This window comes from Shewanella sp. Isolate13, from assembly GCF_022398325.1.
Classification (GTDB): Bacteria; Pseudomonadota; Gammaproteobacteria; order Enterobacterales; family Shewanellaceae; genus Shewanella.
The window spans coordinates 230,686-278,902 of record NZ_JAKEVD010000002.1 but is presented as its reverse complement, the minus strand read 5'-3'; the positions used below and the strand labels follow the sequence as shown (position 1 = coordinate 278,902).

Genomic DNA, 48,217 nt, shown 5'->3' with positions numbered 1-48,217 from the left:
CAGGGCGGGATCATACTTTGTTAATAGTAGGGAACTTCTTCGTATCTGCATGATCTGATCGGGCATGTTATTCTACTGAGCCTAATCCATGTCCTTATTTGAACACTTGAAACTCATCGAAGACCCTCGCTCTCACATCAACCTAAACCATGATTTAGTTGATATTATTTTTCTCGTTTTAGCCGCTATCGCTTCAGGTTGTGATGGCTGGCAAGCTATCGAAGAATTCGGCCAAGAGAACCTATCTTGGCTGCGTAAACATCGAGATTTTGATAACGGAATCCCTACTCGACATTCCATTGCTCGGATCATTAAAGTGATCGATACCGAAATACTGGTTATGACACTCTTTAGTTGGGCAAATCGCTTAAGAGAAGCCTCAACCAAGCCATTGATCGCTATTGACGGCAAAACCTTGCGTGGAGCTGTTAATCAACATGGCGCTAACAATGCGCTTCACTTAGTTTCGGCCTTTGATACTGAACAAGGAATTGTGCTGTATCAGCAAGATACACAGACTAAAGGCAATGAAATCGCAACGGTTCAGGCGTTATTGCACATGTTAGACATTAAAGACGCTGTTGTAACCTTTGATGCACTTCACTGCCAGCGGGAAACGCTTCAACAAATCATCAAAGCTAAAGGCGACTATGTTGTTCAGGTAAAAGGCAATCAACCGCTACTGAGGCAGGCCATAGAGATGGARTTTCAACCTCACTGGGATAACGACGGCGTCGACATCTTGAGTATCGAAGAGGATGATAAGGGGCATGGCCGTAAAGAGCGTCGCACGACATTTCAAATTTCAGCAAAGCTGCCGCAGACGCTCGCGAAAAAGTGGCCGTCAGCAAAGTCGCTCATTGCCGTTGAACGTCAACGAACATGCAAAGGCATTACCACCATAAGTACGGATTATTACTTAAGTTCTTTGCCTCCAGACATCGAACTTGCAGCCAAAGCGGTGCGTCAGCATTGGCACATCGAGAACCAGCAACACTGGGTGCTTGACGTCACCTTTAGGGAAGACTGTTCAAGGATTGGTGACCATGAAAACGCGAAGAAGATRGCGCTATTTCGGCGTATCGTGCTGAACCTTTTAGAGCAGCATCCGCTAAAAGCCAGTAAACCAACCAAGATAAGAAAAGCAGCATGGAATGGCGATTTTAGAAGCGAGATTTTCTTTGGTTAAATGATTTAACAAAGTTTAATCCCGCCCTGNGCATTGGCACATCGAGAACCAGCAACACTGGGTGCTTGACGTCACCTTTAGGGAAGACTGTTCAAGGATTGGTGACCATGAAAACGCGAAGAAGATGGCGCTATTTCGGCGTATCGTGCTGAACCTTTTAGAGCAGCATCCGCTAAAAGCCAGTAAACCAACCAAGATAAGAAAAGCAGCATGGAATGGCGATTTTAGAAGCGAGATTTTCTTTGGTTAAATGATTTAACAAAGTTTAATCCCGCCCTGCTCCCTCTCCAAATCCCTCGCCCACATATCCCCCCATCAAGTTCACAGCTTTCATCAACAGAACTGACGCATCAAAGATTAATGGCTAGTATTTACCGCCACAGAATATTCGCCTAGGGAGTTAAGTAACATAATGACAGAGTCTTCTTTCGAGCGGGCAAAACGCGCCTTTACCAACGCTATCTGGGCCACGTTCGCGAGCATGTCTCTTGGGCTAGCATTTAAGATCTGGTTAGCCCAATGGGTCGAAAAAAGTGACTTAGCCCTCTACCACACTGTTGTCGACATCGTCTCCATGTCACTTATCTTGTTAAGTGGCTTTCGCGCTTCTATGGTAGTGAGCTTTTCACAAACCAAAAACGATCGTGACATCACCAATATCTTCCGCTACTCACTGATTATTATGGTGCTATTTACTTGGGGGCTAGTTCTGCCCTATATCAAGCACCAACTCAATATTGATGTTGAGTATATTCAGTTAGTGGGAATTATCCTTGGTATGGGCTTTAAGGTGTACTTTACTAATCAAATTGGTATGTACCGCCTCTACGACATCGCCAATAGGACCACTTGGATTGAACCTCTAGTGCAGATAATTCTGTTTTTGGTCTGTTACTACCTCCTAGCGCAAACACCTACGGCCTCACTGTTTTTTAGCTTAATGTTATCCAACTTGGCGGCTGCCATATATATGTTTATACGGCGTAGAAAACTCATTGCCACCACGCCATTAGCCCCAGTTCAGCTCAACCCAGATATGAAAAACTTCGTCAAAAAGAGTGTGATGTCATCACTGGAGGTGGGAGCTGGTATTTTAATGATTTACATCACTGTACTACTGACTATTGGCTACTTCACCATCGACGAGCTAGGCGACTTCCAAGTGGTTGTTCGGCCTATGATAGCCTACTTAACCATGCTGTTTATTTTCCCGGTTTATCGCTATATTTTGCCTGAACTCGCCCAATGCCTGCGAAATAAGGCGCATCAAGAGATCGCCCTCATTCGCAACTGGTTTTTTAAACTAAGTCTTGGAATAACAACATCGCTACTGGCTGGGTTACTGCTATTTAGTGACGAGTTAGTCGCTCTTGTGTTCCCAGATACATACGCAAAGGCAGCGCCCATCTTGATGCACTTTGCACTCTTTTTTGGCTTTATGATGCTTAATGCCTATCAGATCGCCTATATCAAATCCCATGGGTTATTTTTGCAAAGTTTGCTGATCCGCCTGTTAGGTGTGGCGACACTGTTAATGATGTTTTACCTGCTCAGGCTATTTACCGATAACGTTGTCGCGGTGATCTTAGCGCTAGGTTGTGGCTATTTAACTATGTTTATCGCCTCGAGTATTATCGAACGCAAGCTACTTAAACAGCATGCTCTCAATGCTGCCGAATTGATTAATCCATCGTAAAAACAAAAAGAGCCGTAACTCAGAGGTTGTTACGGCTTTGAAGGCTTAACTCAATCTAGGGGGAGTCTCTCCCCCTCCTGCATAGATTGAGGTTAGGCAGGGTGCTTATATTTATCTAAGCTGCTTTATAATAATGAAAGAGTACTCATAACGCCGAGTATTACTCTTCGGCGGCAATAAGCTCTATCTCATTGCTAGCCTGCGCGCCATGGATTTGAATAGCCACTTTATATAAAGCAACCGCCCCAGCTGCAGCCTTACCTTCTAGATCGAGATCGATTGCATCAAAGGTGTATTGCCCCTTAGTCGCCGTCTCAGTCAAAATCCCAACACACTCTTCATCTGTGCTAGTGTCACACTTATAGCCTTGGGTCACATGCCAGCGTTTCCAAGCCTTTGCCTTAGTCGAAGGTGAAGCGGGGTCAGGATAACCAAAATAGAAGATATCGTAATCGGTTGCCTTGGTAATGGCTTTATTATCACCATCTTTAAGACTGAAAGTTAACGCTCCTGTAGCGGCATCGACACTATCTAGATTCATCACAATGCTGGTTGCTTCATCAATATCGATTGCATCTTCTACCGGTGGCGGCACGACCACAGGTGGCTCAGTTACATCATCATTGTCACTTCCACAGCCAAGTAGGAGCATAGAGCTTGCCAACATGGCGCTCAGTAATTTGACCTTCATAGCTTACTCCTTAGTTAAAGTGACCTGTATGACAAGTAGTACACTCCATATCTGTCTTCACGCTAGCAGCAGGTCCCATAGTCTCACTGACGCCGTGACAAGACTGACAGGCCTGCGCTTCTGCTGAAGGCTTAGCCTCAGGTAGAAGAGAAATATCCTCACCACCGTGTGCACGGTTAAGTAACTCTACGATGTGATAGGCCAAACTGGCAGACAGACGCTTACAGCGCTCACCTTTTTCAGCAAACGGCTTGCCCGAAGCGGCAGACCAGTTACTGATTGAAGAGTGACAAAGCGGGCTATTGGCAATAGATGTAGCGCCCACTTCAAGGCTCTTTTCAGCAGTAGAGCCGATGCCAGCGACAAATTCATCAGATGAAAGTGGTAAGTCTTCAGTTTCGTAATAACGGAATGATGCGCTAATAACTGCACTATTTTGGCCGTTAATGTCATCTAAGATATTGATCAACATACCCGCCGCATTCAGGTTACCGCAGATGGTGCCCTGGCCAACGATACCTGCCCAGCCATAGCCCGCAAGTGCCGTTGGAATAGTGGCAAACTTTGCGGCATCGACACTAGTTGATTGCGCTAGCATAGTCACAATCGAGTGGAATACTTGGTGCATACAACCACCACCCGTTTCATAGGCAAGCTTGGCCGTTGCCATTGCATCAAGCGGCACATACTTAAGCTTCTCTCCCATCTCTAAACGGTAGTTGCCGTCTGCATCTGTAGCAGCAAAGGCAGAGGTTCCCACCAAAGCGGCACCCGCAGCGGCTGTGCTTAATCCGATAATTTTAGTTAACGCCTGACGTCTATCAATACTCATAATAATCACCCTATATCCATCATTATTTTATTTTGGTCATAAGCCTTATGGCCTATTACGGTTAGTAAACGAGTTCAAATTTTGGATAACGACTCGATGGGTTAACTTTAAGAAGTGTGGAAAATAAAAGTGTGATTTAAAGCAGATGAAGCTGGAGTGTAAAACAACATATATTTGAGTTAGTAAGCACTTGAATTCCCGCCTTTACAGCTTATAAAACCCACACATTCATGAACAAGGTCACATTATTAATGGACATTTGCAGTAATATTTATGTTTCAGCAGGTTGATTAATTGTATGAATCAATGTGACTAACCTCTCATTTAGCCATACTAACCCCTGCATAACACTCAATTTTGTTATGGCAGCAGAACTTAAGCATCAGGATCACAGACTTCATTAGTTTAAGTTCATAGACTCATCTTATAGAAGATTCTAATGGGGCGACGAAGATGCAATTGGGACATTGCAGATTTGATATTGAAAAAGAAGAGCTGACAAACCTAGACAGTGGTGATGTTTGGCACCTGCCTAGAGCTGAGCTGCAAGTTTTAACCCTTTTAATTGAGTATCAGGGCCAGATCGTCGCCAAGCCGTTACTAAAAAAAGGCAATGGTGAGCAGCCACCACTAAGTGACTCCTCGGTCACACGCGCTGTATTCACGCTACGCTCATTTCTAGGGCCACAATATGAATCGCTTATCGAGACAGTAAAGGGACAAGGTTACCTGCTGCGCCATCATCGCAGCCGTAGGAATGACCGAGTTCACTCAAGTAAAAAACGATTTTCAATTAAAGTCGCGGCAATATCAGCCTGTTGCATCGCTATAATTTTAGGTTTTGGCTGGCTATTTCTTGGCTCACAGAGCTTATCACCAGCGATACCTAAGCCTCTTCAGGTTCGCAGTGTCGATACACTCTCGGGGCAAACTGTCAATGTTATCCTGTATTCCCATTCTAAAACCAACAATGGCTTGTTAACCGAGCTTGGTAAGACGATGCAGCAAAGCTTCACCCAGTGTCGGCTCACTAGCTGGAAGAATGCCTACCTGTCTTTGTCTCACGATAAGCAAGTACTCAATATCACTTTGCGCGGTGAACAGTTTGGTCAGTCTATTATTCGTAACTTAAAAATTAGCGACCTACGTCAGCCCAAGCAATTTATTAATCAACAATGGCTGCAGGCTGTAGACATTTGTGACTAACAGATACGACGCTCTGAATCACAGAGCTAGAATTACAACGCAGTACTCAAGGATCAGATAATGAGTCGAACATGGCGCTGGGCTATTAACCTCACTATTTTACTCATCTTACTCGTTTGTGTAGGGGTGATATATAAACTGACCGCAAAGCAGCCAGGCTTTATGCTCAGCTGCAGTTCTGAGCTGTTTAATCGACAGCAAACACAGCAAGATAGTAAACACTACTTGTTGGTCGACCTATTCTCTAAAGATGGACAGGCGCAAATAAACTATCGCTACTTCGACCTTGAGGGTAATTCGGCAGGCTCTGTTTCTATGCAGGGGCAAGTCAATAAAGTCGATCTCGATAGCATGCTTTACGACATTTCAGTCAAAACTAAGCAGGAGTATCCTCACTCCGACCTAAAGCAAGCCCCAGAGCACTATAAGTACCTCTCCTATGTGAGTAACTTAAACCTCAATAGAGATGGGATGCATAACCTGAGTGTTCAAGTATTGGAGCGTGATGAAAACAAAGACTTTGCCGTTGTGCTATTTCAACCTAGCAATACCGTCTGCGGTTGTCGCCTAGTTAACTAAGGCTCAATCTTCACTTACATAGCCGGGGCAACTTTAGTAAGCCCCCGGCCATTTAGCTTACCTATTGTATTTACTCAATAACCCAAAAAACATTGCTACTTTTTTGATCTGATAAGTTTCGGCTACGTAGTGATTGTCGAAACCAAACATCAAGGAATAAGGCAATGAAACTTTTAACCCCTTTCTTACGCTCTTTCTCCATTGTAACCCTATCTGTTTTGGGTTTAGCTGCGTGTAGTAGTGACGATGACAATAACACCATCACTCCCCCCACTCTGGTTGAAATCTCTGAATCAGAAATTAGGGTGATCCACGCAGGTAGTGATGCTCCGTTAGTCGACATCATGGCCAATGGAGCCAGTTTTGTTGATGATGTCGATTATGCCATGTCCAGTGGTTTAGCTACGGTACCCAGTGGCAGCTATGCTGTTGCTGTTGATGCCCAACTTCCAGACGGTATGACAACAACCGTGCTTACTGCAGATTTAGAAGCTGAAGCAGACGTCGAATACACAGCAGTGGCATTAGGTAGCGTAGCAGATGAATCTCTTATGCTTAAACTAATCGCTAACCCAGAGCAAGAAATTGCAGCAAACTATGCCCGTGTACAAGTACTGCACGCCTCCCCAGCAGTAGGCCTTGTCGATGTCTATGTGACCGAGCCAGATGCCGATATCAGCATGATGCAACCAACGTTATCGGCTAACTACATGGATGTAAGTCCACAACTTGAATTACCAGTATCAGATTACCAAATACGCATTACCGTATCGGGTGACAAGGAGGTGGTGTATGACTCTGGTAGCGTACCGTTAACAGATGAAAGTGATTACTTTATCTCAGCGATCCCAAATACCTGGTCAGGCATGTCTCCCGTTGCGTTACTTGTTGCGTTACCAGAGGAACAAGTGTTACTCAATGATAAATCTAGTGGTAGCAATATTCGTGTCGTTCATGCCGTAGCCGATGCACCTGCAGTGGACGTGTTTCTAGATGGAAATTCAGCGGCCGCAATCACTGATTTGAAGTTCAAAGGCATTGCAGGATATATCAATATCCCAGAAGGAGAACATACAACAACGGTTGCTGCGACAGCGGATAATAGCGTAGTGGTAATCGATAAAGCACCTTTCGAGCTGGAGCTCGGTGATAGCTATTCTATTTTTGCAGTTGGCTCTTTAACCGATAACGACATTGAACCTTGGATCATCATGGAGAACACCCGAAAAGTCGCTACCGAAGCTAAGTTAACAGTTTCACATACCGCTTACTCGGCACCCAACGTCGACATCTATTTAACCGAAACCGACGATATATCTAATGCCACACCAGTACTGAGTGACGTACCTTTTAAAGCATCTTCTGGTAGCTTAAGCGTTGCAGCGGGAGACTATGTAGTTAGCGTCACGGTAGCCGGAACCAAAACAGTTGCCATTGGCCCACTGCCAATCACACTCGAAAACGGCGGTGTCTATGGTGTTGCGGCAGTAGATAGTACTACCAGTGGGGCATTCGATGTCATTTTATTAGATGACTTCGTCGACGAACAATGAAGGTAACGACCTGTACGACAAGGAAGAACCATTTCCCTCAGTCATAATGAGTCACACTAATTTTTTATCTGCGATCGGCATTATAACCTGATCGCTTTGCCGCTTCCGTAGCAAGCCTGTTTTAGTTTGCCTTAATAAAAACTAAAACAGGCTGTTAGCAGCAAATTTTCGAGGTAATAAAGTGGCAATAAAATCGAGCCTGCATAGTTTTATTGTCAGCTTATTTTTATAAGACTAGAGTCTCAAAAGGATTAGCCCCAAGGCATATCGATATAGACTCTAACTAGGGTGTCTCTATCCCAGGGCAGAATCGGCAAATAGTCTGGTGAGCTCTTATCCCTATTATCATAGGGGTCGAGATTATATTCGCTATGCTCCACACTTAGCTTAACCTCACTGTCTTCAACCAAGCTATCAGAATGGTAGCTCAGAACGCCTGAAACCTTATTTTCCAACCAATCGCTACCATCATTCCAAGTTTGTGCCTTAGCATAAAGATCAAAAGTATTACCAAGGGGTAAGCGAGTATCTAAAGCGACTGAATAGGCTCCTGTTTTATTTTGAAAGTCTTCGCGATCATAGCCTCGCTCTCTTGGCACATCATCGTCAATCTCCAACATGTAATAGCCAGCTGCAAGCTCAAATCCCGCATAAACACGCTCATTATCGTATCTAGCCACGATTCCGGGGAAGAGTTTAGCCTGCTTCTCTATAGAGCTAACCGTATTACGCTTGCCCTCTAGCGTCACTTGCCACTGCAAGTTCATCACCTCAGAAAAACGATACAAGTTACCATCGACCGAAAAAGCGCTTTGAAACCAAATTGGGATATGGTCGGGATCCAGCTTGTCTGTATCATGATCGATAAAGATATCTATCTCGCCCTGCCAAAGTAGATCAGATTGCGCCTTATGAGCCATATAAAAGCCAGCATGGGCACCAAATGTGTGAGAATCCGCCTGATCGACTATGGTATCGTGAATACCAAGTGCAATACGCCAATCTGCAGCTTGCGCATTTATAGCTAAGCTTGAGCCGACGATCCCTAATGCGGCAATGAATAGTTGCGATTGATTGTTCAAGTCCTTTCCCCCTAAGACCTAACCTAGCTCTAAATAGAACTTATTGATTCATAAAATAAAGCTGTACATTCAGTAAAACTAACAGAAATAGCGTCCATATTCTGCTTAAGCTTAGTCAGGTTATCAGTGATGCGCTTAATAATTAGCGCACGATACATATTACGAACTCGCTAGTCAGTATTCTGCAGCTTAAGAATTGCAATAAGTTCCCCAAATACACGGCTTTTTTAAAAAATTTCACTCAGATTGTGAAGCTTGGCAAAAATTAAAATGAAAACCTCCGCTTCCGCTTAAAATCAATATATGGGTCACACTCTAGAGCATGTATTAGTAGGCAAATTCAGTCATAATTAAGCATCTAGTTTTATTCTTAACAACAATATAATTTGCTGTAACGGATGAATAATATTTGTATTATTCGTTATCGCTCGACTACTTAGACTGACGTCACCTAGAGGACACTAGCTTGATTAAACATATTGCTTTAGCGTTAACACTTGCCGTTGCTCCAATGAGCAGCTTTGCCGCACAATTTATCGAAGGTAAGCACTTTACAGTTGTTTCAGATAAAGCCCCAAGCAGTGAGCCAAAGCTTACTGAGTTCTACTCGTTTTATTGCGGTAACTGCTTCAACATGGAAAAGATGTACTTAGCTGACATCAAAGCTAACCTAAACAAGCAGATCACCTTTGATAGCAAACACGTTGATTTCGCCAACACTGAAATTAATACAGAAGTGATGCGCTCTCTTGCTGTGATCCAAACTTTAGATGACAAGCAGCCATTAACTGATGCTATGTTTAAAGTTATCCAAGGCGATAATGGTGAGAAACACGATCACAGCGCACCAGGCCATAAGCATGAAGAGCCACTAAAGAGCCGTGATGACATCAAGGCAGTATTTGCTAAGTTTGGCGTTGACTCTGCCCAGTATGACAAAATTGCTGATAGCAAAGAAACCAATGAGAAATTGGCGCTATGGCGCAAGCAGCAACGTGAATTTAGAGTTCAAAGCGTACCTGCATTCATCGTTAACGATAAATACGCAATTAACATGGGTTCTATCCGTACACTAGGCGAGCTAATCGACCTTATGAACTACCTAGCGATTGAACATAAGTAATCTCAATTGGGATTGAAACACTAAAAAAGGCGCTATTTAGCGCCTTTTTTGATCTTCAAACATCGTGGATGCCCTAGGCTCAAGCGCCTCTCCCAATACCCGTTGCCAGTTATTTAGCATCGACTCCCATCCTTGCTCACAGGACTCACGCTGTTGCTTGTTAACCTTAATTAACTCATCATTTTGCGCATCAATCAACACTTGGCTCAACGCCTGCTCAATGCCATCAACAGACAGCTCATCAATAACATAATACCCCTCTCCCTGCTCTTGCAGCTGTGAAAGCTGATCTTCTAATCCGTCTAAAGCGGTTAAGACAACGGGTTTACCCGCCGCAATCGCCTCTAGGCAAGTCAGTCCAAAGGGCTCCCAACGGGAGGGGATAACCACCACATCAATGGTATCGAGCAATCGGGGCACATCTTGCACCTCGCCGATTAAACGAACATGGGGTATAGACGCAGCCAATTTAGACAGCAGAGATTCATCCTCGCCCACTCCCGCCAAGGTTAGGCTCACGCTATCGCTAGCTAGCTTCGCCATCGCCTGTATTAATAGGTCAAAGCCTTTCTGTTGACTGAGACGCCCATATGCCAGCAGCTTAAGGGGCAAGACTGTGGGCCTGCTAGGTAGGGCTATAAATCGGCTGAGCTCCTTTGCTTGGCCTACCAGTACCATTTTCTCTTTTGCGAGTATGCCTCTCTCCTCAAGCCAACTTGCCTGTGCCGTAGAAACCAATAGCACCCTGTCCATTAAGCTATAGCCAAATTTAAGCATGCTATAGAAGCGTTTAGGATGAGCGACCCTGTGGGCCACAAACTCGCGGCTATAATGATGTTCTTGATAGAGTATGGGCGTGTTTAAATTTGCCAGCTTAAGTGCTAACAAGGCAGGAATTTTTCGCCAGCTTAATGCGCCGTGCACCACAATAACATCAGCAGCATAACGCTTGAATGAAGGCAGATATAAACGTCTATGTATGAGCTTGAAGTGATAGCTTTGATTCAGCCTTGAGGCAGCCAGACTCTCTAACGCCAGATTGACGCCACCAAGCTTGATATCATCGATAAGATGCATGACAGTCGGCCGCAAAGTGAATCCTCACATAAAGCAAAAAGTTAAACCTTCCTTTTTACTTAAGTTAGAGAAATCGCTGCGAATTGAAAAGCTTTGTTTGAGATAATCGTAAAATTAACTGGGTACAGGCCAATTAATATCTAAGGCGACTAATTTATAGGGTAATTAGTTTCTAAAAAAGTCCAACAGATGCAGACAGGCAGAAATAGCGTGTACCACAATGAAGCCTATCAAGGCCTGAGCAAGGTGAATATGATAATCGCGCCACATCAAGGCATCACTACTGCCTTGTGTCGCGAACCAGCCGATCCCCGTGAGTCCGACAGCTAAAAACAACAACATGCCAATGCCTTCGACGACGCTAAACAATCCACGCCCACCAGCGATGGGGATCTTGCCCTTAAAAAAGCCTAGGATGTCAGTTTTAAGCTGCGAAAAATCGCCGATTAACCAAGGAAAATACTGGCGCCACTTGCCTTTAAGGCTGGTAGTAATGAGGAAGGTTATTGATAAAAACGCGCCGATGAGCCCGAGGTAGACATGGCTCTGATCCCAGAAACTCGCATTGGTACGTAGACTACGACCAATGAATATCGAGCCACTGGTAAAAATGAGGTAGGCGCAGATAAGAATGATGAGCACATGCTGCAGATCAATATACTTTCTCGCTAAGCGTTTAAACATAGACTGCGCCATATATCTTCCTCAGCTTAAGCCGTTACCACCAACTGATGAATCGAGTCGGCGTAGGCATCAACCTTATTCCAGTCGGTATACTCAATATTGGTATCTGCTGCGGTCGGGCCTTTAGTGATCCACATGATAAAGCGGATGATGTTCCTATCCATCGCGCCGTAACTAGGGTAGTTCAAATTACCACCGAATACTTCCGCAAGATCTGGAACCCAAGGCGACTTCTCAAAGAAAGCCCGCATATATGGATTAGTCGCAGCCGTATTTTTTAATGGTTTACGAGCCACTAAATTAACTGAAAAAAAGCTACTCGGCTTCTGCTCTAATTCTGCCTTATGAGCATCGATAAAATCGTAAACTGCAGGGTTATGTTTACCGTGACGGATACTCGCCCCGATAATGATTTTGTCAAACTCACCTAAGTCGACCTTTTCTGCAATATTCACCGCAGTGACACTGTTGCCAACCGCTTTCAATTTATCTTCCAGATAACCGCAAATCTTACGAGTCTGGCCATGCACACTAGAGTAAACGATAAGAATTTTGCTCACCAGACATCCTCCTAAGGATCGAAATTGAAAGTGAATGAAATCTATATAAATCATAGGGTATTTAACTAGAAGATTACATGAAACAGATCACGAGGCGCGGTGCAATAAATCGAATAAGCTTTACCTATCTCACAAAATCAACAGCGGAGCATTCTCAAAGAGAAAACTCCGCTTTTATTGACACAATTGTAAAAAGCTATTGAACAAATAGCGATTTGGTTATAGGGACATCAAAAAATCAATAACTTGTGCTCGTTCCTTCGCCGTCAACGCCATAAAGTCTTGCTGACTTTTTTCTGCTTCTCCCCCATGCCATAAAATGGCTTCCTCTATGGTCGCTGCACGGCCGTCGTGCAAGAACCCTGCCTGAGGGTTAACAGTTTGCGTCAGACCGATCCCCCATAATGGACGGGTTCGCCATTCATTGCCATCAGCTAAGAAATCGGGCCGCCCATCGGCTAGCTCATCCCCCATATCGTGCAATAGCAGATCTGTGAACGGGTAGATGGTTTGACTCTTGTGACCAGCACTCATTTCACGCCCGCCAATCTTTCCCGATGCCTTTGTCACAAAGCTAGGTGTATGACAACCGCTGCAGTTAAGCTGCTCGAACAACCTAGCCCCCTCTCGCACATTCACATCATCAATATTACGCCTTGCTGGGACTGCTAAGGTCTCGGCATAGAAGACTACCGAATCACTAAACTCGGCGCTAGCTTCAGGCTCACCATCTACGCCTGCTCCCGTGTCGACAAAACCGGTACGGGCTAAGTAGGAATCATGTAGCGCAGTGCCTGCTACGCTCTCATCTGGAAATAACGGGTTAGTGATCCCCATATCGCCACGCAGTGCCCCTAGAGATTGTACCCGCACACTTGGAGTGTTGGCCTTCCAGCCAAAGCGACCCAAAGAAACCGGGTTGCTATCCCCCGCCTTCGCCTTAATCGCATCAAACACATAGTTAGCTCGACCTGAAATGCCATCGTTATCGCTATCAGTTGCATCAACATTAGCTAGTATGTCCGCTTCAGAGATAACCTCTAGCAAGCCTAAGCCAAACACAGGCATGCCATTACGCCAGCCCATTAACACGTCATCTTGTAGCAAGTTAGAAGTCAGGTTACTGCTCGCTTTAGTCTCGCCCGGTGCATCATAGGGGTTTTCCACCTCAAACAGGGGTTTCTTAAGGGTGACACTGGTGCCGTCGCTATAGGTAACAACTTTAGTTTGGTAGGAGAGGTAAACATCCGCCTGACCGACAAACTGATTTTGCTGCCAGTCATCGCGAGCTTGTAATACGCCTCGGTGAAACAGCTGCCCGCCAAAATCAGGGACAGGAATGGGGGCGCAGTAATCGTTTGCCGCTGTGCCTATGGTGCATGGCTCATTTGGTGCCTGACTAATTCTTAAGAATATTCCCGCATCCGAACCAAGCTTTATCCGAGTTTGCCCCGCCGGAACAATAGGGGTCGAGTTACGACCATCACGCTGATGACATGAATTACAGTCTGCGTTATTAAATACCGGCCCTAAACCATCGAGTTCAGGATGAGCACTGTTTGGCGCGGTGGTAAAGGCGGTTTCAAAGCTTAAGTCGCCCTCAAGGTGCAACGCTAGCTCTTCGGCGCTTAAGTTAGGCGCAGGCGTTGAGAAGCCATGCCCCGACTCCGATGCATCGAAGGTGGTGCTATCACCGCCGCTTGCCTTCATATCGGTATAAGCTGGATAGGTTTTTTCCTCAGGCTTTGGCGCTTCATCACCGCTGCCACCACAGGCACTTAAGCCTGCAACGCTCAGTAAGACTAAGCTGCTCACTAAGCTTTTTCGAAAGCCTAGTAGACGACTGTTTAGCTGGGCTCTGCTTTGTTGCGTTTTGAGTTGTTGCGTTTTGATCTGTTGAAAGTATTTTTCTGTCATCTACTGCTCCACACAGTTTGAAATCCTTAGCCCTGCTCACTTAGGCTCTGGTGTTAAATCACAACAAAACCAAGCATTAACCACCTAAAAAGCAAGGGAATTACCCGATTAAAAAGGAGGCCATCCGGCCTCCTCAAATACTCACACTTTAGATGTTCCACTCTTTTAGCAGTGGCAGCACCTCAGACTCTAAACTCGCTTGTAGCTTAGTCAGTGCATCGACAGCAGTTTGAATACGTACGCGTCCCTCGATATCTGAAATCGCTTGGCGGAACGGCATATTGTTATCACCCGCTATGGCTTCAATTTTGCTGATAGCATCGTCAATCTCGGTCTTAACACGGGTCGCCAATGCTGGATTGGCCGCATCGACGAAATCGATAATCCCCTGCTTGTCAGTATTACCTTCTAGCTCACCGAGATAAACGTTACGTACACCAATGATGTTATCGCTAAAATCTCTCAGTGAGTTCCAAGAGTACTGCGACTCAACCTTTGAGGTATCGGCCTTATCGAGTGACTCACCGAATGGATCGGCAATCTTACCGTTCCCCACCTCATCGACGATGCCGATCATGCCGTTCACTAGCTCTTCTACCACGCCCACTTCTGAGCTGTAGAAGGTATTGCCATCGACGCCAGGCTTCTTAAGCAGTTCAGCATAAGCCTTCCCCGATTGACCATCGTGACTCACCTGCCATGCATCATCGAGCGTCTTGGTATAGTCTCGGAACACTTCGGCGAGTCCCATCAGGTAATCACGCTCATTTACCGTTAGCTCGCTAATGGTCTTAGTGTTATCGGCGACACCGTCACCAAACAAAAGGTACTCCATGGTATGGAAGCCCTGTACATCATCGTTCCAACCCTTAATGGTTTCGGCATCAAAGCCTGTGTTATTGGCCAGCACAGTGGTTAGATCTGTGGTGTTCAGCGGCCAGCTATCAAGATGTGGATCGATACCCAGTGAATCGACTGGGCCGAAGATATGCGACTCTCCCTGCTCCCAAGGCTGACGCGCCGCTTTCCACGCCGCTTGTGCCGCCTCCAAGTTCGCCTGAGTCGGTGTGTTGACCAGTGTTTGGGTCGCTAACAACATAGCTTCGCCGCTCGCAGCAAGATTTGAGTAACCTGCCACAATTACATCATCGGTTAGGTTCGTTACCATCTCAGTAGCCGAAAAAGTAAAACCAGTTTCAGGCACAACCAAAGGTGTAGAGTCATCTGAGCCTGAACCACCACATGCAGTCAGAGCAGAAATAAGGGCGATGGTAAGTGCCGAATGGGTAAAATGTTTCATTGAAAACTCCATGTAATAAGTCATTAAATTAAAGTGAGAATTGGTAACCGACGCCTAAAGCGAAAAAGTTGGTATCAGGAATTGAAGCGACTGCCACCTGCTGTACCCCTGCTTCGGCTTTAATCACAATTTCAGGAATGGGGAAGTAGTTAACACCCGCGCTGATCCAGGTGTTTTCATAGCGTTTTGTCGCAATACCGGTTTCCACCTCTTTGAGTGGGTTGGAGTAATCGATATTGGCAAAGACAGTGACAGGTACCGATGTGAAATGGCTAAGGTCGACACCCGCCTCGACGAAGAAGGCTTCAGATTTAGAGCCTAGCTGAGCAAAGTTACCCGGCTTGAGTCCCGGAGTGGTTTTATTCGCTTGAGTGATGGCATCGCTGTCACTGAGCGCTCCGTAAAGGTATTGGCCACGTAGGATCCACGGCCCTTCGACAAAGGCTCCCGCGACCGACAAGATCTCAACCGTGCCGTCTGCACTTAGCTTGTTTGTCTTATGACGATTGCCGCTGGTATTGCCATAGTAATAGGACGCGCCAATGGCTGAGCCAGTTTTAAAGTTGCCGTAATCGAGTCGAACCACATAGGCGAGGTCATCGGCATTAACGTGCTCAAAGCGCTTTTGATGGCCTGAGGCGACCCAATCATAGGTACGGAAATATTCCGAGTTTAAACCGCTAACCACTTGGGCTTGATAATGAAAATTGGCGACTTCACCAAAGATGCCAATACCGTTCTCGTTCCATACCGCAGGCAGCATCGCCGCTTCACTCTTATGGCGCTGCACTGTTAGGTACTGGCTAGGTTTGTGCAGTGTACTGCTTAGACCTACGGGTAGGTGGATATTACCGAATTTCACCCCGAAGGCGTCGCTTGGACGGTAGCGAATTTGTGCCTTCTCGATCATCACCTCACCACCGGCTTCCACTTCGGCCTCAAACTCACCGAACTCATCGAAGCCGTCATATTCTAGCGCGGTGCCGGTGCCACCATGTTCGTATTCAATCTCAACCTCCATGTCCCACTGGTCGTTAAACTGGTAGCCAAACTCGGTAACGATCCGCTCAAGATCGAAGCGGTTTCGACGCTCAGGAGAGGTGTCCTGTACATTGTCGTAATACTCGTCACTGGTATAAATAACGCTGCCATATGACTTAAATGAAAACTTATCCCAAGCACTCGATACCGATTTAGTTTGATTAGCCATATTAAGTGCTTGCTGATATTCGGCCTCTTGCTGCTGCGATACCGCCTGCTGCTTCTCTTGTTGCTTAGCCAGCTGTTGTAGCTCGCTCTTTAATGCCTTCAGCTCAGCTTCTTGCTTAGCAATCGCTGCGGCTAATGCCTCAGGCTCGGTCGCTGATATCGCATTACTACTGAACATAGTGGCGATAGTTATCGCCACTATGCTGAGCTTTGTTTGCCTTGGAATAAGTTTCATAGATGGTTCTCATTTTGATTCTGCGCTGGCAAGCAATTGATATGTACCAGCTCCCCTTAAATTCGCAGACAAACTAACCTAAATGAGAATGATTTTCATCAATCTTTACGATACCCTTTACACACTGCTTACACTAGACACCGATAGGCAACAAACAATACAGGCTATGAATCGGTAGGATAGAAACGCCTTTCCTCGTGCGTTAAATTGAATTGAAGCTGATATAGACTCTGAAACGGTGAAGAGGTCGCACACTTTGATAAACTAGTGCAAACTAGGGTAAAACTTATAAATTAGTCGATTATCAAATAGATAGTCATGGACATAAATAACCGCCCAGATGACAGCGAGCACGGCTCGTTGATGGTGAATAACAGATCATGGTTGAGACAGTAACAGACGCTGCCAAAGTCGCAGCTAAACCAACGGCAAAAGAGAGCAGCAAGGCCACAGGGGTTTCTGCCCGCAAGAAAGCACTGCTGCTAGGGCGTATGCTGGGGTTAGCCAGCGAGGATGACTACCGTGCCAGCAGCGCATCAATTGGTGAACGCGCCGCCTTTAGGGCGCAGAAGCTGGCGTGTCAGTATCAAGAGAACCTTGAAACCATCTATAAAATAGCCATCAGCCATACGCCATCAGACGTAACAGGCGTCGATCTCGATCCCGACTGGGCCCACCAGTTTTTTAAGCTGGCCGAGCAAATTCATAATCGTAAGATGCAGGAGTTGTGGGGCAGGATTTTAGCCAATGAAATCACCTCTCCGGGCAATTTTAGTCTACGCACCTTGGCAACGCTGAAACAGCTCACCCATAAAGAAGCGCAGATCTTAGAGAAAGCCCTCGCCATGTCGGTACTGGTTAACAATGAGTCACGGCTCAAGCTAATCATCGGCTTTAAACATGCAGGAGGCTTAGGGCAGTTCTTTAAGAAGCCAACATCAACCAATATCGGTCTGTCCCAATTTGGCCTACCCTATTCCAATATTTTGACCTTGGTCGAGGCGGGCATTTTACATCGCAGTGAGCTAGAGACGGGCTTACTTAGCAGTAAGACGCCGATCAGTTTCTCTCTTAGCGATCTAAAGCTCAAGCTGACACCAAAGAGCGGACAGCTATTTTTCAGCTACTACCGCTTTACCCCTATTGGCGATGAGCTGGCGCAGCTTATTCCTTTCAATACCGATAAAGACTACATCAAGGCGATGAAAGCGCTGTTTTCCCGCGATTTCAAGATTGAATAGCTTTTGTAATCAAGAATATTACCCCTAAAAATGCGATGCCGATATCACTGACGGCATCGCACTTTTATGAGTAACTTTGGATAACTTAAATCAAACTAAACCACTTTCTTTAGCTTCTCTGAATCGATCACCTGTATCGCAGCTAAATAATCTAACAGTGCGCTCACTTGAGTCGCTAAGTCCCCCTTGCTGGTATCTATAGTTAGCTCGGCAGCAGTTGGATCTTCATAGGGCGCAGAGATCCCGGTGAAATCTTTGATCTCGCCAGCGCGCGCCTTACTGTATAGACCTTTAGGATCACGGGCTTCACACACCTCTAATGGCGTCGACACATGCACCTCGATAAATTGCCCCACATCGAATAGTGCGCGTACGCGCTCACGCTCCTCCCTCGTCGGCGAGATAAAGGCCGACAACACCACAAGACCAGCATCGACCATGAGTTTTGCCACCTCACCGACACGACGTAGGTTTTCGTCGCGATCATCCGCGCTAAAGCCGAGATCTTTGCACAAACCATGGCGCACATTATCGCCATCTAGTAGATAGGTGTGAAAACCTGCATCGAATAATGCACGTTCTAACGCACCTGCCAAAGTTGATTTACCCGAGCCCGACAAACCGGTAAACCATAGCAAGATAGGGTTTTGTCCCTTCTGCAACGCCCGAGACTGCTTATCAATACTGTGTTGGTGCCAAACGATATCAGACATAAAAACTCCAAAAAATCTAATCTATAAAGTAGTTAACCAAACGAGCTAACACCATCTGAACATCTGCGCCATTAGCCTTAAACAGAACAAGCCAAAATGGAAAAGCTAAAATGGAAAAAATACTGGAACTAATAACAATACGATTGCCGAATAAAGTAGTGACAAAGGTAAACCCACACGCAAAAAATCACTGAAACGATAGTTACCCGCGTTATAGACCATCAAGTTGGTCTGATAACCGTAGGGCGAAATAAAACTGGCGCTGGCACCAAACACCACGGCGAGAATAAACGGCCGAGTATCGACGCCATAGCTTAGGGCGATGGCATAAGCCACCGGAAAAGAGAGCGCCGCAGCGGCATTGTTAGTAATAAGTTCCGTCAATAGCAGTGTCATCAAGTACACGGCCACAAATGCCGAAAAGACCCCGTAACCATTGATCGCTCCCAAAATAAACGCGGCGATATCATCGGCAAGCCCGGTCGATAACATCAGGTTCGCCAAGCTCAAGGCACTACCAACAATCACTACCAACTCAAAAGGAAAACGTCTTTTAAGCTCAGATAGGCTCACCGCACCGATGGCGATATAGCTCATCAAGAGCAAGATGAGCCCCTTAACTAATGGCAATACCCCTGTCAGGCTAGCTAAAATCGTCACAAGAAAACCTGTGAGTACCCACTGACTTCGGCGTGGATCCAGCCTAACACTCAAGTCTAAGCCACTCACCGCAGCAAATTCAGAGGCCAGCTTAGTGTTACGGCAAAAGCCATCACCAGGCGTGACCAGCAATACGTCCCCTGCCTGTAACTGGATATCACCCAGGCCGCCCTTTAAAGGCTGATGGCCACGGCGGATAGCCAAAACTGCACCATCAAATTTCTCTCTGAAGGTCGATTCTTTTAGTGAGCGCCCAACCAAGGTTGAGCTTGGCGCAAGCACAGCTTCAATCAGGTTTTGCCCCTTGGCCTGCTGCTTACCAAACCACTCTAAACCATCGAACTGATGCAGCAGCTCAACCGACTCCACCGCGCCACTAAAGCGCAAAATATCCTCACTCTGCAACACTAAATGCGGCGGTACCGGGCAGATGCGAATGCCGCTGCGCTCAAGCTCCACTAAATAAAGCTTTTTAAGGGCGCGTAAACGATTGTCTTGTACGCTCTTACCTATCAGCTGTGACTCTTTCGCCACTCTGGCTTCGAGCAGATAGGGTAAGGTTTCATCCAGACTCTCATCGCGTCTGTCGGGCAACCAGTTGGCCAGTAGCACTAACAAGCCAACTCCAGCAGTGACAATCACTATGCCAATCATAGAAAACTCGAAGAAACCTAAAGGCACCAGTCCTGCGTTTTCTACAAAGGAGTTCACAATCAAATTGGTCGAGGTACCAATTAGCGTGAGTGTCCCCCCCAAGATCGCCGCGTAAGACAGTGGCAATAACAGCTTAGCTGGCGCATGGGCTTGGTTGCGGCGCACCACTCCAATGAGCGAAGCCACCACCGCAGTATTGTTGGTAAACGACGATAACAAGGCGGTAGAGAGTCCGAGCTTGGCCATAGTCGATGCCAAGGAACCACGCCCTACCACTTGACTCAACTTACCCAGTAGCGAGGTTTTTTCCAATGCCGCCGTCGACATGATCAGCAGCACTAGCGTCACTAGGCTGGCATTGGTAAAACTGGCTAAAGCAGTTTCAAGCTCCACCATACCCAGCAGGTAAGTCGTTAACGATGCGATAAAAAATAGTGCTGCGGGTGTCCATAGCCCCGCCATCAAGGCAGCGACTAAGGCAAACAAGATGCACGATAACACCCACAACTCTGGCATTGTTAACCCTCAACCTTGCTGATATCAATCGCTTGCCAGTGAGGATACTGCTTACGAATAAGCGCATTTAGCTCTAGCTCAAAGTCACTGTACTGCTGAGCCGTTTTTTGGGCCTTGCTGCTCGATACCGCCATCACTGCCGCGACAGTCGCGTTCGATAGGCGGTCGATTAAGATCATGCCGCCTGTATCACGCACTAAGGTGTAAGGATCGATGGCGATAGACTCATTAAGTTCGAGGGTAACTCGCGCCATATCGTTAAGGCCGATTGCATCACTGCTGTTACGTTCTAGGGTGTTGATATCCACTAGGTATTCAATCCCAGTGACACTGGCTTGCAGTTTCTTACCCGCAACTTTTAAGTCATATAGCTCGCCAATTTGCAGTGGCTTCTCATCCATCCAAGCAATATCGGCGCTGACAATATTGGCAAGTGCTGGTGCATCAGTCACCTGCGACAGTAGATCGCCCCTTGAGATATCGATTTCATCTTCCAAGGTGAGGGTCACCGCTTGCCCAGCGATCGCCTGCTCAAGATCGCCATCGAAAGTCACGATGCGGGCAACCTTGCTACGTTTACCCGATGGCAGTGCCACCAGCTCATCACCTACGCTAATCACACCCGATGAAAGCGTGCCGGAAAAGCCACGAAAATCCAGATCGGGACGCTGCACATACTGCACAGGGAAACGCACTGGTAGGCTACTAAGCTCACGACGAGTATCGATGGTTTCGAGTAGCTCTAATAGTGTACCGCCGCTATACCAAGGGGTTTGATTGCTGCCATCGACGACATTGTCACCCTTAAGGGCTGACAGAGGCACATAACGAATATCGATTTCACCGAGTTGCTCGGCAAACTGGGCAAACTCGGCTTGGATATCCTTGAAGACCTTCTCATCAAAGCCCAATAGATCCATCTTATTAACCGCCACAACGAAGTGACGAATACCGAGCTGCGATGCAATAAAGGCATGGCGGCGCGTCTGGGTCTGCACCCCATAACGCGCATCGACCAAGATCACCGCCAAGTCGCAGGTCGAGGCACCCGTTGCCATGTTGCGCGTGTACTGCTCATGGCCCGGAGTGTCGGCAATAATGAACTTACGCTTATCACTTGAGAAATAGCGGTAGGCGACATCGATAGTGATCCCCTGTTCACGCTCGGCTTGCAGGCCATCGACCAGCAGCGCAAGATCCACCTCTTCACCGGTAGTACCAAGCTTGGCGCTGTCGCTTTTCAGGCTCGCTAACTGGTCTTCATAAATTTGCGCGCTGTCATGTAATAGGCGACCAATCAAGGTACTCTTACCGTCATCGACACTGCCGCAGGTTAAGAAACGTAACAGTCCCTTATTTTGCTGTAGTGACAGGTACTCTTTTACGCCCAGATCTTCCAGTTCTGCCGCCAGGCGTGCGTTATTACTTACTGCTTGATTCATAATGATTCCTTAGAGTTCTTCATCCACATTCATCCATTGGATGGCGGGGTTTAGAAATAGCCCTGACGTTTTTTCAGTTCCATCGATGCGCTTTGATCTGAGTCGATAAGACGACCCTGACGCTCACTCGAACGGGTCAGCAGCATCTCTTCAATAATCTTCTCTAGGGTGTCAGCCTCAGAATGCATCGCCCCCGTTAGCGGATAACAGCCCAGTGTTCTAAAGCGCACCAACTCCTCTTTAGGCTGCTCACCTTCTGCCAGTGGCATTCTGTCGTCATCGACCATGATCATCATGCCATCGCGCTCAACGACGGGACGTTTCTGAGCAAAATACAGTGGTACTAACTGGATGTTTTCTTGGTAGATATATTGCCAAATATCCAACTCAGTCCAGTTAGACAGTGGGAATACACGAATGCTTTCGCCCTTATTCACCGCACCGTTATAGGTACGCCACAGCTCTGGGCGTTGATTTTTAGGATCCCAGGTATGGTGCTTATCACGGAATGAATAGACACGCTCCTTGGCACGCGACTTCTCTTCGTCACGGCGGGCACCACCAAAAGCGGCATCGAAACCGTACTTATTCAGCGCCTGTTTAAGCCCTTGGGTCTTCATGATATCGGTATGCTTAGCACTACCATGTTCGAATGGACTAATGCCCATCGCAAGCCCTTCTGGATTCTTGTGAACTAGTAGCTCGAAACCAAATTCTTTGGCCTGAGCATCGCGAAAGGCGATCATCTCTTTAAATTTCCAGTCGGTATCGACATGGAGCAAAGGAAAGGGAATTTTCCCTGGATAGAATGCTTTTCGAGCAAGGTGCAACATCACCGATGAGTCCTTACCTATGGAGTACATCATCACAGGATTATCAAACTCTGCCGCGACTTCGCGAATAATTTGAATGCTCTCAGCTTCCAGTTGTTGCAAATGGCTTAACTCTTTCGCGGCCATGCTAATTCTCCGTATTCTTCAATCAATTATCTTGTTAATGCGGCTAACTCGTGACTTTTGAGTTGGCTCTTTTGTGTTTGCGGCGTAAACCAATTTAGGCTATCAGCAAGCTCAACCACCTCACCGATGACCATCAGCGCCGGCATCACAAGTTCCGGGTGGCTGGCAAGTTCATCAAGGTTATCTAGGTGACCGGTAAACACGCGTTGCTGGCTAGTCGTCGCCTTTGAGACAAGGGCGACAGGGGTTTGCGCCGATCTACCAGCATTAAGCAAGCCTGTTTTAATGAGTTCTGCATTCAAAATACCCATGTAGATCACTAAGGTATTATTAGGATTGGCATAACTCTGCCAATCCATTGGGCGACTCTCCAGCTTGCAGTGACCGGTAATAAAGCTCACACCTTGAGCGTAATCTCTATGGGTTAACGGAATGCCGGCATAAGCCGCCGTGCCGCTTGCTGCTGTAATACCGGGCACCACTTCAAAATCGATGCCAGCGTCCACGATGGTTTCTAGCTCTTCACCACCACGACCAAAAATAAATGGGTCTCCGCCCTTTAGCCGAACTACGTTCTTGCGGGTATAGGCCTTAGTAACCAGTAGCTGATTAATCTCGCTCTGCGCCGCACTGTGAAGGCCTGCGCGTTTACCTACAGCAATTTTCTCGGCATGCTTTGGGATCAATGCCAAGATCTCATCACTGACGAGCGCGTCGTAAAGCACCGCATCGGCGTTTTGCAACACCCGATAAGCCTTTACTGTCAGTAGATCGACATCACCAGGCCCCGCTCCCACTAGCCATACTTTTCCGCCAGCGGCTTGACCGGGTAAAGTTACAATCTCCATCACGCTACCTCACTCTGAATTCGTGTAGTGAAATATAGCCGCCTGCTTATTCCATAATAAATATGTATTTATTACCTTTTATAACTTTTAGTTATTTGAGAGGTACAAGGCTGTAGATAGATATGGCGGTGTAACATGTAACGTCTTGTATAAAAAGCGTTAAATCCAATAAGGCAATGAGTCTGTTCAACTAAGTGAAAATCATGGTGACTTTTAGCACTAACTTATTGCATTTAGATCTAATATTGGCGCTGTTTTTGATTAATAAATATGAGGTTAATCCAAGTTAAGCCTACCCAAAAAAACTAGCGCCCACAGTTGCCGACTTGCTAAACAACTGTTAATTCAGCATTGTGCTAGGTAGAATCTTCCACATAAGAAGACAAAACTGCTTAGATAAATTCAGGGAATACGATGAACAAATTAGCTGCGCTACTCTTAGCCTCTGGCTTGTGCTGCTCTTTTAGCCTTTATGCTCAAAGCGAGACTCAAGCAAGTAAGAGTGAAGAAAGCGAAACCAACATCGAGGTTACGCCTAAAAGAGAAGAGTCACTAGTTGATAAACGGATCTCAGAAGAAAGTGCTACTGACGAGCTGCCTTACGTCATTACCCCCCATAAGGTTAACTATATTCTGCCTGTGACCTACAGCAAATCCCCCAATATGGCCCCTTTTGAAAAAGATGCCGCCGAGCATCCCTTCACCTTAGATAATATGGAGGCCAAGTTTCAGATCAGCTTTAAGTTTCCACTATGGCACAATGTCTTTGGTGACAACGGTCACCTGTTTGCAGCCTATACCAACCAATCCTATTGGCAGGTATACAACAAAGATATCTCCTCGCCTTTTAGAGAAACCAATCACGAACCAGAGATCTTCATGCTCTTTACCAATGACTGGCAGCTGGGTCCGCTGAAAAACTCTTTTTGGGGTCTTGGCGCGGTACACCAATCCAATGGTCAGTCGGGTTCAAAATCACGTAGCTGGAATCGACTCTATGGCATGATGGTATTTGATAGCGGCCCCTTTGCCCTTGAAGCTAAGGCATGGTGGCGTATTCCAGAAGATGAGAAGGAGACGCCAAGCTCTCCAAAGGGCGATGACAACCCAGATATTACCGATTACATGGGTAACCTAGAGCTCAAAGGCGTATACGGCCTCAATGAACATAGATTTACTCTGATGGTGCGCAATTACATTAAAAAACCCAACTATGGCGCTCTGGAATTCACCTGGAGCTACCCGATCTTGGGTAACTTAAGACTTTATACTCAATATTTTAATGGCTACGGTGAAAGTTTAATCGACTACAATGTACATAACCAACGCATAGGTATTGGGGTTTCGATTAACGACATCTTATAGTCGACACCTTTTAATCGACAACGTTAGCTCAATATCAAAAGCGTCTTTAGCAGGCTTAGCGTAACCCGCTTAAAAGCCTGCCTGCACAAGGATGGTTATGACTTTGAGCTATAAGGGCATATTGACTGTTTTTAGCCTCCTCATCTGCATGAGCGTTGGGCTACTCAGCTACCAGTTCTTTTTCCCTAACAAGATAACAACCGAACTCAGTGTGCGGCAATACCAGCAAGATCTGAAGCTGGTTATCGCTAAGCTTGCGCAGCATTCCGCCTTTGCAGCCAACGACCCACAGCGCTTACAAGAGATCACCCAGAGCGCAAATGCCCTAATACAGCGCTCTATCGGCACAATTCATTCGACGCTGCTAGCGCAGCAGTTACAGCAACTGCTTAGCCAGCTCGGCGATCCTGCCATTCAGGTGCTCAGCCCGCATCTCAATACAGCAACGGCCACCAGACTGCCCATTAACTTGGTATTTGACGATCGATATTGGCAAGCCTATAACTTGGGAGGCAGACTGCTCGATGCCGAATACCCCTACCTTTCTCACATCGATGGCTTGCCTATTGCCCGCTGGGTGTTGGCGAGCCAAAGCTACCTGCCCGCTCCACTGAAACAGTCCCGTCTAGCACAGGCAAACGGGATCATGCAGATAGCGAAACTCAGACGAGAGATAGGCCTTAGGCACGCTAGCGAGTCGATACTGACCCTTACCGATGGTGAGCTCAGTGTGCAGCGAACGCTAACATTAGTTCAAACCAAAGAAGCTGAATCGATTGAGCCGACTCAACAGCGAGTCGATTTTCGCTTACCCTCACAGATCGATGCCAAGACTTTACAGCGGCTAACCCAGCAACTTACCGCTCGGCCCGAGAGTCATGCTCCATCACAGCTTATTATCGATATCCGCGCCATTAAACAGCCACAAGATCTGCTTATGGCTTGGCTCACGAAACACTTTAGTGATGATAAACAGCAACAAAAGATCCTCGCCTTATTGCAATACAAACGCTTTGCCAGCGCCAGAGCCGATCGTATCGCCAGCCAATACACGCCCCTGTCGCAACTGAGTTTTTTTGAGCAAACAGAGCTTAAGTACCGCGGCTTTGATAATGAATTAAAGCCTAGTGAAGCCTTTAGTGATTACCTAGTTCGCCGCTCTCGGATATTCGACACTGAATCTATAACCGAATTAAGGGTTATCACCCAAGTCGAGTCCAGCTCCGAGGCCGCGCCCAGTTCAGAAGCGGCGCCTGGCTTGGCCAGACATGCACAACTGTTTCTACGGGTGGATGCTAGCTGCGAGCAAGAGTGTGAATGGATAGCCCTAGCAGCTCAGAACTGGCCTAGAGTCACGCTTATCGGCGCCACAACCCGTGGCGACCTTGGCCCACGCTATCGAATAACACTGCCAAATAGCGGAATTGTGGTTCAATTTAGCTCTAGCTTAGTCTATCGCCCTAATGGTCAACTTCTGTCAGGAGTTGGCCTCACTCCCGACATATCGCTCAATCAACTCGCGTTTAACAAGGCTAATGCCGTCGAGCTTATCGGTGAAAAGTTTTTAGCCCAAAGTCCAGCACCGAGCGGCGACGCCCTAGCCGAAATCCCCTAATCCAAACTCGGGGGCTCCCCCTGCTTGAACTGACTAGGGTCATCTTTTTTGATGATAATAAACGAATTCATTCCATCATTCGGCCAACTAAGGTATAAGAGCGCCATGAAAACCCCAAAACGACTCCAACCTCTGGTTGATGAAGGACTGATTGACGAAGTAATTCGTCCATTAATGAGCGGCAAAGAAGCCGATGTTTACATTGTTAGATGTGGCAACGATATTCGCTGCGCCAAGATCTACAAAGAAACTGATAAACGCAGCTTTAAGAAAGCCGTTGAATATCGCGAAGGCCGTAAGAGCCGCAACTCACGCAGGGCCAGAGCCATGGAAAAAGGCTCTAATTATGGCCGCAAAGAGCAGGAACAGGCTTGGCAAAATGCCGAGGTCGATGCCCTGTTTCGCCTCGCCTATGCGGGCGTGCGCGTGCCTAAGCCCTATGGCTGCTTTGATGGCGTACTGCTAATGGAGCTAATCACCGATGAAGCGGGTTATGTGGCGCCAAGACTCAACGATGTAACGCTAACACCAGAGATGGCCATTGCCCATCATGCGATGGTGATGAAAGATGTCCAGCGAATGCTGTGCGCAGGCATTATTCATGGCGACCTGTCTGAATTTAATGTATTGCTCGATGATAAAGGGCCGGTCATTATCGATCTGCCCCAAGCCGTTGACGCTGCGGCAAACAATAATGCTAAGCGCATGCTGCTGCGTGACGTAAACAATATGACTCAATATTATGGTCAGTTTGCTCCATCTCTACGCACTAGCAAATATGCTCAGGAGATGTGGCTCAAATTTGAATCCGGCAAGCTATCGCCAGAGGCAGAGCTAACAGGGCAGTTTGTCGAAACCGAACACAGCGCCGATATCGATGCGGTATTAGCCGAGATCCAAGCCGCCTTCGAAGAGGAGCAAGATCGTAAGGCTCGCATACAATCTTCACCAGAGGATGAGTACCAGTATTAGCCCGCTAATCAGCTGATACTGAGCGACAAAAAAAGCCCAGCAGTGGAACACAGCTGGGCTTTTTAGTATCGCTAGCTTATCGAGTAACGCCGACTATTTATCGGAGCTCACGACATCGTTTGCTTTCTCAATATTGAGCTCTTCTAAGGTCGCCGCAATATCTTCGGCAGCGGTTTTGTTATTGATATCTTCATCAATCTTTAAGATCTTGCCATCTTTACCTATGTAAAAAGTCACACGACTAGCGACGCGAACGAAGTTCAGTACATCGTAGGCTTTAGCGGTTTCTTTACTCGGATCGCTAAGCATAGGAAAGTCCGCTTTCTGCTCGCGAGCGAAGGCTTGGTTATCCTCGAGATCATCCACACTGGCCATCATATATACGGCGTTATACTCGCGAATAAGGTGACCTTTCTCGACCAAGGACTTACATTCCAAAGTGCAGCCGTGGGTGTTAGCCATAGGGTACCAAGCCAGCACTAAGGTTTGCTTACCTCTGTAGTCACTAAGTTGATAAAAGTGGCCATCAGTCGCTTGTAGCTTAAAGTCTGGAGCCATATCACCGACCTTCAGATCCGTTGCCAGCGCGCTTAACGGCAGGAGTAATAATGCGATAAACCCAAGTTTTGAAAGCTGTTTAATCATCGTCTTGTCCCTTATTTAAATAGTCTTGCCCCCTCTCAACAATGGAGGAGTGCTCCCTATGCTTATTTCTAGCTGTTACGATCTATCTTAATCCCTCCCCAGCTATACGCCAGCTCCCGGTTAAGGATTGCTTCGTTTATCACTGGAATTGAGCGTATTACTCGCTTAGGCACTCAAAGGCTAGGTCATAGGCTTTGCCTAAATCGACCGTCTTAGGTTTAAGTAGCTTGAGTTCACTACAGCGTTTATCTGTGGCTCTCAGTGTCGCTGGGTGAATAAACTCAACCTCCTGCGAGACACAGGCTAAAATTGCCCCTTCCATTAAGAAAGTTCCCGCCCCCCCGGCACCTTGCCCTGTAGTTGCACGGCGGTTTAAGACCAGCTTAGAGACATTATGCTCGATTAAGTACGCCTTAAGCTGCGCAACAAACTCTCGAGTCTCTGCCTGACTGGGATTTTTAACTAGGCTGAACTTATTTGTCTTAGGCGCAATCACTCGATGAGCACTTCTGCTACCCGCTAAAGTAACCAACCTAACCTCATTCGCTTTTAAAAAGCACCCACTGACTAGCTGCTCAGCCATCTTAACTCCGAAGTATCACCAAAATAATAAAACGCCAACCTTCACTGGCTGGCGTATTGTCGTGACTGAATTATGCCATGCTCGGCTTATTCAGTTGAACGAGAGTTTGATAGAGAGTCGACTTCGAAGCCTTTTTGATCAATATCGAGACTCATCTTGACTCGCATATCATAACCTTTCATCGCCTCTAGCCCTTCAGGAACGGGTTCACCAGTTAGCTCGATAAAGGTTAGCAGTGGCTTAAACATCTTCATGTAATCGGCTGACATCACCATCAAGCCGTTATTGACCAGCGATTCTGTCGCTAAGCTATTGGCAACGGCTTCCCCCTTGTTACCAGCAAATAAGACTAAGTGGTTACCTTTTACCGCCATTTTAGCCTTGATCTTCATCTCAGGAGGCATAGGAATTATGCTATTGATATCGATCGCGTCACCATTGGCAGACAACTGAACATTGGCCAACTCAGGTGCAAATGGCTTCACCATATTAAATAACATGCTGGGGTTATCTGCTGAGAGTGTCATAACGGCATCTAAGCTCTCTAGCTGCGGATTATCTATGTCATCACTGATCTTATAGTCGATAAGCGAAATACCAACGCCTTTGACACCATTCGCCATGCCAGTAAACATGCCTAACATACCGGGACTCTGCTGGCTCATTTGAGCCTGCATCTGGGCCAATGGAGCACACTGATATTCTGGGGTTAACATATCATCCCAGATAGCAGTTAATGACGGTACCATCTGGTTTATATCGATACCCACACCTAAAGTAAATACGCTATTTTCAATATCTTGTGTATAGGCAGGAATATAACCACGCAGTTTTTGATAGGCATCGAGTAACACTTGGTTCTTACTCTCAACCACGGCTCTAAAACCAATTTTGCTCTCTTTATCGTTAATATCCAGTAGGTCGTATCCCGCAACCGTTCGCGGCCAATTATCGGCAATGGTAGAGAGTTCTAGCTGACATGCTGGGGTTTTCAGCTCGGCAAAAGGATCCTCTTGGCTCATTTCAAATAACTTCGAAAGCTGACCTGCAAGCTGATTGCCATCGGTACTGGTTAACGCCGTCACAATCTCTTTGTGATTGATGTAACTTATCCCCTCATTGGTAAAGCCATGTTTGTTGATAATGTCTTCGATGATGTGTGCATCGACAATAGAGTTATCAATTGGGGTCACCCCAAGAGCAGTTTCGAGTAAAGCGGCTTCACTAAAAGAGGTGCTCAGTGTAGAGATAAGCAGACCATCATGTACCGCAAACACCCAGTTTATCTGTTCTTGCTCGGTATCATCGGTCAATCGATAACTACGGTAATCCACACCTTTCAAGTTGGCCTTGGTATGGGAGAATCCACTCTCGGCTTCCGCTTTATCGAGCAGTGACCAGAAGGCATCGGGATTATCGATTTCGACTTTGACCACAGGCAAGGCGCCGAGTGTATAGAAGTAGCTACGGATATTTTCAGCCAAGCCGAAGGTCTGAATAAAGCTGCTGCCGTCCTTCATCGATGCCATATAGGACTTCATCAGGCTGACAAAGAATTTAGCCCTAGGATCATTTTCTTGTTCAAGCTCTTGCTCAAGCTCATCAAACACATCCACAGGGTATTGTCTGTAGGCTTCAGATAACGAATTGATATAGGACTTAACGGGGAAAGGTTGTAGCTGTGCGGAAAAAATTGGGGTGTCAGCAGGTATATAGCTTAATACTGGGTTCTCACCGGCCGAGATCTGCGTTGACTGCTGGCTATACCAATATCCACCAGCACCAGCAGCGGCAACCACTGCGGCAATAAGCATCTTTTTCATTCAAAGCTCCATTTGATATTTCAATTATTCCGATAGAAAACATTACAACCTTAATCAGCCATACTACATCATTGTTTATGCCTTATACCAATAGGCTCAAGCAAACTGTTATCCAAGTGATTAATGGATATTAGCAATTAAGTTAGGAGATAAAGTACTGAGAGACAATGCTGGCAATAATGGGGGAGTTAGCTCTAAAACGTGAAAACCCCAGCCAGCCCTACAGAGCAGGGCTGGCTGGGGAAACAACTCGCTTGATTAAGCAGGCGCTAGCAAGCCAATCAAAGCACTCAAATTAGCGCCCCTTGGCGTCATAATTCGAGCTTGGTTTATCTGGTTACTGACGGCTCTGCCTGCAATTTTTAGCTGATTTTGATGCCTAATATTTAAGGCTAACATCCAATCAGTGGAAGACTAAATTTTGCGTGACCCAATCTAGGCCGATACAGAACAGTTCCCTAAAACCATCTACGGGAACCTAAAACTATAGACCAAAAAAACACCTGTGCATAACCTTGTTAGTAAAAATGTACAAAATTTAATGAAAATTAATACTAAAGAATTAAACCCCTTTAGTAACATAAGCTTACACATTGATTTTTTGCATACAATATTACAACTACCACACCAAAAGTGGTACGCATGTACCACTTAACTCGGAGCTGGCGCAAACTTCTATTAAAACAAAATCAAATATCGTAATGCAGTCCACATTCACGCTTTAGACCGTTAAAGCGGGTCTCCTCTTCACTCATTCCTAACTCCAGCGGTTTACTCGAATGCGTGTCACCGACAGAAACATAACCTTGGTCCCACAGAGGATGGTAAGGTAGCTCAAACTCGGTTAAGTACTCGTGAACCTGCTTATTGCTCCAATCGATTATCGGCAAGATCTTATAGCGCTGACCATGAATAGCTAATATAGGCAGAGCCTCTCGGGTGCTCGATTGTGAGCGCCTCAGTCCCGCAAACCAAGTCCCTACGCGTTGCTCGGCCAAGGCTCGTTGCATGGGCTCCACTTTATTGATCTGGTTATATTTATCCAAACCATCTAAGTCTTGCTCCCACAACTTACCAAAGCGCGCTTCTTGCCAAGCGGCGCTGAAAGGTGATGAGTACACCTTCAAGTTAAGCTTTAACCTTTCGGTCAACTCATCGATAAACTGATAAGTCTCGCTAAACAGATAACCCGTATCGGTGAGTAGCACAGGAATATCGGCTTGCTCGCTGCTCACCATATGCAGCATCACCGCAGCCTGGATCCCAAAACTCGATGAGAGGGCGTGATTTCCCGGCAGATATGCCAGTGCCCAACGCACTCGCTCTACTGGAGTGAGTGCGGCTAGAAAATCGTTCAGCCGTGCCAGTTCAGCTTGCTGCTCAACTTTAGGCGCACTCAATAATGCCTTGAGCGCATCGGCGGAAATCACCGAATCAACAGTATTAGCCATGAAAATCCTTAGCTGCATCAAGTACAGCCGTAACGACACCGCAACGTACGGTATAGTTACCAAACGTTTCACCCACTTGGCGCTCAGCGACATATTGGGCAAATAGAGCATCGAGCTCAGCCAAGATCTCCGCTTCTTGAATATTCTCACGATAGAGCTTATTCAAACGAGTCCCCTCAAAGCTGGCTCCCAGATAAAGGTTATAGCGACCCGGCGCCTTACCCACTAGGCCGATTTCGGCCGCAAAAGGTCGAGCACAACCATTAGGACAGCCAGTCATGCGAATAACGATGCCTTGATCGAGGAAGCCGTGTTTTTCCTGTAGCCCTTCTACCTTAGTGAGAAAGTCTGGAAAGTAACGCTCAGCCTCAGCCATGGCTAGAGCGCAGGTTGGCAGCGCCACACAGGCAATAGAGTGACCACGGGTCTCGGTGATAAGCTTGCCGAGTAAACCATGCTGTCTTGCTAAGTCTTCTATCTGCTGTTTATCTTCACTCGGCACACCGGCAATAATGATATTCTGGTTCGAGGTCATGCGAAAATCGCCTTTATGCACCTTGGCAATCTCACGTAGACCCGTTTGCAATGGTTGGCCTGGTAAGTCTTTTACGCGGCCGCCCTCGATAAACACAGTTAAGTGCCAGTTGTCATCGACGCCCTGCTTCCAGCCATAACGGTCACCACGATCACCTATCACTACATCACGCTTAGACTCAAACTTAATGCCTGTGCGCGCTTCAACTTCCGCCTTAAACTTATCGAAACCGTGTTTGACTATGGTGTACTTCAAACGTGAGAGTTTACGATTTTCGCGATTGCCCCAGTCGCGCTGGATCGTCATCACGGCTTCGGCGAACTTAAGCGTGTCCTCGGCCTTAATGTAGCCAAAGTCATCAGCTAAACGTGGGAAAGTCGACACCTCGCCATGGGTTGAGCCCATGCCGCCACCAGCAACCATATTAAAACCCACTAGCTCATCGCCTTCGGCAACGGCAATAAAGCCCAGATCATTGGTGTAGACATCCACATCATTGTCTGGTGGTACGGCAACCGCCATCTTAAATTTACGTGGCAGATAGGTCTTACCATAAACCGGCTCCACCTCGTCACCTTCTGTGGTCACTAGCTTCTCATCGTCTAACCAGATCTCCGCGTAAGCCTTAGTGTGCGGCAACATGTTGTCAGACAGCTGCTTGGCATAGGCGTAAGCCTGTTGATGCAGCTTTGACTCAACAGGATTAGGGTTACACATCACGTTACGGTTCACGTCACCACACGCTGCGATCGAGTCCAGAGCCTCTCGGTCGAGATCTTGAATGATGGTCTTCAAGTTACGCTTAGGAATACCGTGATATTGGAATGTCTGACGCGTAGTAAGGCGAATACTGTTCGAGCTCGTGAGATTCGATGCGATCTTATCCACCGCCAACCACTGCTGTGGTGAACATACGCCTCCCGCCACACGTGCGCGCAACATAAAGCTATATAAAGGCTCTAGTTTTTGCTCTTTACGCTCATTACGCAGGTCACGGTCATCTTGCTGATAGAAGCCGTGAAACTTGATCAGCTGCTGATCGCCTTCGCTAAATGCCCCCGTGACCGCCGTATCTAGGCCTTCTTGGATAGTACCGCGCAGGTAATCACTGTCGGTTTTTAAATATTCATTTACTGCTAACTTTTGCTCACTCATGGCAAGGTACTCTCTTAAAATTCTTTTCTGCACTCGCGCTAGTTAACCCTAGCGTCGCTCATCATTGCTTTACTCGTTTAAAGCTAAGTCTTAGTAGACGTCTTTTTGATAGCGCTTAGCGGCTCGCAACGCTTCTACATATTCGGCTGCTTGCTCTTGAGTTTTGTTGCCGTATTTAACGACCACATCGAGCAGCGCTTGGTGGACATCTTTGGCCATACGTTCGGCGTCACCACAGATATAGAAATGTGCACCAGACTCTAACCACTGCCACAGTGCCTCGCCTTGCTCGGCGATCTTGTGCTGCACATAGACTTTATGCTGTTGGTCGCGCGAGAACGCCAAGTCGATACGAGATAGCTCGCCACTTTGTAGGTACTGCTGCCACTCGGTTTGGTAGAGGAAGTCTTGCTCAAAATGAGGATTACCGAAGAACAACCAAGTGTTGCCTTGTGCGCCTTGGGCTGAACGTTCCTGCATAAAGGATCTAAACGGTGCCACGCCTGTGCCAGGTCCCACCATGATCACTGGTGTCTCTGGGTTTTCTGGTAGGCGGAAGTGATTATTGGGTTCCACATAAACCTGCACCTCTTGACCCTCTGCGGCAGTCGCTAAAAACTGAGAGGCACCGCCAAAGCGAGTGACACCGTCACGATCCTCTTCAACCAGTGCCACGGTTAGGTGCACCTCAGACTCGACTTCAGCCTGACTCGATGCAATAGAGTAGAGTCTTGGAGTAATGCCGCGCAGCAAGGCAACAAACTGCTCTGCAGTCACCTTAGCCGGATACTGGCGAACTAAGTCAGCCACTTGATTGTTATTCACATACTCACGGGTCAGGGCTTTATCAGCGCTGATCGCCAATAGCTCGGCATTTTGACTCAACTCGGCCCAGCCAGTGACTAAACCAGGGTAGAGTTGTGTCAGCTCTTTCTTATTGGTTAGTGCTTCACGCAAACTCAAGTTATCACTGCCAACAGCAACAGACTCACCGCCATCAAGTGCTAGCACTTCAAGCAGCTCAGCAACTAACGCTTGTGAATTGGTAAACCACACACCTAAGGCGTCACCCGCTTGATATTGAATGCCAGACTCGCCCAGCTCGATCTCTACATGGCGAATGTCTCTGTCAGAATCACGGCCTGTCAGTTTTTGGCTAACGAGTAGTTCGGCGGTATAAGGCTTTTGCTTAGTGTAACTAGAGCTAGAGACTTGAGAGCTAGCGATAGAGACCACACTGGCACCAGCGCTCTGCACTAACGGCTTAACCGCTTCAAGCACATCCGCTTGCCATTGCTCGGCTTGAGCTTGATAGTCGACATCACACTCAACCAGAGGTGCAATGGACTTAGCGCCTAATGCATTGAGACGAGCCTCGAAGTCTTTACCGGTTTGACAGAAAAACTCATAACTTGAATCACCCAGAGCCAGTACTGAGTAATTAAGGTTATCCAGTTTTGGAGCGCGTTTAGAGCTTAAAAACTTATGCAACTCGATAGCATCATCCGGCGCCTCGCCTTCGCCATGGGTGCTGACAACCAATAGCAGCAAGCTTTCTTGCTTAAGCTGTCGTGTCTTGTAATCGCCCATAGAAACGAGATTGACGGCGTAACCTTGCGCCTGCGCCTTCTCGGCAAGCTCATTAGCAATGCCACGACCATTACCCGTTTGGCTACCATAAAGAATGGTGATGGTTTGTTCGGCTGCGGCTTGTGAGCCAACATCAGCCAGAGGCAACCCTGCCACGCCCTGCTCAGATGTTGCAGCAAGATAGCCGCTAACCCAAGCAAGTTGCACGGCATTCAGCTCTGCAGTGAGCTGCTTTAACTTGTCCACTTGGCCAGAAGATAGCGGCGAAGCGAGTGATGAAAGCTCTTTTAACAACATAGAAACGGCCCTGTATCAGTTTAATGCTGCTCAGCTTAGCCCCTCCTTAAACATTAAAAAAAGAATAAAAGATAATTTTTAATTCGATTTAGGAATATACAAAGTTCAAAAATTAAGCTACAAAAGTAAGTGGTAACTCAAGTAGTGCTTATGTAATAGAGTTTGCTAGTGCAAACTTCTATTAAAAAGTGTGGCTTAGCGCAAACTTTTCAGTCTGACCAGCTCAGAAACTACCATACTGAAAAATATACGCTTGTATCTAAATCTAGAGTCGCCACAATAAGCACCCTAACCAATAATCGACATCAATCCCTACGAATGTCCTAACAGAGAGGTTTACCTTTGTGAAGCTAGGTCTACCCAAAGAGAGTTATGCTAGTGAAAGTCGCGTCGCGATTATTCCAGCCAATGTGACTCGACTACTTAAAATTAACCTACAAGTTCTTGTTGAAAGTGGCGCTGGTAGTAATGCTGGTTTTACCGATGAAGACTATGTTCAAGCAGGCGCAACCCTAGTGTCTCGTGAACAGATCTTCAGTGATGCGGACATCATTACCCTAGTGAACGCCAAAGATGAGCAACTTAACGAAATAAAGTCCAAGCTTAAACCGCAGCAAATCGTGATCGGCATGATGGATCCACTGGCGCATCCTGAACATGCGCAAACCTTTGCCGAAACGGGGGTAACGGCGATTGCCCTGGAGCTTGTACCTAGGATCACTCGTGCTCAAAGCATGGATATCCTCTCCTCTATGGCGACTATCGCTGGCTATAAAGCGGTATTGCTCGCCGCCCATAAGGCACCACGTTTATTCCCTATGATGATGACTGCCGCAGGCACCTTAAAACCTGCACGCGCCTTTATCATGGGTGTGGGTGTAGCCGGACTGCAAGCCTGTGCCACGGCTAAGCGTTTAGGCGCCGTAGTTGAGGCCTATGATATTCGCCCAGCGGCTCGCGAGCAGATCATCTCTGTTGGTGCCAAGCCCGTTGAGCTTGACCTTGAAGCGGAAAACACCGAAACCAAGGGTGGCTACGCTGCAGAGCAATCTGATGACTTCCTCAAGCGTCAGCAACAAGCGATGGCGAACGTGCTTGCCCAGCAAGATATCGTGATCACCACGGCAGCCATTCCAGGCCGTAAGGCGCCAATCCTTATCACCAAGGAGATGGTCGATGGCATGAAGAGCGGCACGATTATTGTCGATCTTGCGGCTGAAACAGGTGGTAACTGTGAACTAACCGAACTCGATAAAGAGGTGGTCTACAAGGGTGTAACCATTCTTGGGCCATCAAATGTACCGGGAACGGCGGCAAATCATGCCAGCCAGATGTATGGCACTAACATCGAAAACTTGCTTAAGTTACTCGTCAGCAAAGAGGGCGAACTTAATCTCGACTTTGACGATGAGATCATTAGAGACACGGTTGTAGCCCATAAAGGTGAAGTCGTGAGCACACGTTTACGCGAGCTTTTAGGCCTAGCTGCGCTCGAAACCTCATCGGAGGCTAAATAATGGAAATTCTACTGTTACTGACCCTATTCGTGGTTGCTGTGTTCTTAGGTGTCGAGATGATCACTAAGGTACCACCGACTCTGCACACACCTTTGATGTCAGGTTCAAATGCGATCTCAGGGATCTCGCTTGTGGGCGCGCTGTTATCTGCGGGCTCTGGCGCAGGTATTTGGGTCAATGTATTAGGCTTTATTGCCGTGGTACTTGCCACTATCAACGTTGTGGGCGGTTACATGGTAACCAACCGCATGCTAGCCATGTTTAAAAGGAAATAAGCCACTATGAGTACGACGATTATTTACCTCGCCTACTTGGTGGCTGCGAGTTTATTTATCTTAGGGATCAAGGGGCTGACTAAGCCCCGCACCGCCGTGCGCGGTAACCAGCTTTCAGCATTGGGTATGTTTATTGCCGTGGTTGTGACCCTGCTCGATCAAAGCATTTTAAGCTATGAATGGATCATTGCAGGTGTGCTACTCGGTGGCACAATTGGTGCCGTTATGGCAACCAAGATCCAAGTTACCTCGATGCCTCAGATGGTTGCCATGCTAAACGGCTTCGGTGGTGGTGCGTCACTATTTATCGCACTGGCTAACTTTATCGATCCACAGTCCGCGACCCATACCGTTGCCTTGGTTTCGATTACAGCCACAGTGATCATCGGTGCCGTGACTCTGTCTGGCTCGTTTATCGCTTTCGCTAAGCTGCAGGAGCTCATCTCGGGTAACCCCATTAAGGTACCGGGTAACAAGCTACTTAACGCACTACTGCTTATCACCGCAATTGGCCTTGCGATTGCCATTGTGATGGATCCTAGCAACATCAACCTTATCTACGCCTTAGTGGCCGTATCTTTGGTGCTAGGTTTACTACTTGTAGTACCAATCGGTGGCGCCGACATGCCAGTGGTTATCGCGCTGCTGAACTCCTACTCGGGTATTGCGGCGGCGACCACAGGTTTCATTACCGGTAACACGGTATTGATTGTATCGGGCTCACTCGTTGGTGCATCGGGGATCATCCTGACACAGATCATGTGTAAGGCGATGAACCGTTCACTGTTTAACGTACTATTTGGCGTGATGGCCGAAGGCGGCGAAACGGTCGATGCAGACGAAGTCTATGCCGGTAAAGTGACCTCATCTTCACCTGAAGAGGTGGCTATGCTACTCGAAACTGCCGAACGCGTTGTGATAGTGCCAGGCTATGGTTTAGCCATGGCGCAGGCGCAACACGCCGTGCGTGAGCTAGCCTCCGTAATGGAAGCACGTGGTACCCAAGTACTCTACGCTATTCATCCTGTTGCGGGTCGTATGCCGGGTCACATGAACGTGTTGTTAGCTGAAGCTGAAGTACCGTACGAGCAGCTAATTGAGATGGATGAGATCAACCCACAGTTTGAGCAAACGGATGTGGCGATTGTTATCGGTGCCAATGACGTAACCAACCCTATGGCCCGTGAAGATAAGGGCAGCCCAATCTACGGCATGCCGATTCTAAACGTCGACAAGGCAAAAACCGTGGTTGTGGTTAAGCGTTCATTGAGCCCAGGCTTTGCAGGATTACCTAACCCACTCTTCGCGCTAGATAACTCATTAATGCTATTTGGCGATGGTAAGAAGGCGATTGTAGAGCTAACCCAAAGCTTAAAAGAAGCCGATTAAGCTAAAATGCTAAAACCGAAAAGGTCGCTAATGCGGCCTTTTTTATTCCTTTCGTAAGTATTAATTGCCATTAAGCTCTATTTAACCATTTCTTGTTAAAATTATGTAATTCATGGTTAGAATCAAGTAATCTAGCTACAAGTACCTGTGCTAGAAGAAAAAGAATATGACTCTCAAGATATTTCCCCCTCTGTCTCTTAGCCTTATCTTACTCGCGCCATTTTCAGCTCTGCAAGCAGCAGACTCCAGTGAGCTCGACACCAAGATGCCACCGCCTCCGGTCCAACTTAATGAAGAGGTTGACGAAGAGCCTATCGCTCAGTGGAGTGATAACTGGGGCATAGGTATTGGTATGCGCCGCGGCGATATTCCCTACGCCACCGAAGAAGATGAGGTCTATGACACCCTGCCGCTCATCTACTTTGAGAATGACTATTTCTATATCAATGGCATGGAAGCGGCAGGCCATATCTGGAAAAATGACAACCATCAGATCAATCTCTACACTCGCTTTCGTTTTGTCGATATCCCCAAGGAGTTACAGAACGAATCCCAGTCTCAAGCCTTTGATTTTGGTCTGCAGTACCGTTTCGTCAAAGATGAGTGGGACTTCGACTTAGCCTTTCTTTCAGACTCCAATAAACGCAGTTACGGTTACAGCCGTACCCAATACACCTGGGAGTCTGGGGACTGGAGGCTCAAACCTTACGCCGAATTCCAGTGGAAGAGCGCCGACTTTAATAACTATTACTACGGTTTAGAACAGTACGAGATCGGTGGTGGTGTAGACTTTAACGCGGGTATTAAGGCCCGTTACCATGTGTACAGCAACTTATACCTACTTGGACAGTTCGGTGTTGGTCGCCTCGAAGATGACGTCTACAACTTACCGACCATTAACAACCGCTTTCAGTATGAGTCCTTCTTCGGCTTCGGCTTCTTTCCTGAGCCTAATTCCAAGAAGTACTCTGCGCAGCCTGCAGCAACTAAACGCAAAGAGGGCAGCGAATTTGTTCGTATCGCCCACGGCTGGGCAACACCGTCAAACCTCAATGCCATCTTGAAATGGCAGACCAAGACTGACCCATACAATAACCAGATGACTTCGGCGTTTTACGGTACTCAGCTCACCGATAGTCTGTTTAACTTCCCTATCGATCTGTACCTGACACCCGGCCTCGTTTGGCACCATAGTTCAGAGGTGCAGGATAACCTTGCCGAAGCCGTGATTGCAGTGAAGGCGTTTTACACCTTTGAGCTTGGGCCGCGCTTCAGACTCGGGGTCGCCGAAGGTCTCTCTTACGTTAGCAACGTTACTCATATCGAAAGTAGTGAGCTAGAAATCAAAGAGTATAAACCGTCAAAACTGCTTAACTACTTAGACTTCTCACTGGACGTTAACGTGGGGGATGTTTTTAACTCGGCAAAATTCGACAACATGTGGTTTGGTTACAGCATCCACCATAGATCGGGGATCTTCGAGTCTAGCTCCGCCTTTGGCCGCATTAGTGGTGGCAGCAACTATCAAACCGTATACCTGCAGTGGCACTTCTAATCTAGGTACTCATGGCCCCAGAGCTAACAAAAAGCCTGTTCTTTATCGCTAAATAACAGGCTTTTTTAATGACACTCGCCAGGCTGGTTACATAAGGCTAAGGCGCTCTGTCCAACTAAGGCATTGACTAATAAGCGCCCCTGCTCACCGAGTTCGCTAAGCGCCTTCTCACTCGCCAACGTAATGGCTCTATAGCGACTCACGTTCACCTGCTTTGAACCACAGATAGAGAAATAGAGCCGAATGATGGCGATAAAATGTGGCTGCTTTAAAGAGACTTTCCAAGAGGTTTGCAGAGACTGAATACAGGAGAAATCTAGACGGTCGATGAACAGGTTAGCGAGACGACTGTCTAGCTGCGTTAGAAAGTCGACTTTATGGGGGAAGTGGTGACTGATCCCAGTGCGGCTAATGCCCGTAGCTTCAGATAGTGTCGTATAAGACATGGCATCATAGCCAAGTTCGAGGATCTGCTTCATCGCCTCATCAAGGATCTGTTGCACCGTCTGCTCGGTCTCGACTTTAGAACGCTTGGCCATAACACTACTTCATTGGAATAGACATAGGCCTACTCTAACAAAAGCATTTCATGAATTCCTAAATCAATGCGTTCTATTCAGCTCTCATTCAGCAAGTCACCAGCTAACACGACTCTGCACTTTATCACCCTATAGATTGTCGGCGCTCATCTGCTGAGAGCTCAGCCACTGGTGTGCGGCGCTCTGCCCCATCACCTCAATCAAGGTCGGCTCAAGGTAGCGCCCGAGGGCAGGCTTGCGCCAATACATATAGCCGGGTAATGGCTGCACCGTTCCTGCGCCGAACGTGCGCTGGATCAGGCTGGAAAACTCATCCAATGTATCCCTATCATGCAGGCGTAGTTTAGGAGAAATATCCGCCCAGAACAGGTCGAAACGGGGAAATTGATTTAACTGCTCAACAGAATAAAGCTCAAATACCTGAGCCAAGACAGGTACCGACCAATGAGACATAAACTCACTATCCGCCATCACCGCCAAGTTGCGCCTATGGTACTGCTGCCAAGCCAGTTCTAAACTCTGAGTCTCACGCGCAATACGCCAGTGTAGATACAGATCCGCCAGCCACTCGTGCTGATAGGGGCTAGTAATCGTTTGTCCTTGGCGGCCTAACGCATCGATGGCATGCAGATGCCCGAGTTCATGCCAGTAAGTTAATTGTGACTGTTGCTTTAACGGCAAAGAGAAGTGACCCACGCCCCAATTGATGGTCTGCTGGATGGGCACATTTTGAAAGTCGGTGATCACCACACCGGCAATACGGGCATGACGCAAAGGCAATACCATAGCGCCGCGCTGACCTAACAACTGATTAAATTTTTTTAGCTCAGAGGGAAGTTGGTTACGGGCCGAGAACGGGAGCTGCGAGATGCAAGTTTCAAGTTGATGTAGCTCGCAGACAAGGGCTTGTTTAGATCCAATACCGGACCATAAGCCACTTGTCTTGTCTAATGCCGTCAGATCTATCGCCGTGATGCTTACCCCTGCCAAGTATGTTGCCAGAGTAGCTGATGCTGCAGTCGCGGCGAGCGAGCTCATCATTTTGATTTTTAGTCAGTAGTTATCGACTAACATCAATGGCTACTGATTCGCCATGATGTTTTGAATAATCGCCGTGGTAGAGATGCCATCTTCAAAACCTAAGACTTTAACCAGACCACCCGCAGCCATCACCTCAGCGCCACCGGCGATATCTTCGACCTTATAATCGCCGCCTTTAACTAACAAGTCAGGCAGCAGGCGCGCGATAATGCGCTGAGGCGTATCTTCAGTAAAGGGCACCACCCAATCCACCGAGGCCAAACCAGCAAGCACTGCCATGCGTCTATCTTCAGGGTTCACCGGACGGCCTTCGCCTTTAAGACGTTTAACCGAGGCATCGCTGTTCACCGCCACAATCAGTCTATCGCCCAAGGCTCTAGCCTGCTGCAAATAGCTGACATGACCGGCATGTAAGATATCAAAACAACCATTGGTCATCACCACACGTTCACCGCGTAGTCTTGCTTGCTCTAGGGCATACACCAGCTGATCTTCACTCACGGCGCCAAAGCCTGATTCACCATGGCTTAGGGATAACGCCTCGATAAGCTCGATGCGCGTGACCGTCGAGGTGCCCAGTTTAGCCACCACAATACCCGCCGCGGTGTTAGCAATCGCACAGGCTTGTGGTAATTCACTGCCCGCTGCAATCGCTGTGGCTAAGGCTGAGATCACCGTGTCACCAGCGCCTGTCACATCGTAGACTTCACGGGCAACGGTCGGAATATGCAGCTCGGGCTGATCTTTAGTGATGAGCGTCATGCCCTTTTCAGAGCGAGTCACCAACATAGCGGTAAAGTCATAAGCCTCAAGTAAGGCTTGAGCTTTAGCCACTAAATCGGCCTCTGACTCCACCTTACCCACGACTACTTCAAACTCACTCATATTCGGCGTTAATAGGTAGGCGCCGCGATACTTTGAAAAGTCACTTCCCTTAGGATCCACCAGTACCTTCACACCTTTAGCGTTAGCCGCTTCGATAAAGCTTTGTGGTGAGATAAGCGCGCCTTTGGCGTAGTCAGACAGGACCGCCACATCGACATTGTCCAGTTGTGGTAGGCTCTGTGCTAGCAGGGCATCACTCTCGGCTTGAGAGTAGCTCTCTTCAAAGTCTAAACGCAGCAACTGCTGATTACGGGACATTACACGTAGCTTAGTGATGGTTGGCTTATCAGCAACCTTGTGCCAATTAGGCTCGACCCCAAGGGTTTGTACGCCTAAGGTTAATGCATCGGCGGTTTCATCAGCACCGACAATACCCGCAAGGCTAGCACTGCCACCTAAGGTCGCGATATTTATCGCCACGTTAGCCGCACCACCGGGTCTGTCTTCAAGCTGTTCAACCTTAACAACAGGTACAGGCGCCTCTGGTGAGATCCGCGCTGTAGGGCCCGCCCAATAGCGATCTAACATCACGTCACCGACAACGAGAACCTTGGCTTTTTCAAATGCTGGCAGAGAAATCTTCATAACGCCTATATCTATCACAAAATTTAATACTGATTGTACCTAATTCTAATCGCTTTTGAGTTAGAATAATGAGTAATTTTTCAATGGATTCGAGAATTACGTGGTCGAAAAAGCACAATTTTCATCTCACCTTTATCATCCCAAGTACTGGCTATTGTGGTTAGGCGTGGGCTTTATGCGGTTAACTCAGCTGCTACCACTGCGAATTCAGATGAAAATGGGCGCTGCTCTTGGCCGCTTAGCCATGAAGCTAGTCAGCAGTCGCGTCAAGACTGCCAGACGGAATCTAGAGCTGTGTTTTCCAGAGATGTCTGAAAATGAGATGCAACATCTCTTGACGCAAAACTTCGAGCAAACCGGTAAAGCCATCTTCGATACCGCCAATGCCTGGTGGTGGTCTGATGAAAAAATTCAGCAGCATATGACCATTAAAGGCAGAGAATATGTCGAGCAGACATTAGAGAGTGGCCAAGGGGTAATCCTGTTTGCGGTGCACTGTCTGCCACTAGAGATGGGCGCTCGGATCTTCGGCCAGTTCCAACCCGGTGTTGGTGTCTACCGCCCCCACAACAACCCCTTAATGGAATACCTACAGGTTAAAGGCCGCCTCCGTTCAAACAAGGCCTTGGTACCCAAACGCGACCTACGTCAGATGGTACGCAGCCTACGGGAACCGAATGTTATCTGGTATACCGCCGACCAAGACTTTGGCCGCTCAAGCGCCATCTTTATCCCCTTCTTCAATGTCCCCGAAGCCGCCACCATTACCGGCGCCACTACCCTAGCCAGACTGGGTAAAGCCAAGGTATTACCTTTCTTCGTCGAACGTAATAGTGATGACACCGGCTACAATATCGAGATCCAACCGCCACTGGATGACTTCCCTGGTGAAAATGAGATTGAAGATGCTAAGCGCGGCAATAAGATCATCGAAGAGATTATTAGCCGTAATAAGGCGCAGTATATGTGGTTACATCGACGGTTTAAGACACGCCCGAATAAAGGCGATGCTTCTTTGTATAAGTAGGTTATAGGACTGAGTGTTAGCAGGTTATAGGTTTGGCTTTTTGAGGTTCTAGGTTCTAGGTTCTAGGTTCTAGCAAAGCTAAAGGTATCAGGCTGCGCCTGACTAGGGTCGTGAGCTTCCAGCTCACACTCGGGCATTTCCGCGTTAGGCGTTAGGCATCAAGCAACACCAACCTAAATCAGTCCCCCAATTACTCGGTGTAGATACGGCAGCGGGCTTCGATGACATGGTGAGAGATAACGAAGTTATCAAGCTCTCGAACGAGAGGCATGGATGCCGAACTGGCGTTTAAATAGGGATGTTGTTTGTTTTCGTTGAGCCTACAAGGCCAATTCAGTTCCATAATAAATTTGGCATTCCCTCCGTCCATGGAGGTCAGACGTACTAGCGGCGAGCTTCAGCAGTGTCTGCACATAAGGTCGTTCTTTCACATCCATGTGATCACGACATTCGGACATCCTGTCCAGCACCCGCTGCAAGCGATTGATAGCGACTAAGTACCAAATTCAAATTCGCTAATTGGTAGCTCCCCCCAAAAAAATGTAACCAACCTTCATTCGAACGCTAACTCACTTTGGGGCATTTCCGCGTTAGACATCAAGCAACACCAACCTAAATGAGTACACCAATTATCCCGTGTAGATACGGCTGAAGCCGTCGAAAACATGGATGTTTTCGTTGAGCCTACACGGACGTATTAGTGGCGAGCTTAAGAAGTGTCTGCACATCCCCCGCTGGAGGCGATTGATAGCCATGAAGCGAAAATGTAGAACACACTTCCCCGTAGCCACAGCTCAGAAAAAAATGTAATCAGCCTTCACTCGGAGGCTAACCAACTTTGGGGCATTTCCGCGTTAGATATCAAGCAACACCAACCTAAATGAGTACACCAATTACCCCGTGTAGATACGGCCGTGACCGTCCATGACATGGACGTCATGGCCGAGCTTACAAGGATGTATTCATAGCGTGTCACGGCAGTGTCTGCACATAAGGTCGTTCTTTCACAGCCATGTGATCACGACATTCGGACATCCTGTCCAGCACCCGCTGCAGGCGATTGATAACCATGAAGCTACAATGCAGAACACACTTCCCTGTAGCAACAGCACAGATAAAAATGTAACCAACCTTCATTCGAAGGCTAACCAACTTAGGGGCAAAAGAAAGTTACAAAGCTTACAGAAAACACCATTTGTCCATCCGAGTATGAGGGTCTACAACTCCGTCTCGCGTCATGCTGAATGCGAACAGTCCTCCTTGCTCGACTCTATAACAACAGAAAGGGGCGAAGTGCCACTACTTTCGTCAAGCGAAGCTTGATTATCTTATCCTAATACCTAGTACCTAAGGCCTAGAACCTGATACCTAGATCCTTCCCTCGACCTCCTTCAACTTCCTTCAACCTCCTGCTGTCAATTAGACACACAGTGTCATATCAACAACAAACACACAGTCTAAATGACAACATAAAATCCCACCAAAAATTCAATATTTATTGATAAGGCCTTTAAAAACAATAACAAAACAATTTGGCACGTTCTTAGCAATAACAGGGCTCGCCTGTATCAAAAAGACTTTGCGCTAAGAGGAAATATGAGCAAACAAAAAATCACCGCAATCGCACTGCTGCTAGTGCTAATTGCTTCCTTCACTGTACTCCTGAGCATAGGCAGTGAAATTTATCGAGAAAAGCCACCTATCCCGACGGCTTTTGTCGATAACCAAGGACAAACACTATTTAGTCAAAACGATGTTGAACGCGGACAACTGGTTTGGCGCTCTATGGGGGGGCATCAACTGGGCTCAATTTGGGGGCACGGCTCATACGTGGCACCGGACTGGACTGCCGACTGGTTACACCGAGAAGCACAGGCTTGGCTCAATATCACCGCTAAGCAACGCTTTAATACCGAGTTCGCTAAACTGAACTCCCAGCAACAAGCAGGACTTGAGCAAGCGCTACGTGAAGATATACGTAAAAATACGGCACTGACAAAAGCCAACGGCGATATAGAAATTAGCTTGTCACCAACCCGTATTGCCGCGATTAAACAGGTTGAGCAGCATTATCTAGCTCTGTTCGGTGACGACCCAAAGCTATCGGCCTTGCGTGAGCAATATGCGATGAAAGAGGGCACGGTACCTAGCCTTGAGCGTCGTGAGCAGTTAAATGCCTTTCTATTTTGGGGAGCCTGGGCCGCAGTAACCGAGCGCCCCGATGCCGATTACACCTATACCAATAACTGGCCGTTTGACCCACAAATTGGTAATACCCCGACCTCTGACAACGTGGTTTGGTCGATCCTCAGTATCGTCACCTTGATTGCCGGTATTGGCGCCTTGGTGTGGTATCACGCTGCGGGTAAGCACGAAAGCTTGCCGACACCTGCAAAGCAAGATCCCTTGTTCTACAACAAACCAACCGCTTCTCAACGCGCCGTAGGTAAGTACTTCGTCACTGCTATAGGGCTATTCCTGCTGCAAATTTTATTAGGCGGCATAACGGCTCATTATGCGGTCGAGGGGCAAAACTTCTACGGTATTCCGCTTGCAGAAATTCTCCCCTATTCGGTTACCCGCACTTGGCACACCCAGCTCGCGGTATTTTGGATTGCCACCGCATGGCTTGGTACCGGACTTTATATCGCTCCTGCACTTTCGGGATATGAACCTAAGTACCAACGTTTAGGTGTTAATGTGCTTTGGGTTGCACTGGTGATTGTGGTGCTGGGCTCAATGGCGGGGGAGTGGATTGGTGTGCAGCAGTACTTCGATCTCGATATGAACTTCCTGTTTGGTCATCAAGGTTATGAGTACATTGATCTTGGTCGTGTATGGCAGATACTACTCTTGGCCGGTCTACTCATCTGGTTAGCGCTGGTAACGGCATCTATGCGCCCTGCATTAAAGGTCGATAGTGAAATGCGCCCTGTAATTTGGGTGTTATACGCCTCTTGTGTTGCTATCGGCTTGTTCTACGGTGCCGGCCTATTTATGGGCAAACACACCAACTTAGCCATTGCTGAATACTGGCGTTGGTGGGTGGTTCACCTATGGGTAGAGGGCTTCTTTGAAACCTTTGCCACCTCAGTCATTGCCTTGATGTTAGTGCGCCTAGGGCTGATCCGCGCAAGAAGTGCCAATGCAGCGGTATTGTTTGCCACAGTGATCTTCTTAACGGGTGGTCTAATCGGTACTCTGCACCACCTCTACTTTACCGGCACACCAACCTCTGTGATTGCTTGGGGCGCTATCTTCTCGGCGCTAGAAGTCGTGCCACTTGCACTTATCGGTTTTGAAGCAGTTGAAAGTTACCGCTTACGGGCAGTTAGCCCATGGATGATCCGTTATAAATGGGCAATTATGTTCTTCGTTGCGACCGCGTTCTGGAACTTAGTCGGTGC

General features: G+C 47.4%; 40 protein-coding genes and 1 pseudogene (1 of these 41 cut by a window edge). 17 read left to right on the top strand and 24 right to left on the bottom strand.

The features are described from left to right. The first annotated feature begins 88 nt into the window (after window positions 1–88). The 3 genes and pseudogenes from L1D44_RS02425 (at window position 89) to L1D44_RS02415 (ending at window position 2,885) form a co-directional block, all read left to right on the top strand. The gene (locus L1D44_RS02425; protein WP_239888673.1) at window positions 89–1,189 is read left to right on the top strand and encodes an ISAs1 family transposase; all 1,101 of its coding nucleotides are present in this window, start codon (window positions 89–91) and stop codon (window positions 1,187–1,189) included. A 31-nt stretch (window positions 1,190–1,220) separates the two neighbouring features. Continuing rightward, window positions 1,221–1,439 (top strand): annotated as a pseudogene (locus tag L1D44_RS02420) (ISAs1 family transposase); the annotation flags it as partial. Window positions 1,440–1,601: 162 nt separating this feature from the next. Continuing rightward, complete coding sequence (locus L1D44_RS02415) at window positions 1,602–2,885, top strand: hypothetical protein (RefSeq protein ID WP_239888672.1); 1,284 nt, start codon at window positions 1,602–1,604, stop codon at window positions 2,883–2,885. A 160-nt stretch (window positions 2,886–3,045) separates the two neighbouring features. Here L1D44_RS02415 and L1D44_RS02410 read toward each other — a convergent pair whose 3' ends face one another. Both L1D44_RS02410 and L1D44_RS02405 read right to left on the bottom strand, forming a co-directional pair. Next, entirely contained in the window at window positions 3,046–3,576 is a 531-nt protein-coding gene (locus tag L1D44_RS02410) for a hypothetical protein (protein ID WP_239888671.1), read from the bottom strand. Between the two features lie 10 nt (window positions 3,577–3,586). Next, on the bottom strand, window positions 3,587–4,408 hold the full coding sequence (locus L1D44_RS02405; RefSeq protein ID WP_220770432.1) for a cytochrome c3 family protein: 822 nt from the start codon (window positions 4,406–4,408) through the stop codon (window positions 3,587–3,589). A gap of 453 nt (window positions 4,409–4,861) precedes the next feature. On the opposite strand from L1D44_RS02405, the gene L1D44_RS02400 reads away from it, so the two are divergent. From L1D44_RS02400 to L1D44_RS02390, 3 genes are all read left to right on the top strand, one after another. Then, the gene (locus L1D44_RS02400) at window positions 4,862–5,614 is read left to right on the top strand and encodes a helix-turn-helix domain-containing protein (protein WP_239888670.1); all 753 of its coding nucleotides are present in this window, start codon (window positions 4,862–4,864) and stop codon (window positions 5,612–5,614) included. 60 nt (window positions 5,615–5,674) lie between these two features. Then, on the top strand, window positions 5,675–6,193 hold the full coding sequence (locus L1D44_RS02395) for a hypothetical protein (RefSeq protein ID WP_220770434.1): 519 nt from the start codon (window positions 5,675–5,677) through the stop codon (window positions 6,191–6,193). 164 nt (window positions 6,194–6,357) lie between these two features. Then, window positions 6,358–7,746, top strand: coding sequence for a DUF4397 domain-containing protein (locus tag L1D44_RS02390; RefSeq protein ID WP_239888669.1), 1,389 nt, complete (start codon window positions 6,358–6,360; stop codon window positions 7,744–7,746). Between the two features lie 251 nt (window positions 7,747–7,997). Here the strand turns inward: L1D44_RS02390 and L1D44_RS02385 are convergent, their stop codons facing one another. Then, window positions 7,998–8,828 carry a hypothetical protein gene (locus tag L1D44_RS02385; protein ID WP_239888668.1) on the bottom strand — a complete coding sequence of 277 codons (831 nt, stop codon included), beginning with the start codon at window positions 8,826–8,828 and terminating at the stop codon, window positions 7,998–8,000. Between the two features lie 466 nt (window positions 8,829–9,294). Here L1D44_RS02385 and L1D44_RS02380 point away from each other — a divergent pair, with 466 nt between their 5' ends. Then, complete coding sequence (locus tag L1D44_RS02380; RefSeq protein WP_239888667.1) at window positions 9,295–9,951, top strand: thiol:disulfide interchange protein DsbA/DsbL; 657 nt, start codon at window positions 9,295–9,297, stop codon at window positions 9,949–9,951. Window positions 9,952–9,987: 36 nt separating this feature from the next. Here L1D44_RS02380 and L1D44_RS02375 read toward each other — a convergent pair whose 3' ends face one another. From L1D44_RS02375 to L1D44_RS02350, 6 genes are all read right to left on the bottom strand, one after another. Continuing rightward, complete coding sequence (locus tag L1D44_RS02375) at window positions 9,988–11,043, bottom strand: glycosyltransferase family 4 protein (RefSeq protein ID WP_239888666.1); 1,056 nt, start codon at window positions 11,041–11,043, stop codon at window positions 9,988–9,990. A gap of 150 nt (window positions 11,044–11,193) precedes the next feature. Further along, window positions 11,194–11,724, bottom strand: a complete 531-nt coding sequence (locus L1D44_RS02370; RefSeq protein ID WP_239888665.1) for a cytochrome b/b6 domain-containing protein — start codon at window positions 11,722–11,724, stop codon at window positions 11,194–11,196. 14 nt (window positions 11,725–11,738) lie between these two features. Further along, window positions 11,739–12,272: a menaquinone-dependent protoporphyrinogen IX dehydrogenase gene (gene hemG / locus L1D44_RS02365; protein ID WP_239888664.1), complete on the bottom strand. Its 534-nt coding sequence runs from the start codon at window positions 12,270–12,272 to the stop codon at window positions 11,739–11,741. Window positions 12,273–12,491: 219 nt separating this feature from the next. Beyond that, window positions 12,492–14,189, bottom strand: a complete 1,698-nt coding sequence (locus L1D44_RS02360) for a di-heme oxidoredictase family protein (RefSeq protein ID WP_239888663.1) — start codon at window positions 14,187–14,189, stop codon at window positions 12,492–12,494. A gap of 148 nt (window positions 14,190–14,337) precedes the next feature. Beyond that, window positions 14,338–15,489 (bottom strand): imelysin family protein, encoded by a 1,152-nt coding sequence (locus L1D44_RS02355; protein ID WP_239888662.1) that lies wholly within the window; start codon window positions 15,487–15,489, stop codon window positions 14,338–14,340. Window positions 15,490–15,517: 28 nt separating this feature from the next. Beyond that, the gene (locus tag L1D44_RS02350) at window positions 15,518–16,933 is read right to left on the bottom strand and encodes a hypothetical protein (protein WP_239888661.1); all 1,416 of its coding nucleotides are present in this window, start codon (window positions 16,931–16,933) and stop codon (window positions 15,518–15,520) included. 380 nt (window positions 16,934–17,313) lie between these two features. Here L1D44_RS02350 and L1D44_RS02345 point away from each other — a divergent pair, with 380 nt between their 5' ends. Further along, window positions 17,314–18,174 carry a TIGR03899 family protein gene (locus tag L1D44_RS02345; RefSeq protein ID WP_239888660.1) on the top strand — a complete coding sequence of 287 codons (861 nt, stop codon included), beginning with the start codon at window positions 17,314–17,316 and terminating at the stop codon, window positions 18,172–18,174. 95 nt (window positions 18,175–18,269) lie between these two features. On the opposite strand, the gene cysC is transcribed toward L1D44_RS02345, so the two are convergent. The 5 genes from cysC to cobA form a co-directional block, all read right to left on the bottom strand. Next, window positions 18,270–18,887 carry an adenylyl-sulfate kinase gene (gene cysC / locus L1D44_RS02340; protein ID WP_239888659.1) on the bottom strand — a complete coding sequence of 206 codons (618 nt, stop codon included), beginning with the start codon at window positions 18,885–18,887 and terminating at the stop codon, window positions 18,270–18,272. A gap of 105 nt (window positions 18,888–18,992) precedes the next feature. After that, window positions 18,993–20,717, bottom strand: a complete 1,725-nt coding sequence (locus L1D44_RS02335; RefSeq protein ID WP_239888658.1) for an SLC13 family permease — start codon at window positions 20,715–20,717, stop codon at window positions 18,993–18,995. A gap of 2 nt (window positions 20,718–20,719) precedes the next feature. Beyond that, on the bottom strand, window positions 20,720–22,159 hold the full coding sequence (gene cysN, locus L1D44_RS02330) for a sulfate adenylyltransferase subunit CysN (RefSeq protein ID WP_239888657.1): 1,440 nt from the start codon (window positions 22,157–22,159) through the stop codon (window positions 20,720–20,722). Window positions 22,160–22,209: 50 nt separating this feature from the next. Next, entirely contained in the window at window positions 22,210–23,118 is a 909-nt protein-coding gene (gene cysD / locus L1D44_RS02325) for a sulfate adenylyltransferase subunit CysD (protein WP_239888656.1), read from the bottom strand. Window positions 23,119–23,144: 26 nt separating this feature from the next. Then, complete coding sequence (cobA, locus tag L1D44_RS02320; protein ID WP_239888655.1) at window positions 23,145–23,966, bottom strand: uroporphyrinogen-III C-methyltransferase; 822 nt, start codon at window positions 23,964–23,966, stop codon at window positions 23,145–23,147. A gap of 414 nt (window positions 23,967–24,380) precedes the next feature. Between cobA and L1D44_RS02315 the strand changes: the two genes are divergently transcribed. From L1D44_RS02315 to L1D44_RS02305, 3 genes are all read left to right on the top strand, one after another. Next, window positions 24,381–25,331, top strand: coding sequence for a phospholipase A (locus tag L1D44_RS02315; RefSeq protein WP_239888654.1), 951 nt, complete (start codon window positions 24,381–24,383; stop codon window positions 25,329–25,331). A gap of 97 nt (window positions 25,332–25,428) precedes the next feature. Beyond that, window positions 25,429–26,946, top strand: a complete 1,518-nt coding sequence (locus L1D44_RS02310; protein WP_239888653.1) for a S41 family peptidase — start codon at window positions 25,429–25,431, stop codon at window positions 26,944–26,946. A 105-nt stretch (window positions 26,947–27,051) separates the two neighbouring features. Further along, a complete protein-coding gene (locus tag L1D44_RS02305) occupies window positions 27,052–27,918 on the top strand; it encodes a PA4780 family RIO1-like protein kinase (protein WP_239888652.1) in 867 nt (288 codons plus the stop codon). A 93-nt stretch (window positions 27,919–28,011) separates the two neighbouring features. On the opposite strand, the gene L1D44_RS02300 is transcribed toward L1D44_RS02305, so the two are convergent. From L1D44_RS02300 to L1D44_RS02275, 6 genes are all read right to left on the bottom strand, one after another. Further along, window positions 28,012–28,563: a redoxin domain-containing protein gene (locus L1D44_RS02300; protein WP_239888651.1), complete on the bottom strand. Its 552-nt coding sequence runs from the start codon at window positions 28,561–28,563 to the stop codon at window positions 28,012–28,014. 157 nt (window positions 28,564–28,720) lie between these two features. Further along, window positions 28,721–29,146, bottom strand: coding sequence for a DUF3010 family protein (locus L1D44_RS02295; protein ID WP_239888650.1), 426 nt, complete (start codon window positions 29,144–29,146; stop codon window positions 28,721–28,723). Window positions 29,147–29,232: 86 nt separating this feature from the next. Beyond that, on the bottom strand, window positions 29,233–30,969 hold the full coding sequence (locus L1D44_RS02290) for a hypothetical protein (protein WP_239888649.1): 1,737 nt from the start codon (window positions 30,967–30,969) through the stop codon (window positions 29,233–29,235). A gap of 689 nt (window positions 30,970–31,658) precedes the next feature. Beyond that, the gene (locus L1D44_RS02285; protein ID WP_239888648.1) at window positions 31,659–32,420 is read right to left on the bottom strand and encodes a phosphoadenylyl-sulfate reductase; all 762 of its coding nucleotides are present in this window, start codon (window positions 32,418–32,420) and stop codon (window positions 31,659–31,661) included. Then, window positions 32,413–34,110, bottom strand: coding sequence for an assimilatory sulfite reductase (NADPH) hemoprotein subunit (gene cysI / locus L1D44_RS02280; RefSeq protein WP_239888647.1), 1,698 nt, complete (start codon window positions 34,108–34,110; stop codon window positions 32,413–32,415). Before cysI ends, L1D44_RS02285 begins: the two co-directional genes overlap by 8 nt. Window positions 34,111–34,200: 90 nt before the next feature. Further along, on the bottom strand, window positions 34,201–35,997 hold the full coding sequence (locus L1D44_RS02275) for an assimilatory sulfite reductase (NADPH) flavoprotein subunit (RefSeq protein WP_239888646.1): 1,797 nt from the start codon (window positions 35,995–35,997) through the stop codon (window positions 34,201–34,203). Between the two features lie 344 nt (window positions 35,998–36,341). Between L1D44_RS02275 and L1D44_RS02270 the strand changes: the two genes are divergently transcribed. The 4 genes from L1D44_RS02270 (at window position 36,342) to L1D44_RS02255 (ending at window position 40,733) form a co-directional block, all read left to right on the top strand. Continuing rightward, window positions 36,342–37,514: a Re/Si-specific NAD(P)(+) transhydrogenase subunit alpha gene (locus tag L1D44_RS02270; protein ID WP_239888645.1), complete on the top strand. Its 1,173-nt coding sequence runs from the start codon at window positions 36,342–36,344 to the stop codon at window positions 37,512–37,514. Continuing rightward, entirely contained in the window at window positions 37,514–37,789 is a 276-nt protein-coding gene (locus L1D44_RS02265; RefSeq protein ID WP_012153916.1) for an NAD(P) transhydrogenase subunit alpha, read from the top strand. Before L1D44_RS02270 ends, L1D44_RS02265 begins: the two co-directional genes overlap by 1 nt. Window positions 37,790–37,795: 6 nt before the next feature. Further along, window positions 37,796–39,178 (top strand): NAD(P)(+) transhydrogenase (Re/Si-specific) subunit beta, encoded by a 1,383-nt coding sequence (locus L1D44_RS02260; protein ID WP_239888644.1) that lies wholly within the window; start codon window positions 37,796–37,798, stop codon window positions 39,176–39,178. Between the two features lie 166 nt (window positions 39,179–39,344). Beyond that, window positions 39,345–40,733, top strand: a complete 1,389-nt coding sequence (locus tag L1D44_RS02255; RefSeq protein WP_239888643.1) for a MipA/OmpV family protein — start codon at window positions 39,345–39,347, stop codon at window positions 40,731–40,733. Between the two features lie 65 nt (window positions 40,734–40,798). Here L1D44_RS02255 and L1D44_RS02250 read toward each other — a convergent pair whose 3' ends face one another. The 3 genes from L1D44_RS02250 to hldE form a co-directional block, all read right to left on the bottom strand. Beyond that, a complete protein-coding gene (locus tag L1D44_RS02250) occupies window positions 40,799–41,272 on the bottom strand; it encodes a TetR family transcriptional regulator (RefSeq protein ID WP_239888642.1) in 474 nt (157 codons plus the stop codon). 129 nt (window positions 41,273–41,401) lie between these two features. Continuing rightward, the gene (locus L1D44_RS02245; protein ID WP_239888641.1) at window positions 41,402–42,313 is read right to left on the bottom strand and encodes a hypothetical protein; all 912 of its coding nucleotides are present in this window, start codon (window positions 42,311–42,313) and stop codon (window positions 41,402–41,404) included. A 39-nt stretch (window positions 42,314–42,352) separates the two neighbouring features. Continuing rightward, window positions 42,353–43,783, bottom strand: a complete 1,431-nt coding sequence (hldE, locus tag L1D44_RS02240) for a bifunctional D-glycero-beta-D-manno-heptose-7-phosphate kinase/D-glycero-beta-D-manno-heptose 1-phosphate adenylyltransferase HldE (protein ID WP_239888640.1) — start codon at window positions 43,781–43,783, stop codon at window positions 42,353–42,355. Between the two features lie 100 nt (window positions 43,784–43,883). Here hldE and L1D44_RS02235 point away from each other — a divergent pair, with 100 nt between their 5' ends. Beyond that, window positions 43,884–44,810 carry an LpxL/LpxP family Kdo(2)-lipid IV(A) lauroyl/palmitoleoyl acyltransferase gene (locus L1D44_RS02235; RefSeq protein WP_239888639.1) on the top strand — a complete coding sequence of 309 codons (927 nt, stop codon included), beginning with the start codon at window positions 43,884–43,886 and terminating at the stop codon, window positions 44,808–44,810. Between the two features lie 190 nt (window positions 44,811–45,000). On the opposite strand, the gene L1D44_RS02230 is transcribed toward L1D44_RS02235, so the two are convergent. Then, window positions 45,001–45,153, bottom strand: a complete 153-nt coding sequence (locus tag L1D44_RS02230; RefSeq protein ID WP_239888638.1) for a hypothetical protein — start codon at window positions 45,151–45,153, stop codon at window positions 45,001–45,003. Between the two features lie 1,253 nt (window positions 45,154–46,406). Here L1D44_RS02230 and L1D44_RS02225 point away from each other — a divergent pair. Continuing rightward, window positions 46,407–48,217, top strand: the 5' portion of a protein-coding gene (locus L1D44_RS02225; RefSeq protein ID WP_239888637.1) for a nitric-oxide reductase large subunit. Its footprint extends 481 nt past the window's final position; the window shows 1,811 of its 2,292 coding nt (coding positions 1–1,811); it begins with the start codon at window positions 46,407–46,409; the stop codon falls past the right edge of the window.

Bases quoted from the DNA above. Each gene is read 5' to 3' on its own strand.
- L1D44_RS02230 (WP_239888638.1), bottom strand. From the start codon at position 45,153: ATGGAACTGAATTGGCCTTGTAGGCTCAACGAAAACAAACAACATCCC.
- cobA (WP_239888655.1), bottom strand. From the start codon at position 23,966: ATGGAGATTGTAACTTTACCCGGTCAAGCCGCTGGCGGAAAAGTATGG.
- L1D44_RS02360 (WP_239888663.1), bottom strand. From the start codon at position 14,189: ATGACAGAAAAATACTTTCAACAGATCAAAACGCAACAACTCAAAACG.
- L1D44_RS02370 (WP_239888665.1), bottom strand. From the start codon at position 11,724: ATGGCGCAGTCTATGTTTAAACGCTTAGCGAGAAAGTATATTGATCTG.
- cysC (WP_239888659.1), bottom strand. From the start codon at position 18,887: ATGTCTGATATCGTTTGGCACCAACACAGTATTGATAAGCAGTCTCGG.
- L1D44_RS02285 (WP_239888648.1), bottom strand. From the start codon at position 32,420: ATGGCTAATACTGTTGATTCGGTGATTTCCGCCGATGCGCTCAAGGCA.
- L1D44_RS02300 (WP_239888651.1), bottom strand. From the start codon at position 28,563: ATGATTAAACAGCTTTCAAAACTTGGGTTTATCGCATTATTACTCCTG.
- L1D44_RS02390 (WP_239888669.1), top strand. From the start codon at position 6,358: ATGAAACTTTTAACCCCTTTCTTACGCTCTTTCTCCATTGTAACCCTA.
- L1D44_RS02245 (WP_239888641.1), bottom strand. From the start codon at position 42,313: ATGATGAGCTCGCTCGCCGCGACTGCAGCATCAGCTACTCTGGCAACA.
- L1D44_RS02405 (WP_220770432.1), bottom strand. From the start codon at position 4,408: ATGAGTATTGATAGACGTCAGGCGTTAACTAAAATTATCGGATTAAGC.
- L1D44_RS02355 (WP_239888662.1), bottom strand. From the start codon at position 15,489: ATGAAACATTTTACCCATTCGGCACTTACCATCGCCCTTATTTCTGCT.
- L1D44_RS02415 (WP_239888672.1), top strand. From the start codon at position 1,602: ATGACAGAGTCTTCTTTCGAGCGGGCAAAACGCGCCTTTACCAACGCT.
- hldE (WP_239888640.1), bottom strand. From the start codon at position 43,783: ATGAAGATTTCTCTGCCAGCATTTGAAAAAGCCAAGGTTCTCGTTGTC.
- L1D44_RS02305 (WP_239888652.1), top strand. From the start codon at position 27,052: ATGAAAACCCCAAAACGACTCCAACCTCTGGTTGATGAAGGACTGATT.
- L1D44_RS02395 (WP_220770434.1), top strand. From the start codon at position 5,675: ATGAGTCGAACATGGCGCTGGGCTATTAACCTCACTATTTTACTCATC.
- L1D44_RS02400 (WP_239888670.1), top strand. From the start codon at position 4,862: ATGCAATTGGGACATTGCAGATTTGATATTGAAAAAGAAGAGCTGACA.
- L1D44_RS02290 (WP_239888649.1), bottom strand. From the start codon at position 30,969: ATGAAAAAGATGCTTATTGCCGCAGTGGTTGCCGCTGCTGGTGCTGGT.
- L1D44_RS02295 (WP_239888650.1), bottom strand. From the start codon at position 29,146: ATGGCTGAGCAGCTAGTCAGTGGGTGCTTTTTAAAAGCGAATGAGGTT.
- cysD (WP_239888656.1), bottom strand. From the start codon at position 23,118: ATGGCCGCGAAAGAGTTAAGCCATTTGCAACAACTGGAAGCTGAGAGC.
- L1D44_RS02350 (WP_239888661.1), bottom strand. From the start codon at position 16,933: ATGAAACTTATTCCAAGGCAAACAAAGCTCAGCATAGTGGCGATAACT.
- L1D44_RS02250 (WP_239888642.1), bottom strand. From the start codon at position 41,272: ATGGCCAAGCGTTCTAAAGTCGAGACCGAGCAGACGGTGCAACAGATC.
- L1D44_RS02345 (WP_239888660.1), top strand. From the start codon at position 17,314: ATGGTTGAGACAGTAACAGACGCTGCCAAAGTCGCAGCTAAACCAACG.
- L1D44_RS02315 (WP_239888654.1), top strand. From the start codon at position 24,381: ATGAACAAATTAGCTGCGCTACTCTTAGCCTCTGGCTTGTGCTGCTCT.
- L1D44_RS02275 (WP_239888646.1), bottom strand. From the start codon at position 35,997: ATGTTGTTAAAAGAGCTTTCATCACTCGCTTCGCCGCTATCTTCTGGC.
- L1D44_RS02335 (WP_239888658.1), bottom strand. From the start codon at position 20,717: ATGCCAGAGTTGTGGGTGTTATCGTGCATCTTGTTTGCCTTAGTCGCT.
- cysI (WP_239888647.1), bottom strand. From the start codon at position 34,110: ATGAGTGAGCAAAAGTTAGCAGTAAATGAATATTTAAAAACCGACAGT.
- cysN (WP_239888657.1), bottom strand. From the start codon at position 22,159: ATGAATCAAGCAGTAAGTAATAACGCACGCCTGGCGGCAGAACTGGAA.
- L1D44_RS02310 (WP_239888653.1), top strand. From the start codon at position 25,429: ATGACTTTGAGCTATAAGGGCATATTGACTGTTTTTAGCCTCCTCATC.
- L1D44_RS02255 (WP_239888643.1), top strand. From the start codon at position 39,345: ATGACTCTCAAGATATTTCCCCCTCTGTCTCTTAGCCTTATCTTACTC.
- L1D44_RS02410 (WP_239888671.1), bottom strand. From the start codon at position 3,576: ATGAAGGTCAAATTACTGAGCGCCATGTTGGCAAGCTCTATGCTCCTA.
- L1D44_RS02260 (WP_239888644.1), top strand. From the start codon at position 37,796: ATGAGTACGACGATTATTTACCTCGCCTACTTGGTGGCTGCGAGTTTA.
- L1D44_RS02265 (WP_012153916.1), top strand. From the start codon at position 37,514: ATGGAAATTCTACTGTTACTGACCCTATTCGTGGTTGCTGTGTTCTTA.